50 protein-coding genes (2 of these 50 cut by a window edge) are annotated in these 57,342 nt (G+C 64.0%); 34 read left to right on the top strand and 16 right to left on the bottom strand.

Going from position 1 to position 57,342, the window contains the following annotated elements; translation table 11 throughout:
• Both HG549_RS17520 and dsbD read right to left on the bottom strand, forming a co-directional pair.
• A protein-coding gene (locus tag HG549_RS17520) for a TlpA disulfide reductase family protein (RefSeq protein ID WP_170030903.1) crosses the window boundary here: on the bottom strand, positions 1–198 show its 5' end (the start). The gene continues 639 nt to the left of window position 1, outside the view; the window shows 198 of its 837 coding nt (coding positions 1–198); the start codon lies at positions 196–198; its stop codon lies beyond the left edge, outside the window.
• Positions 198–1,910: a protein-disulfide reductase DsbD gene (gene dsbD / locus HG549_RS17515; RefSeq protein ID WP_170030901.1), complete on the bottom strand. Its 1,713-nt coding sequence runs from the start codon at positions 1,908–1,910 to the stop codon at positions 198–200. The genes HG549_RS17520 and dsbD overlap by 1 nt, the downstream gene beginning before the upstream one ends.
• A 261-nt stretch (positions 1,911–2,171) precedes the next feature.
• Between dsbD and HG549_RS17510 the strand changes: the two genes are divergently transcribed.
• The 4 genes from HG549_RS17510 to HG549_RS17495 all read left to right on the top strand — a co-directional run bounded on the left by HG549_RS17510 (position 2,172) and on the right by HG549_RS17495 (position 6,483).
• Complete coding sequence (locus HG549_RS17510) at positions 2,172–2,735, top strand: NTP transferase domain-containing protein (protein ID WP_170030899.1); 564 nt, start codon at positions 2,172–2,174, stop codon at positions 2,733–2,735.
• A gap of 139 nt (positions 2,736–2,874) precedes the next feature.
• Positions 2,875–3,558: a response regulator transcription factor gene (locus tag HG549_RS17505; RefSeq protein WP_170030897.1), complete on the top strand. Its 684-nt coding sequence runs from the start codon at positions 2,875–2,877 to the stop codon at positions 3,556–3,558.
• Entirely contained in the window at positions 3,555–4,877 is a 1,323-nt protein-coding gene (locus tag HG549_RS17500) for an ATP-binding protein (RefSeq protein WP_170030896.1), read from the top strand. Before HG549_RS17505 ends, HG549_RS17500 begins: the two co-directional genes overlap by 4 nt.
• 214 nt (positions 4,878–5,091) lie before the next feature.
• Positions 5,092–6,483, top strand: coding sequence for an aspartate aminotransferase family protein (locus HG549_RS17495; RefSeq protein WP_170030894.1), 1,392 nt, complete (start codon positions 5,092–5,094; stop codon positions 6,481–6,483).
• A 38-nt stretch (positions 6,484–6,521) separates the two neighbouring features.
• Here HG549_RS17495 and HG549_RS17490 read toward each other — a convergent pair whose 3' ends face one another.
• On the bottom strand, positions 6,522–7,643 hold the full coding sequence (locus HG549_RS17490; protein WP_170030892.1) for a cupin-like domain-containing protein: 1,122 nt from the start codon (positions 7,641–7,643) through the stop codon (positions 6,522–6,524).
• A 139-nt stretch (positions 7,644–7,782) separates the two neighbouring features.
• On the opposite strand from HG549_RS17490, the gene HG549_RS17485 reads away from it, so the two are divergent.
• Positions 7,783–8,751: an alpha/beta hydrolase gene (locus HG549_RS17485; protein WP_170030890.1), complete on the top strand. Its 969-nt coding sequence runs from the start codon at positions 7,783–7,785 to the stop codon at positions 8,749–8,751.
• Positions 8,752–8,855: 104 nt separating this feature from the next.
• On the opposite strand, the gene HG549_RS17480 is transcribed toward HG549_RS17485, so the two are convergent.
• Positions 8,856–10,148 carry an aminotransferase class V-fold PLP-dependent enzyme gene (locus tag HG549_RS17480; protein WP_170030888.1) on the bottom strand — a complete coding sequence of 431 codons (1,293 nt, stop codon included), beginning with the start codon at positions 10,146–10,148 and terminating at the stop codon, positions 8,856–8,858.
• A gap of 17 nt (positions 10,149–10,165) precedes the next feature.
• On the bottom strand, positions 10,166–11,512 hold the full coding sequence (pvdM, locus tag HG549_RS17475; RefSeq protein ID WP_170030886.1) for a pyoverdine-tailoring dipeptidase-like protein PvdM: 1,347 nt from the start codon (positions 11,510–11,512) through the stop codon (positions 10,166–10,168).
• A gap of 186 nt (positions 11,513–11,698) precedes the next feature.
• On the opposite strand from pvdM, the gene HG549_RS17470 reads away from it, so the two are divergent.
• Positions 11,699–13,309: a PvdJ/PvdD/PvdP-like protein gene (locus tag HG549_RS17470; RefSeq protein ID WP_170030884.1), complete on the top strand. Its 1,611-nt coding sequence runs from the start codon at positions 11,699–11,701 to the stop codon at positions 13,307–13,309.
• Between the two features lie 119 nt (positions 13,310–13,428).
• Here HG549_RS17470 and HG549_RS17465 read toward each other — a convergent pair whose 3' ends face one another.
• The 3 genes from HG549_RS17465 to HG549_RS17455 are packed head-to-tail and all read right to left on the bottom strand — an operon-like array spanning position 13,429 to position 17,973.
• Positions 13,429–14,832: an efflux transporter outer membrane subunit gene (locus HG549_RS17465; RefSeq protein WP_170030882.1), complete on the bottom strand. Its 1,404-nt coding sequence runs from the start codon at positions 14,830–14,832 to the stop codon at positions 13,429–13,431.
• Positions 14,833–14,835: 3 nt separating this feature from the next.
• The gene (locus tag HG549_RS17460) at positions 14,836–16,800 is read right to left on the bottom strand and encodes a MacB family efflux pump subunit (RefSeq protein WP_170030880.1); all 1,965 of its coding nucleotides are present in this window, start codon (positions 16,798–16,800) and stop codon (positions 14,836–14,838) included.
• Complete coding sequence (locus HG549_RS17455) at positions 16,801–17,973, bottom strand: efflux RND transporter periplasmic adaptor subunit (protein ID WP_170030878.1); 1,173 nt, start codon at positions 17,971–17,973, stop codon at positions 16,801–16,803.
• Between the two features lie 467 nt (positions 17,974–18,440).
• Between HG549_RS17455 and HG549_RS17450 the strand changes: the two genes are divergently transcribed.
• The 3 genes from HG549_RS17450 (at position 18,441) to HG549_RS17440 (ending at position 20,960) form a co-directional block, all read left to right on the top strand.
• Positions 18,441–18,917 (top strand): sigma-70 family RNA polymerase sigma factor, encoded by a 477-nt coding sequence (locus HG549_RS17450; RefSeq protein ID WP_170030876.1) that lies wholly within the window; start codon positions 18,441–18,443, stop codon positions 18,915–18,917.
• 168 nt (positions 18,918–19,085) lie between these two features.
• A complete protein-coding gene (locus tag HG549_RS17445) occupies positions 19,086–19,565 on the top strand; it encodes a histidine kinase (protein ID WP_170030874.1) in 480 nt (159 codons plus the stop codon).
• 72 nt (positions 19,566–19,637) lie between these two features.
• Entirely contained in the window at positions 19,638–20,960 is a 1,323-nt protein-coding gene (locus HG549_RS17440) for an MFS transporter (RefSeq protein ID WP_170030872.1), read from the top strand.
• Between the two features lie 195 nt (positions 20,961–21,155).
• Here the strand turns inward: HG549_RS17440 and HG549_RS17435 are convergent, their stop codons facing one another.
• On the bottom strand, positions 21,156–22,820 hold the full coding sequence (locus HG549_RS17435) for an electron transfer flavoprotein-ubiquinone oxidoreductase (RefSeq protein ID WP_372241581.1): 1,665 nt from the start codon (positions 22,818–22,820) through the stop codon (positions 21,156–21,158).
• Between the two features lie 557 nt (positions 22,821–23,377).
• Here HG549_RS17435 and HG549_RS17430 point away from each other — a divergent pair.
• From HG549_RS17430 to HG549_RS17390, 9 genes are all read left to right on the top strand, one after another.
• Complete coding sequence (locus HG549_RS17430; RefSeq protein WP_025339979.1) at positions 23,378–24,127, top strand: electron transfer flavoprotein subunit beta/FixA family protein; 750 nt, start codon at positions 23,378–23,380, stop codon at positions 24,125–24,127.
• A complete protein-coding gene (locus tag HG549_RS17425) occupies positions 24,128–25,057 on the top strand; it encodes an electron transfer flavoprotein subunit alpha/FixB family protein (protein WP_170030868.1) in 930 nt (309 codons plus the stop codon). It begins immediately after the preceding gene.
• Positions 25,058–25,132: 75 nt separating this feature from the next.
• Positions 25,133–25,954, top strand: a complete 822-nt coding sequence (locus HG549_RS17420) for an ABC transporter substrate-binding protein (RefSeq protein WP_170030866.1) — start codon at positions 25,133–25,135, stop codon at positions 25,952–25,954.
• A gap of 9 nt (positions 25,955–25,963) precedes the next feature.
• On the top strand, positions 25,964–26,317 hold the full coding sequence (locus HG549_RS17415) for a DUF4398 domain-containing protein (RefSeq protein ID WP_170030864.1): 354 nt from the start codon (positions 25,964–25,966) through the stop codon (positions 26,315–26,317).
• Complete coding sequence (locus HG549_RS17410; RefSeq protein WP_170030862.1) at positions 26,314–27,126, top strand: OmpA family protein; 813 nt, start codon at positions 26,314–26,316, stop codon at positions 27,124–27,126. The genes HG549_RS17415 and HG549_RS17410 overlap by 4 nt, the downstream gene beginning before the upstream one ends.
• 263 nt (positions 27,127–27,389) lie before the next feature.
• Positions 27,390–28,832, top strand: a complete 1,443-nt coding sequence (locus HG549_RS17405; RefSeq protein WP_025339975.1) for a PLP-dependent aminotransferase family protein — start codon at positions 27,390–27,392, stop codon at positions 28,830–28,832.
• A gap of 63 nt (positions 28,833–28,895) precedes the next feature.
• Positions 28,896–29,372: a hypothetical protein gene (locus HG549_RS17400; protein ID WP_170030860.1), complete on the top strand. Its 477-nt coding sequence runs from the start codon at positions 28,896–28,898 to the stop codon at positions 29,370–29,372.
• A 130-nt stretch (positions 29,373–29,502) separates the two neighbouring features.
• Entirely contained in the window at positions 29,503–29,757 is a 255-nt protein-coding gene (locus tag HG549_RS17395; RefSeq protein ID WP_170030858.1) for a YkgJ family cysteine cluster protein, read from the top strand.
• Between the two features lie 32 nt (positions 29,758–29,789).
• Positions 29,790–30,395: an START domain-containing protein gene (locus HG549_RS17390; RefSeq protein WP_170034231.1), complete on the top strand. Its 606-nt coding sequence runs from the start codon at positions 29,790–29,792 to the stop codon at positions 30,393–30,395.
• Between the two features lie 155 nt (positions 30,396–30,550).
• Here HG549_RS17390 and gltA read toward each other — a convergent pair whose 3' ends face one another.
• Positions 30,551–31,840: a citrate synthase gene (gltA, locus tag HG549_RS17385; protein ID WP_170030856.1), complete on the bottom strand. Its 1,290-nt coding sequence runs from the start codon at positions 31,838–31,840 to the stop codon at positions 30,551–30,553.
• A gap of 352 nt (positions 31,841–32,192) precedes the next feature.
• Here gltA and sdhC point away from each other — a divergent pair, with 352 nt between their 5' ends.
• The 11 genes from sdhC to HG549_RS17330 all read left to right on the top strand — a co-directional run bounded on the left by sdhC (position 32,193) and on the right by HG549_RS17330 (position 46,390).
• Positions 32,193–32,579 carry a succinate dehydrogenase, cytochrome b556 subunit gene (gene sdhC, locus HG549_RS17380; protein WP_012315350.1) on the top strand — a complete coding sequence of 129 codons (387 nt, stop codon included), beginning with the start codon at positions 32,193–32,195 and terminating at the stop codon, positions 32,577–32,579.
• Positions 32,573–32,941 carry a succinate dehydrogenase, hydrophobic membrane anchor protein gene (gene sdhD / locus HG549_RS17375; RefSeq protein WP_003254214.1) on the top strand — a complete coding sequence of 123 codons (369 nt, stop codon included), beginning with the start codon at positions 32,573–32,575 and terminating at the stop codon, positions 32,939–32,941. Before sdhC ends, sdhD begins: the two co-directional genes overlap by 7 nt.
• A gap of 3 nt (positions 32,942–32,944) precedes the next feature.
• Positions 32,945–34,717 (top strand): succinate dehydrogenase flavoprotein subunit, encoded by a 1,773-nt coding sequence (sdhA, locus tag HG549_RS17370; protein WP_046615099.1) that lies wholly within the window; start codon positions 32,945–32,947, stop codon positions 34,715–34,717.
• A gap of 11 nt (positions 34,718–34,728) precedes the next feature.
• Entirely contained in the window at positions 34,729–35,433 is a 705-nt protein-coding gene (locus tag HG549_RS17365) for a succinate dehydrogenase iron-sulfur subunit (protein WP_011534752.1), read from the top strand.
• Positions 35,434–35,679: 246 nt separating this feature from the next.
• Positions 35,680–38,511, top strand: coding sequence for a 2-oxoglutarate dehydrogenase E1 component (locus HG549_RS17360; RefSeq protein ID WP_170030854.1), 2,832 nt, complete (start codon positions 35,680–35,682; stop codon positions 38,509–38,511).
• 42 nt (positions 38,512–38,553) lie between these two features.
• Positions 38,554–39,768: a 2-oxoglutarate dehydrogenase complex dihydrolipoyllysine-residue succinyltransferase gene (gene odhB / locus HG549_RS17355; protein ID WP_170030852.1), complete on the top strand. Its 1,215-nt coding sequence runs from the start codon at positions 38,554–38,556 to the stop codon at positions 39,766–39,768.
• A gap of 98 nt (positions 39,769–39,866) precedes the next feature.
• Positions 39,867–41,303 carry a dihydrolipoyl dehydrogenase gene (gene lpdA, locus HG549_RS17350; protein ID WP_170030850.1) on the top strand — a complete coding sequence of 479 codons (1,437 nt, stop codon included), beginning with the start codon at positions 39,867–39,869 and terminating at the stop codon, positions 41,301–41,303.
• Between the two features lie 172 nt (positions 41,304–41,475).
• Complete coding sequence (gene sucC, locus HG549_RS17345; protein WP_003254205.1) at positions 41,476–42,642, top strand: ADP-forming succinate--CoA ligase subunit beta; 1,167 nt, start codon at positions 41,476–41,478, stop codon at positions 42,640–42,642.
• On the top strand, positions 42,642–43,526 hold the full coding sequence (gene sucD / locus HG549_RS17340; RefSeq protein ID WP_004376004.1) for a succinate--CoA ligase subunit alpha: 885 nt from the start codon (positions 42,642–42,644) through the stop codon (positions 43,524–43,526). The genes sucC and sucD overlap by 1 nt, the downstream gene beginning before the upstream one ends.
• Before the next feature lie 484 nt (positions 43,527–44,010).
• Entirely contained in the window at positions 44,011–45,324 is a 1,314-nt protein-coding gene (gene brnQ / locus HG549_RS17335; RefSeq protein ID WP_170030848.1) for a branched-chain amino acid transport system II carrier protein, read from the top strand.
• Between the two features lie 310 nt (positions 45,325–45,634).
• Positions 45,635–46,390, top strand: coding sequence for a DUF599 domain-containing protein (locus tag HG549_RS17330; protein WP_170030846.1), 756 nt, complete (start codon positions 45,635–45,637; stop codon positions 46,388–46,390).
• A 67-nt stretch (positions 46,391–46,457) separates the two neighbouring features.
• Here HG549_RS17330 and HG549_RS17325 read toward each other — a convergent pair whose 3' ends face one another.
• Positions 46,458–46,742 (bottom strand): hypothetical protein, encoded by a 285-nt coding sequence (locus HG549_RS17325; protein ID WP_086978461.1) that lies wholly within the window; start codon positions 46,740–46,742, stop codon positions 46,458–46,460.
• Between the two features lie 154 nt (positions 46,743–46,896).
• On the opposite strand from HG549_RS17325, the gene HG549_RS17320 reads away from it, so the two are divergent.
• The 4 genes from HG549_RS17320 (at position 46,897) to HG549_RS17305 (ending at position 50,630) form a co-directional block, all read left to right on the top strand.
• A complete protein-coding gene (locus tag HG549_RS17320; RefSeq protein ID WP_170030844.1) occupies positions 46,897–47,373 on the top strand; it encodes a PaaI family thioesterase in 477 nt (158 codons plus the stop codon).
• Positions 47,370–47,852 carry a PaaI family thioesterase gene (locus HG549_RS17315; protein ID WP_170030842.1) on the top strand — a complete coding sequence of 161 codons (483 nt, stop codon included), beginning with the start codon at positions 47,370–47,372 and terminating at the stop codon, positions 47,850–47,852. The genes HG549_RS17320 and HG549_RS17315 overlap by 4 nt, the downstream gene beginning before the upstream one ends.
• A gap of 69 nt (positions 47,853–47,921) precedes the next feature.
• A complete protein-coding gene (gene htpG, locus HG549_RS17310; RefSeq protein ID WP_170030840.1) occupies positions 47,922–49,826 on the top strand; it encodes a molecular chaperone HtpG in 1,905 nt (634 codons plus the stop codon).
• 78 nt (positions 49,827–49,904) lie between these two features.
• Entirely contained in the window at positions 49,905–50,630 is a 726-nt protein-coding gene (locus tag HG549_RS17305) for a dienelactone hydrolase family protein (protein ID WP_170030838.1), read from the top strand.
• A 131-nt stretch (positions 50,631–50,761) separates the two neighbouring features.
• On the opposite strand, the gene HG549_RS17300 is transcribed toward HG549_RS17305, so the two are convergent.
• Positions 50,762–51,625, bottom strand: a complete 864-nt coding sequence (locus tag HG549_RS17300) for a pirin family protein (protein ID WP_170030836.1) — start codon at positions 51,623–51,625, stop codon at positions 50,762–50,764.
• Positions 51,626–51,741: 116 nt separating this feature from the next.
• On the opposite strand from HG549_RS17300, the gene HG549_RS17295 reads away from it, so the two are divergent.
• Positions 51,742–52,749, top strand: a complete 1,008-nt coding sequence (locus HG549_RS17295; RefSeq protein ID WP_170030834.1) for an amidohydrolase family protein — start codon at positions 51,742–51,744, stop codon at positions 52,747–52,749.
• Positions 52,750–52,917: 168 nt separating this feature from the next.
• On the opposite strand, the gene fabB is transcribed toward HG549_RS17295, so the two are convergent.
• The 4 genes from fabB to HG549_RS17275 all read right to left on the bottom strand — a co-directional run.
• Positions 52,918–54,138, bottom strand: coding sequence for a beta-ketoacyl-ACP synthase I (gene fabB, locus HG549_RS17290; protein ID WP_170030832.1), 1,221 nt, complete (start codon positions 54,136–54,138; stop codon positions 52,918–52,920).
• An 11-nt stretch (positions 54,139–54,149) separates the two neighbouring features.
• Positions 54,150–54,665 (bottom strand): 3-hydroxyacyl-[acyl-carrier-protein] dehydratase FabA, encoded by a 516-nt coding sequence (gene fabA / locus HG549_RS17285; RefSeq protein WP_170030830.1) that lies wholly within the window; start codon positions 54,663–54,665, stop codon positions 54,150–54,152.
• A gap of 207 nt (positions 54,666–54,872) precedes the next feature.
• Positions 54,873–56,804 (bottom strand): ATP-binding protein, encoded by a 1,932-nt coding sequence (locus tag HG549_RS17280; RefSeq protein ID WP_170030828.1) that lies wholly within the window; start codon positions 56,802–56,804, stop codon positions 54,873–54,875.
• Positions 56,801–57,342, bottom strand: partial view of an ABC transporter substrate-binding protein gene (locus HG549_RS17275; protein ID WP_170030826.1) — the 3' portion only. The gene runs 349 nt beyond the window's last position; 542 of the gene's 891 nt are visible here — the last part of the coding sequence; the start codon falls outside the window, past its right edge — the gene reads right to left on this strand; its stop codon occupies positions 56,801–56,803. The genes HG549_RS17280 and HG549_RS17275 overlap by 4 nt, the downstream gene beginning before the upstream one ends.

The raw sequence follows: 57,342 nt of genomic DNA, 5'->3' as shown, positions 1-57,342 counted from the left end.
CATCGGCCAATAGGCCAGCACGAAGCCGGCGCGCGCGCACAGCAGGCCGATCAGGAACAGGTTGAACAGCGCCGATTCCGGGCTCTCGCCGCCACGCCGGGCGACCCACCAGCCGACCACGCTGGCGATCACCAGGGCGGTGAGCATCAGCAGGTGGTTGAGGGCCATGGTCAGTGGCCCGAGGGTTACGGTCAGCATCAGCCTTGGCTCCTGGTCTGGGTCCAGTGTTGCAGGAACGCGGCTGCATCCACTTCACCGGTGAGGCGCCGTGCGCGGCGTTCGTCGCCTTCCGGGCCGACCCAGATGATGCTGGGCGGGCCGGGTACCTGATAGTACTGCAGCAAAGCCTGGCTGGCCGGGCTGTCGGCGGTCACGTCCAGGCGCAGCAGGTGCACGCCGGCCAGGGCGGCCTGCACGTCGCTGCGGGCGAATACCTGTTTTTCCATGACCTTGCACGACACGCACCAGTCGGCATAGTAGTCGACCATCACCCACTGGCCACGCCCCTTGGCTGCCGCCAGTTCGCGTTGCAGGTCTTCGGGGCGGCTGACGGTGACGAAGGCATCTTCGACCTGCTGCCCGCTGGCCGGCGTGGCGCTGCCGGTGAACGGGCGCAGCGGTTGCCAGGGGTCGTCGCCACCGGCCGCCGCACCCACCAGCAGCAGGCCGCCCCACAGGGCGCCCAGCAGCGGAACAGCGCGCAACGCCGGTAGCCGCTGCAGGGCCGGCCAGGCTGCCCAGGCCAGGGTGATCAGCAGCCCGCCGCTGAGGGCCAGCAGCAATGCGCTGGGTAGCAGGCTGCGCACGGTGTACAGCGCCATGCCCAGGAACACGAAGCCGAATACCCCCTTGACCCGGTTCATCCAGGCGCCAGGGCGCGGCAGGTAGCGGTTGCCCAAGGTCACCAGCAACATCAGCGGTACGCCCATGCCCAGGCCAAGGCTGAACAACACCAGCGCGCCCTGCAGTACATCGCCGCTGTGGGCGATGTACAACAACGCCCCCGCCAGCGGCGCGGTCATGCACGGGCCCATCAGCAGCCCGGACAGCCCACCGAGCAGCGCCGCGCCATACAGGTGGCCGCCACGCGTGCCGCGCCCGGCGCGGTCCAGGCGGTCACGCAGGGCGGCGGGCAGCTGCAGTTCGAAGGCACCGAACATCGGCAGGGCCAGGACCACGAACAGCCCCGCCAGGCTGCCCAGCAGCCAGGGTTGCTGCAGCCAGGCCTGCAGGCTGGCGCCCAGCAGCGCGGCGACCACGCCCAGGGCGGCGTATACCAGGGCCATGCTCAGTACATAGACCCCGGCCAGCAGCCAGCCGCGCCGGGCGCTGGCGCCATTGCCCAGTACCAGCCCGGCGAGGATCGGCAGCATCGGCAGCGAACAGGGGGTGAAGGCCAGCAACAGGCCCAGGCCGAAGAACGCCAGCAGGCTCCAGGCCAGGTGGCTTTGCTGCAGGCCGCTGGCCAGCGCCTGGTCGCTGGCTTGCTCGGCTACCGGCGCTGTGCTGCCGCCGAGGTCGATCAAGGTGGTCTGCGGTGGGTAGCACAGGCCGGCGTCGGCACAGCCTTGCCAGCCCAGGCGCAGTTGGCCCTGGGCGCTGGCGGGCAGCAGCAGTTGCAACTGGTCGCGGTACACCGCGCTGTCGCCGAAGAATTCGTCGTGGTGGTTGAGCGCAGGTGGCAGCTGCGGGTGTTGCTCGACGGGCAGGCCGTCGAACTTCAGGCGTTTCTGATACAGGTAGTAGCCTGGCTTGATCTGGAAATACAGGCGCATCTGGCCATCGGGCTGGCGGTCGTGGGTCAGCACGAAAGCCTGGTCGACCGGAAGGAAGTCAGGTTTGACATCGAACGGGTTGGCCTGCAACGGGCCGGCCAGGAGCAGTGTCAGGAAGAGCAGGAGGACGCGCATGTCTTCGCCTTGGCAGTACGTTGAAAGGTGTCATGCTGGCCTGGGTCGATTAACCCAAGGTTAACCCTTGTTGGTGCAACCGGCGCTGCCTATCCGGGCGCGGTACCATCAGCTGCGCTTGCCATGCCGCCCCGGCAGTGGTTGCATTGCCTGATGATCCGGCCATTGCGAGTTGCCCATGCCTGAAACGAAAGGTACCGAAGCGTTCGACAGCCCTGCGATGGCTGCCGCGGCTACCTCGCACAAACGCCAGGTGCGCTCGTGAGCGTGGTCGCGCTGGTGCTGGCGGCAGGCAGCGCCAGGCGTTTTGGCGCCGACAAGCGCCGGGTGGCCCTGGCGGATGGTCGCAGCCTGCTGGCGCATAGCGTGGAGCGGGCTCGGGCAGCATTCGCTGACGTTCGCGTGGTGTTACGCGCAGGTGAGCGGGGCGAGGATTTCGGCCTGCCTGGCGATTGCCGCATCGTCGCCAGCCCAGAGGCTGCCGCCGGCATGGGGCACAGCCTGGCTGCCGGTGCCGGCTCGTTGCGCGACAGCCAGGCGCAGGCGGTGGCCATTCTGCTGGGCGATATGCCGTGGATCGAACCGGCAACCTTGTGTCGCCTGGCCGAAGCGGCCAGCCCTTCGACCATCGTGTTGCCGCGCCATGCCGGGCAGCACGGGCACCCGGTGATCTTCGGGCGCGATTTCTGGCCGGCGTTGGAACGGCTGGGCGGGGATGAAGGGGCGCGGGCGCTGGTGCGCGGGCATCAGGCTTGCTGCGTGGTGGTTGAGGTAGAGGATGCCGGGGTGTTGCTGGATGTGGATACGCCGGAAGCGGTGATGTAGGCCCGAAGCGTTCACCGCTGCAGGTTCAGCACCCCCAGTACACCCAAGACGAGCCCCAACCCCCTTCGGAAAAGGTCCATAATCCCCCCTTAATCCGCCCAAGGTGCAATGTCAGCCACACCACTCCGGGAGCCCCACCATGCACGTTCTGCTCTGCGAGGACGACGACCTGATCGCTGCCGGCATCTGCGCCGGCCTCACCGCCCAGGGCCTGACCGTGGACCGGGTGGGCAATGCCGCCGATGCGCGGGCGATGCTGCAGGCCGCGCAGTTCGACGTGATGATTCTCGACCTCGGCCTGCCCGACGAAGACGGCCTCAAGCTGCTGCGCCGCCTGCGCCAGCAGGGCGAAACGCTGCCGGTGCTGGTGCTCACCGCGCGGGATGCGGTCACCGACCGGGTCGATGGCCTGCAGGCCGGGGCCGACGATTACCTGCTCAAGCCGTTCGACCTGCGCGAGCTGGCCGCACGCCTGCACACCCTGTTGCGGCGGGTGGCCGGGCGCGCGGTGAATGTGATCGAGCACGGCCCGCTGTGCTACGACCCGAGTACCTGCGCGGCCACCCTGGCCGGGCGGCCGGTCGACCTCTCGCGCCGTGAGCAGGCCCTGCTCCAGGCGCTGCTGCAGAACCCTGGGCGAGTGCTGTCCAGCGAACAGCTCAAGGACTGCGTGTACGGCTTCAGCGACGAGGTGGAGAGCAATGCCCTGAACGTGCATATCCACCACCTGCGGCGCAAGCTGGGCAACGGCATCGTCGAGACCGTGCGCGGCCTGGGCTACCGCCTGGGCCCGGCGCAGGCGCCGGAAGAGGCCGCATCATGAGCCTGCGGGTACGCCTGAGCCTGATCCTGGGCAGCGCCTTCGTGGTCATCTGGGTGCTGGCGGCCGCGTGGATGCTGCGCGACCTGCGCCAGCAGATGATGTTCTCCCTCGACCAGCGCCTGGTGGCCTCGGCACGCATGGTCGCCGGGCTCATCGACCAGCTGCCGCAACCGTTGACCGCCAAGGGCGAGGAGGCGCATTTTTCTGCCGACCAGTTCAGCGTGCCGGACGGCATGGCCTGCCAGGTCAGCTCGTTGCGTGGCGAGATCCTCGCCAGCAACCACAAGCACGACGGCGCCATGGACGACGAGCGCAGTGGCTTCCGTGACCAGACCATCGACGATGCGCTGTGGCGCACCTTCACCTACAACCACGGCGATGTGCGTATCACCACCGCCGACCGGCACATGGAGCGCGAGGCGCTGAACCAGTCGATCCTGCTGGCCGCCTCGGCGCCGGTGCTGATGGCCTTGCTCGGCAGCCTGGGGCTGTTGTGGATCGGCCTGGGCAAGGGCCTGGAACCGCTCAACCGCATGCGCGATGCCTTGCGCCGCCGGCGCGCGGACAGCGTCGAGCCGCTGCAGGTGGCGGGCCTGCCCAGCGAACTGCAGCCGTTGCTGGAAACCCAGAACCAGCTATTCCTGCGCATTGCCCAGACGATCGAGCGTGAGCGGCGCCTGACCGACGATGCCGCGCATGAGCTACGCAGCCCGCTGACGGCGATCAAGACCCACCTGCAGGTGGCGCGCATGACCGACGGGGCAGTGCGCGAGCAGGCACTGGCACATGCCGAGCAGGGCGCCGACCGCATGCACCGTACGCTGGAACAGTTGCTGATGCTGGCGCGGGTGGAGGGCAGCCTGTCGTTCGAGGATGGCGTGCAGTGCAGCGCCGAACAGGTGGCCCGGCAGGCGGTGCAGGACGCCGGTGGTGGTGACAACCGGCGTATCGTCTTGCGTTTGCCGGAAGCAGCTACCCAGGTCTACCTGGGCATGCCGGCACCGCTGGCGGTGGCGGCGCTGCGCAACCTGCTGGACAACGCCTTGCGCCACGGTGGCGATGAGGCGGTAGAACTGGAGGTGCAGATGAGCGACGGGCAGGTAGGCTTCATGGTGCGCGACCATGGGCCGGGAATTGCCGAGGCCGACCTGGAGCACTTGACCGAGCGTTTCTGGCGTAATGGGCAAAGTGGTGGTTGCGGGTTGGGCCTGGCGATCGTGCAGGCGATCGTGCAGCGTTGTGCCGGTAGCCTGAAGTTCGACAGCCGCAGTGATGGGCTGCGGGTTCTGCTGCAGGTGCCGGCACGCTCGGGGCATTGATCCTTGCCGCCTGTTGCGGCCGGTTCGCGGGTAAACCCGCTGCCACAGGTACAGCACAGGTTTCAGCTACGGTGTGGTCCCGGTGGGAGCGGTTTTACCCGCGAACCGGCCACAACAGGCCGACGAAAATCCTGCACCAACCGCTAAATCCTCCTCGCATTCAAGCGTTTCCCAAGCGACACCCGCTCATTCGCTTGCTTGCGAGGAACCACCCATGCCCACCGCTTCCAGCCTTGCCCAGGTCCTACCGGCCAGTGCGCCGCGCCCGTTGTACGCGTTCACCGATTCGCCTTTGCTGCAGCGCCAGCAGCAACAGGAGTCCAACGCCCGCAGCTACCCGCGGCGCATCCCGTTGGCGCTCAAGCGCGCCAGTGGCATTCATGTCGAGGATGTCGAAGGCCGCCAGTTCATCGATTGCCTGGCCGGTGCCGGCACCCTGGCGCTGGGCCATAACCACCCGGTGGTGGTCGAGGCGATCCAGCGGGTACTGGCCGATGAGCTGCCCCTGCATACCCTGGACCTGACCACGCCAGTCAAGGACCGTTTTGTCCAGGACCTGTTCGGTGTCCTGCCCGAGGCACTGCGCCGTGAGGCCAAGGTGCAGTTCTGCGGCCCGACCGGCACCGATGCGGTAGAGGCGGCGCTGAAACTGGTACGGAGTGCCACCGGCCGCAGCACCGTGCTGGCTTTCCAGGGGGCCTACCACGGCATGAGCCAGGGTGCGCTGAGCCTGATGGGCAGCCATGGGCCGAAGCAGCCGCTGGGGGCCTTGCTCGGCAACGGCGTGCAGTTCATGCCATACCCCTACGACTACCGTTGCCCGTTCGGCCTGGGCGGTGCAGCCGGGGTCAGGGCCAACCTGCATTACCTGGAAAACCTGCTGCTCGACCCGGAAAGCGGCGTGCCATTGCCCGCCGCAGTGATCCTCGAGGTGGTACAGGGCGAGGGCGGGGTCATCCCGGCCGATATCGAGTGGCTCAAGGGCGTGCGCCGGATCACCGAGCAGGCCGGCGTGGCGCTGATCGTCGACGAAATCCAGAGCGGCTTTGCCCGCACCGGGCGCATGTTCGCCTTCGAGCACGCCGGCATCGTGCCGGATGTGGTTACCCTGTCCAAAGCCATCGGTGGCAGCCTGCCACTGGCGGTGGTGGTGTACCGCGACTGGCTGGACAGCTGGAAGCCGGGTGCCCATGCCGGTACCTTCCGTGGCAACCAGATGGCCATGGCGGCGGGTTCGGCGGTGATCGCTTACCTGGTCGAACAGCGCCTGGCCGAGCATGCCGAGGCCATGGGCCAGCGCCTGAGCCAGCATCTGCGGCAGTTGCAGCGGGATTATCCGCAGCTGGGCGATATCCGTGGCCGTGGGTTGATGATCGGGGTGGAGCTGGTCGGCGGCCAAGGGCAGCGAGATGCGCTTGGCCAACCACAGGCCAACCGTGAGCTGGCGGCCACGGTGCAGCGTGAATGCCTCAAGCGCGGGTTGATCCTGGAGCTGGGCGGGCGGCATGGCGCGGTGGTGCGTTTTCTGCCGCCGTTGATCATCACCGGTGAGCAGATCGACGAAGTGGCACAACGCTTTGCCGAGGCGTTGATGGCTTCTGTCTGAGTATTGCCGGGGGCACAGCACGCCCCCGGCAATCCCGGCTACCAGCCGCGCCCGGAATCCACCCAGAAGTTCACCGATAACGAGGTAGACACCGACTCCACCTGATGGAACCAGCCTTCGGGCAGGAACAACAGGTCACCGGCTTGCACTACCACGCGCAGGAACGGCACCTCGCGCGCCGCCGGGAAGCGTTGGTAGTCCGGGGCGTCGGGGTTGAAATCGCAGCCGTCCAGGCCGCCCTTGGGGCTGGTCGACCAGGTGCCCAGCGCCGGACGATGGTGTGGCGCGGCAAGAATGAACGACTTCTGCCCCCAGACCTGGGCAAACAGGTTGTCGGTATCGTCGCGGTGCAGCGGCGTCAGGGTGCCCTTGGGGCCGATCCAGATGCGCGGCGCAATGAACTTGTCGCGGGCGAAATACGGCGGGTAGCGGATCAGTGACAGCAGCTTTTCCGGCACGATGTTATTGCCCATGTAGGCCGGGGTTTCACCAGGCTTGGCCGGGGTGTCCAGCGAGGCGATGAACTCGGCCATGGAAGTGGAGCGGAAGTCGCGGTCGGTGGAGAACGTCTTCTTCACGTAGTCGCCGTGGCGGGTAATGCCCTGCAGTTCGGCGAAATGCACCAGCGAGGCCTCACGGCCCATGGTGAACAGCGGCCAGTCCTGCAGCGCATCGCTGATCACCAGCGGAATGCCATGCACCAGGTAGTCGTCATGAAAGCGCGCCACGGGCAGGTCGGCGCGGGCGATGCGGGCCACTTCGCGCTGCACGGGTTGGCCCGCCGATACCCGTTCGCTGAAGCGTGCCGGCGTCGGGTAGCGCTGGTTCATCGCCACCTTGGTCGTCGTCACCCCGCGGCGCGCGTTGCTGATGATTTGCGGCAGCAGCGTGGCCAGGCCCATGTTGCCGGTGATCTTCAGCCGCGCGCTGGCGAACAGCTCCTCGACGTTGGCCGTGCCGCCCATGATGCCGAGGAAGTCACGTTCGGCCACTTCAATGGTGACGTCCGGCGCGCTGTGCCGGCCGGCGCTGGTGCGGCTGCTGTCGCGGACCTCCGACCAGAACACCTGGTCCTGGCCGAAGACGAACTGGAACACGCCCTCGATGCCGACAGCATGGGCGTTGGCGAACAGTTTGCTGAGGATGCTCTGAAGGTCCACGGTATGCCTCTGCGGTTTTTCGTTGTGCAAGGATGACGAGTGCCTGGGGCACTGATTTAGCGGTAGGGGCGGGTAATTTTTCGGTGTGCGGCTACGTCCGTAGGGGAGCCCGAGTCACTTTGTCCACCAAGGAACCCACATGGCATTGCACCCTGATCTGGCGGCTTTTCTGGAACTGGTCGAATTTGGCCGGCTGACGGGCAGGAGCCTGCCCATGCACGCGATGGACGTGGCCCAGGCCCGCGCCGAGTTCGCAAGCAGCTCGCAGCTGCTCGACCCGAGCCCGCCGGGCCACGTGATGGTCAGCGAACTGCAGGTCGGCGCGCGCGACGGTTCCCGCCTGGCTGCCCGTTTGTACCGTCAGGGCCAGGCCGCTGCCGCCTTGCAGCCGGTGATCCTGTACCTGCACGGTGGCGGCTACGTGGTTGGCAGCCTCGACTCGCATGATTCGGTGTGCCGCCGCCTGGCTGCCCTGGGCGAGTTCGCGGTACTGGCCGCGGACTACCGATTGGCACCGCAGCAGCAGTTTCCGGTGGCGCTGCACGATGTGCTGGACACTGCCAACTGGCTGGCTGAACAGGCAACGGCGCTGGGGCTGGACAAGCAGCGGATAGTGCTGGCGGGGGACAGCGTGGGGGCCAGCCTGGCAGCGGTCATGGCCATCATGGCAGTCGAGCAACCCGAGGCACTGGCATTCAAGCCGCTGGCGCAGCTGCTGTTCTATCCGGTAACCGATATGGCCTGCCAGCGTGATTCGCATCGCCGGCATGCCGAGGGTTACCTGCTGGAGACGGCCACGCTGGAGTGGTTCTACCGGCACTATGTACCGCAGCCTGAACAGCGCCTGGACTGGCGGGTGTCGCCGTTGCGCTCGTCCCTGCGGGAAGCGTTGGCGCCGGCGTATCTGTTCGTCGCCGAGTACGACCCGTTGCACGATGAAGGTATCGCTTATCGCGACTGGCTGCTGGCGGGTGGCACGCCAGTGCGCTTCGCGCGGGTGGAGGGGCTGACCCATGACTTTCTGCGCATGTCGGGTATCGTGGGCCAGGTGGGGGACATCTATCGGGATGTCGGGGCGTGGTTGCAGGTGATCGGCGAGCAGGGCTGACTCGAGATTGCCGGGGCGCGTGTTGCGAAAGCGTCAGGCCAGATTGACGCGATGTTGCAGGAGCGGCCTGGCGTCGCGATGGGCCGCCACGCGGCCCCAAGGCGTCAACCGTGAACGCGTCGCCCCAACACATTTACCAACCGCTCGATCTCGGCCTCGGTATTCAACAACCCCGGCGCCGTCCGCACCACCGGCCCCACATCCCGCGACACGGCATCGACCACGATGCGCTGGCTATTGAGATGGCGGGCCACCTCGTCGGCATCCTGCCCGTTGACCCTGAAGAAAGTGAACCCCGCCGAATAGCGTGCGCTGCGCGGTGTCACCAGTTCGACCCCCGGCAACGCCTCAAGCTGTTGCCTGAGCTGCTCGTTGAGCCCGTGGATCCGCGCCTGCACTGCCGCCTTGCCCAGTTGCAGGTGCAGTTCGAACGCCTTGCCCAGCGCCCAGCGGTGCTCGAACGCGTGGTAGCCACCCGGCGTCATCACGGTGGCAAAGTCTTCGTTCTCGGAAAAGGTGGCAATGGTCGGGGTCAGTTGCTCCAGCCCGGTGGACGCCGCGCAGATGATCCCGGTACCGCGTGGCCCGAACAGCCACTTGTGGGTACCGGCAATGAAGTAATCGCAGTTGAGGTCGGCAAAGCGCATGTCTTCGACGCCAAAGCCGTGTACGCCGTCGATCACGTAGATGATCCGGTCCTGCGCGTCACGCTGGCGGTTGGCCTCGCGGACCAGCGCGCCGATCTCGCCCACCGGCAGTTTCACGCCACTGCCCGAGTGCACCCAGGTCATGCCCAGCACCCGGGTCTGTGGCCTGATGGCGGCAGCGATGGTGGTCAGAACCTGGTCGCTGCTGACCTTGGCAGGGTCGTCGAACAGGCGCAACCGGCGCACTCGGGTGCCGTCGCGGGTGGTGCGAAAACCCATGGTGTGGCGAGCGGCTGAATGCTCGTGCACGGTAGTGAGTATTTCCTGCCCCGGCGCGATCTTCAGCCCGCCATAGATCAGCCCGAGGCCTTCCGTGGTGCTGCCGGTCAGGGCGATCTGGCGCGGCGTCACTTCGAGGTAGCGCGCCGCCCACTCGCGTACGGCGGCTTCGTGCTTCCACTCCGACTGGCTGTCCCAGTCGACCAGGCGGGCCGGGTGATGGTCGAAGCGGGCGCGCAATGCCTCGATGGCTTCGTGCACCGGGCGTGGGTGCGAGGTGATCAGAAAGTTGGCGAAGTGGGCATACGCAGGGTCCAGCTCGAACAGGCTGCGAAATGCCGCCCAGTCGTTGCCAGTGGCTGCTTGCGCAGGCGCCGCCTGTGCCGATTGCAGCAGCGCGCCGGGGCCGGCCAGGGGCAGCGCGGCAGCCAGCAGGCCAGCCTGCTTGAGAAAGGTGCGACGGTCGTTCATCGAGTGGCTCGCCAGGGTCAGGGGGATGAGTGGGTGACAGGTTGCGCGGCGCGTTGCACCTGCTCCCACACCCGCAGGAAGTTGCCGCCCCAGAGCTTGGCAATGTCCGCTTCGGAGTAGCCGCGGCTGATCAGTTCGGCAGTGACGTTGCGCGCCTCGCTGGCGTTCTGCCAGCCGTCGATGCCACCGCCTTCGTTGAAGTCCGAGCTGAGGCCGACGTGGTCGATGCCGACCTTGCGCACCGTGTAGTCGATGGCGTCGCCGTAGTCCTTGAGGGTGGCTGGGGGTTCGTCTTCGAGGATGCCGTACAGCTCGTTCGCATACTGGCCGACCTTCTGCTCCGGCCAGCCGGCGATCACCGGGTCGCCCGGCATCAGTGCGTAGTTGAGGTCGGCCAGCGGCGGCAGGGCGTAGCGCGTGCGCAGTGCGTTGAGTTTGTCCTGGGTCTTGCTGCTCAGCGGCTTGAGGTAGGTGGAAAAGGCCACCAGCTGGACCACGCCGCCACTGCCCTTGATCAGTTGCAGCTCCTTGTCGGAAAGGTTGCGCCTGATGTCGACCATGGCCCGTGGCGCCGAGTGCGACGCCACCACGGGCGCGCGGCTGAGGGCGACGGCCTGGGCCAGCGCCTTGCTGGACATCTGCGACACGTCGATGATCACGCCCAGGTCATTCAGCCGTTGCACGGCGCGCTTGCCGAGCGGTGACAGGCCGCCCAGCGCATCGGCAGTGTCATTGAAGAACGGCAGCGGGCGCGAGGAATCGGCCCAGCTGTTGTTGCCCACGTAACTGAAGCCGAACATGCGCACCCCGCGTGCGGCCCAGCGGTCGAGCTGGTCGATGTCGTCGCCCAGGGCGTAGGCGTTGAGCATGCTGAGCAGCACCGCGAACTTGCCCTCGCCGTGCAGGCGCCGAAAGTCTTGCGGGGTGTAGGCGATGCCGACCTGTTGCGGGAAGTCGCGGACCATCGCGCTGATGGCGTTGTAGCGCACCTCCTGGGTATGCCGGGCGGCTTCGACGAAGCCTGGGGTAGGGCGGTGCGGGCCTGTGTTGCCAGTCCACGATTCGGGCCAGGCGAATATCGTCAGGGCGGCGCCGGACAGGCGCCCGCGTGCAGCCTTGGCCAGGTCGAAGCGGCCAGCGCCGTCCTTGTCCGCCTCACTGCCTTCGGTGCCGAAGGTCAGCGGCAGGGTGACATGGCTGTCGAACGAGAGGATGCGTTCCTGCAGGTCGTTGGCCTGGCGCATCACCGCTCTGGAGTAGCCGGCAGGCGTGGCGAAATAGTGCCAGGCAGCAAACCCGGCGCCAGCGGTAAGCGCAGTGGCCAGGCTGATAAACAGGGCTTTGTTCCAGCGTGAAGTCGTCATCTTGGTCTCAGTAGGTTCACCGTCGAGGGATGGGCACAGAGGCCGCCGCTACCTGCAGTGAACGAGCTTGCAGCGCAGAAATTTAGCCGCGGCCTCTGGCCCTGCCGGTTAAATTTCGCCGCCCATGCAACGTTCTAGCGTTGGACGGGCCGTGCTCCATGGCCGCAATGAATGCACAGGTATGCAATGACGATTTCGCGACGCGGTTTCATCGCCGGTGTGGCATTGACGGGCGTGGTGGTGCCCGCTGCGGTGGGGGCGCTGTATCAACAGCGGCAGAGCGCCGCCGAGGAATTTCCGCAGACGCCAGGCGAGGCCGTTGTCGAGTTGGCCGATACCGGCCTGCAGCAGTTGGGCGATGCCCTGCGCGGCGTCTGGCGCCTGACCCTGCTGGGCGAGGAGGCGGGCCTGCAGGGTTTGCCGGCGGGCGACCTGGAGCTGTTGCTTGACGTTGCAGGCAATGGCCGCGCCCTGCGCGGTTATCTGGATACCCCCGAGCGCCTGCGTGCGGCGGCGGAACCGCGCTACCGCGTGGTCGGCGACTTGCTGGCAGACAAGCCGGGCAGCTTGCGCTGGCGGCTGTTGTCGCCGCAGGCACGCTACGAATGCCATGTCGTGCTCGACGAGGTGTGGGGGCGTTTCGGTAACGCCGGGCCGGCAACGCTCAATGGGCGCATCGCGCGGCTGGACCGGGCGTTGTCGTTGCCGCTGCAGGACAACCACTTCCTGGCGTTGAAACGCAGCTTCCCGGAAGCCCGGGAACGGACCCCGCTGAACCCGCGATTGCTGGCCTGGCTGACCACAGCGGAGCATCGCCTGTTCCATCAGCTGTGGCACGCCTCGCGGGACAAATGGCACAAGCTGGCCAAGGACAAGCAGGGCGCCCTGCGTGGCCTGGGCTGGCAGCCCGGGCCGCGTGACCGCGAGCGTGATGCGCGTGGCCGGCACAAGGACCGCAATGGCTCGGGTGAGGACTTCCTGTTCATGCACCGGCATATGCTTGGCAGCGCTCGGGCGTTGCAGGAGCTGCCGTCCTGGCCGCGCTTCCCGCTGCCGCAGCCGGAACTGGAGCGCGACCGCGCCGGGTTCGCCCGCTACTTCGACAACCATGATGGCAACGCCCTGCCGCCGACCTGGCAGGCCAGCGGTGACGCGGAGTACAGCCAGTGGGTGCGCGACATCAAGGCTGCGGATACCTTCCATGGCAACTTCCAGGTCTGGGAGTCGCGCTATACCGACCCCGAGTACCTGAGCACGCTGACCCTGGCGCAATTCGGCTCGGAGCTGGAACTGGGCCTGCACGACTGGTTGCACATGCGCTGGGCATCGGTGCCGCGCGACCCCGCCAATGGCATGCCGGTGCCGACGGCGCGCACGCCGGATGATTTTGCCGAGCGTTGGTTCACCGCCCACAACGACTTCCTCGGGGACCCGTTTTCCTCCCATGTGAACCCGGTGTTCTGGCGCTTTCATGGCTGGATCGACGACCGCATCGAGGATTGGTTCGAGGCCCATGAACGCTTGCACCCTGGCGAGGTCAGGCGCCTGCAGGTCAACGGTGTGCCGTGGTTCGCCCCAGGGCGCTGGGTGGCCGTGGCGGACCCGTGGTTGGGGCCGGATACGCACGGCTGCTCGACGGTGCCGGGGTTGCGGCCTGGGCGCAGTGTGGAGATGGACCCGGAAACGATGAAGCTGGCGTTGCGCATCATCTACAGCGATGACGGCCTGTTCGACACGTTGCAGCCCAAGGTGCCGCAGCGACCTTGGTATGCGCGCAACCTGAAGGTGCGGAGCTAGCCGCTGCCTGTACCGGTCCTATCGCCGGCAAGCCAGCTCCCGCCGGTACAGCGCATGCCTTGAACCCGGCGCAGGCCCTGCGGGGCCGGCTTGCCGGCGATAGGGCCGGTACCGGCGACCTACTGCTTGACTCCCCACCCCCCACCCAAGGCCTTGTACAACGCCACGCTGCCCTGCAACCGCGCCAGGCGCAGTTGCGCCTGCTGGTCCTGCGCCACATACCAGGTGCGCTGGGTTTCCAGCACGCTCAACAAGGTCTCGGCGCCTGCGCCATAGCGCCGTTGCGCCAGCTCGAATGCCAGCCGGGCCTGCTGCACTTCTTGATCTTGCCACTGGCGCTGGCGATCGACGCCATCGATCGCATTGAGCGCCTTCTCGACATCGGCAAAAGCGGCCAGGATGCTGCTGCGGTAGGTCTCCAGCAATTCCGCCTGTTCGGCTTCGGCCAGCTCACGTGCGGCGCGCAGCCGGCCATGGTTGAACAGCGGCGCGACCAGGCCGCTGCTGAGGGTGTAGTAGGCGCTATCGAACAGGTGGGCGAAGGTGTCGGCACCTGCCCCCAGGTTGGCGCCGAGGGTGAGCTTGGGCAGCATGGCCGCGCGGGCGACGTGCACATTGGCGCTGGCAGCGGCCAGACGCGCTTCGGCAGCGGCAATGTCCGGTCGGCGAGTGAGCAGTTCGCTGGGCACGCCGCTGCCGATGGCCGGCCACTGCAGGCTGGTGATCGCTTCCTGGCTGGTGGGCAACGACTGCACCGGGTCGCCGAGCAGGGTCGCCAGGGTGACCCGGCTGTCCTGCCACTTCTGTTCCAGCAACGGCAACTGGCGTTGCTGCGCGGCCACCAGGCTGCGCTGCTGGGCCAGCTCCAGGCGCGTGGCGGAACCGCTGCGCTGGCGCGCTTCGACCAGGCCCAGCAGATCCTGGGCATTGCGCAGGTTCAGGCGGGCGATGCGCAGCTGTTCTGCCAGGGCCAGCCCCTGCAGGTAACTGTCGGCCACGGCACTGACCAGGGTCAGCTCAACGGTCTGGCGGTCGAAACGGCTGGCCTCCAGGCTGCGCAAGGCCTGCGCGCGGGACGCCCGCAGGCCGCCCCAGAAGTCGATCTCGTAGCTGGCGCTGAGTTGTATATCGAACGAGGTGCTGGTCGGTTCGCTGCGGCTGACATCAAGCTGGTCGTAGCCATCGCCGTGCAGCAGGCGTTGGCGGCTGCCGTCCAGGCCCAGCTTCAGCTCCGGCAACAACGGCGCGCCGGCAATCACCGCGCGGGCCTGGGCCTGGCGCACCCGCGCGGTGGCGGCGGCCAGGTCGTAGGCATTGTGCAGGGCACGCTGCACCAGGCGGTCCAGCTCGCGGCTGGCGAACGCGTGCCACCACTGGAGCGTCGGCGGTGGTGCCGAGGGTGATGCGCCTGCGCCTTGCCAGGCGAGCGGGGCGGCCAGGTCGCTGGCAGGCGGGGTTGGCGTGCTGCAGGCGGCGAGGCATACGCACAGGGGCAACAGGCTGATGCGGCTAGGCAGAGTCATGGATTATTCGCTGGTAAGGGCTTTGACCGGGTCGAGGCGGGCGGCCTTGCGCGCGGGCATGAAGCCGAACACGATGCCGGTGACCACGGCGCAGGCGAAGGCGCCGAGCATGGCAGGCAGGGCAAAGGCCACCGCCACATCTGCCAGCATCAGGCCGGCGCCGATGGCCAGGGCCAGGACGATGCCGGCCAGGCCGCCAACCATCGACAGCAGCACCGCCTCGCTGAGAAATTGCCGCAGGATGTCGCGCTGGCGTGCGCCGGTAGCCATGCGGATACCGATTTCGCGGGTGCGCTCGCGCACCGTCATCAGCATGATGTTCATCACCCCGATGCCGCCCACCAGCAGCGAGATCGCGGCAATCGCCCCGAGCATCAGCGACAGGCTGTTCTGCGTGCGCGCTTCGGCCTGGATCAGTGCCGCGTCGTTGCTCAGCTCGAAGTCCCGGCGCCCGTTGTGGCGCTGGCGCAGCAGCTGGTCGATGGCCGCTTCGGTTGCGCCGACCTGCGTGGAGTCGAGGGCGGCGACGGCGATGTAGTCCGGATCGCGCTGGCCGAACAGGCGAATGGCGGCTGCCGAGTAGGGCACCACGATGCGCCCGTCGCTGTCCTGGTCGCCAGAGCTGGCCCCCTTGCCAGCCAGGATGCCGACCACCTGGAACGGTACATTGCCGATCAGCAGGTACTGCCCTAGCGGGTCGCGCCCTGGCGCGAGCATCTTTTCCCGCACTTTCTGGCCGATTACCGCCACCGCTGCGGCGTTGGCTTCATCGCTATCGGTGTAGAAGCTGCCGTGCACCGCCGGCCAGTTGAAAATCTCCGGGAAGCGGGTGTTGTTGCCGCCCACATAGAACCGCTGGCTGTTGTTGCCGTGGCGCACCATCATCTTTTCTCCGAGTACCGGCATCACGTGCCTGACCTGCGGCAACTGGCCAATGGCGGCGACATCGTCGAGGCTGATGGTGCCGGCCTGCTCGCCCAGGCTCGCCGGCTTGCCATTGAGGTAGAGGATGTTCGAGCCGAAGGCGGCCATTTGCGCCATGACCTGGCGTTTGCTGCCTTCGCCCACGGCCAGCATCACTACCACCGAGGCAACCCCGATGACGATACCCAGCAGGGTCAGCGCGGTGCGCAAGCGGTTGACCCACATCACCCGCCAGGCAGCCTGCAGGGCTTCGCGCATTTCGCCCCGCCAGGCCCCGCGCAGGGTCGCGCCGTGATCCAGGCGTTGCCGCAACTGCTCGGCCTGCAGCCCTCGGCCGTTGTCAGGCGGGGGCAGGGCGCTGGCCGAATCGCTGACGACCAGGCCGTCGCGGATTTCGATCACTCGCTGTGCCCGCGCCGCCACATGGCGGTCGTGGGTGATCAGGATGATCACGTGGCCCTGGCTGGCCAGCTGGTCGAGCAACGCCATCACTTCGCTGCCGCTGTGGCTGTCGAGCGCACCGGTGGGTTCGTCGGCGAGGATGATATGGCCGCCGTTCATCAACGCCCGGGCGATCGATACCCGCTGCTGCTGGCCGCCGGACAACTGGTGCGGGCGGTTGCCGGTGCGGCTGGCCAGGCCCAGGCGGGCGAGCAGGGCGCTGGCGCGGGCGTGGCGTTGGTGGGCGGCGATACCGGCATAGATGGCCGGCATTTCGACGTTTTCCTGGGCTGAGCCGGAGGGGATCAGGTGGTAGCCCTGGAATACGAAGCCGAACGCCTCGCGGCGCAACCAGGCCAGTTCGTCGCTGCCCAGTTCGGCCACGTCCTTGCCGGCGAAGCGATAGCGGCCGGACGTGGGCCGGTCGAGGCAACCGAGGATGTTCATCAGCGTCGATTTGCCGGAGCCGGAAGCGCCGACGATGGCGACGAACTCGCCGGGGTGGATGCGCAGGCTGATGCCATGCAGGATATCGACCTTGGGCGTGTCGACGCCGCCGTAGGATTTACGAATGTCGACCAGTTCGATCAGGGGTGTGCTCATTCAGCCTCCGCGCACGCCAGGGGCGCCGATCACCAGGCGTTCGCCTTCATTCAGGCCGTCCAGCACCTGCACCCGCAGGCGGTCACTGAGGCCGGTGCGCACCTGGCGCTGTTCCACCTTGCCGTCACGGGTCAGCACATGCGCCAGGCGCAGGCCATCGGCGTCGTCCAGCGCTGCCCGTGGCACGGTCAGCACCTGGCTGGCTTTGCCGGCGACGAAGAATACCTGGGCAGTCATCTCGGCCATCAGCGCACCATCCGGGTTGTCGACATCCAGCAGCACGCTGTACTGCACCACCTGGTTGCCGGCGTTGCCATTGCTGACGCTGGCCGGGCTACCGCCGCCCTGGCTGGCCTGGTCCAGCGGCTTGGGCGGCACCGGCAGCACCTGGCGCACGGTGCTGGTCCAGCGGCGCTTGCCGCCGGCCAGGGTGGTGAAGTACGCGGTCATGCCCGGCTTGACCTGGCCGATGTCGGCCTCCGATACCTGGGCCCATACCGTCATTGGCGAGAGCCTGGCGATGCGCAGGATCAACGGGGTTTGCTGTTGGGCGTTGAGGGTTTGCCCCTCGCGCGCGTCCACCGCCACCACGGTACCGTCCATGGGCGCGTAGATGCGGGTGTAGCCCAGCTCGGCCTCGTCGCTGCGCAGGCTGGCCTGGGCCTGGCGGATCTGCGCCTGGAACATGTCGATGCGCGCCTGGGTGACTTTGAGCTGGGCAGCGGCGGTCTGCACGTCCTCGTCGCGGGTGGCGCCCGCAGCGGCCAGGTCACGCTGGCGCTTGAGCTGCTGCCGTGCCAGCTGGAACTGCGCGCGTTGTTCGGCCAACTGGGCCTTGAGGTTGTCGATCGAGTAGCGGCCGGCATCCAGCCGCGCCTGCTGGGTGGAAGGGTCGATCTCGACCAGCAGCTGGCCTTTGCGCACCGTATCGCCAACCTCGACGTGCAGGGTGTGGATCTGCCCCGAGGCCTGCGCCCCGACATCCACGTAGCGCCTTGGTTGCAGGGTGCCCAGTGCGGTTACGCTGCTTTCGATGTCGGCGCGGGTCACCGTGACCGTGCTGAGCGGCTGTGCAGCGGAGGGCAGTGCCGTCCAGGCCAGCAGGCTGCCCAGGCCGAGCAGGCCCAGGCCCGTGAGCAGGGCCCGGCGACGGGTAGTGGTTAAAGGTCTCATGCAGACGTCCAGCCGAGGGGGTGCCAGATAGACGAAAGCGGCGGGAGGGGATTTAGCGGATATCGTGCGGGGTTGGTACGGCGACAGCGAGGTGGCGCCTGTGAGATCGAGCGCTGCCCGCGCAGCGCATCGCGGATGAATCCGCTCCTACATTTGTTTCGGGCCAGTAATGCCTGTCACAAGCGCGCGCGGCCGCCTGGTTCATACCACGCAAATTACCTAATGCGTCAAAGCGCCCTCGCGCAAATTGCCCAGGAATAACTCGCCCGAAACAAATGTAGGAGCGGATTCATCCGCGATGCGCTGCGCGGGTGGCGCTCGATCCAACAGGCGCTGAAACCCTACAGCCAAACCCGTGTTGCTGAGAATCATTATAATTTGTAAGATCGCAGGTTGACATCACTCGGTCCCGCTGCTGCCTGAAAGGGCTCTCTGGCCAGGCTGGCAGGACCCTCTCAGGTAACGTCGTGGAACATTACTATCGCGAACTGGTGGGCTTCCTTTCAGCGCGCCTGGGCAGTCGCCAGGCCGCTGAGGATGTGGCGCACGATGCTTACCTGCGCGTGCTGGAACGCACCGACGGCGAGCGCATCGAGCACCCGCGTGCCTTCCTTTACCGCACCGCGCTCAACCTGCTGGTCGACCGCCACCGGCGGCACCTGGTACGCCAGGCCGAGCCGCTGGAGGTGCTGGACAGCGATGAACGCTGGCACACCCCGGCGCCGGCGCATGACCTGCAGCTCGACCAACGCCTGGCGCTGATGCAGCGTGCCCTGGATGAACTGGGCAAGGTCTGCCGTGACTGCTTCTTGCTGCGCAAGCTCGATGGCCTGTCGCACCAGCAGATTGCCGAGCGCCTGGGCATTTCCCGCAGCCTGGTGGAAAAGCACATTGTCAACGCCATGAAGCACTGCCGGGTGCGCATGCGCGAATGGGAATGCTGATTGCCGGGTGGCCGCCGAATGAAAAAATCCATCGGCCCGTCACTTGATTTCTGCATCTTTCCCGGCTTCTATCAAAGAAGACCCCTGCCAGGCTCGGACCTGGCAGTAGCCGCCACTGGCGCAGTATGGTCATGGAGCCTACCCATTACCCACTGCCCAGGCCCGACCATGGCAAACAAGACCCTGCGCATCCTCATCGCCGACGCAAACCCGTGCCAGCGCCTGCAACTGGAGCGGCTGCTCAATGGCCTGGGCTATTACCGGATCGCCCCCGTGGACAGCTTCGAGGAGCTGCAGCGCCTGGTGCTGTGTGCCCTGCAGCCTTTTCACCTGCTGCTGGGCAATATCGAGCTGGCCAGCCATGCCGGGGTCGACCTGGAGCGCTTCTGCCGCGTCAGCCCGCAGATCCAGCATGCCCTGCTGTATCACACCACCCAGCTGGCAGTGCCATCGGTGCCATCCAGCGAGCGCCAGGCGGTCAGCCTGAGCCTGCCGCAGGTGCCCGATAACGATGCGCTGGAGGCGTTCATGGCGATCATCGATACGCCGTTGCAGGTGGGCAAGCTGCCGCTGCCGGGCGCCCTGTCAGCGACACCGGGGCGATCCCTGGGGCGCGTCAATTTCTCCTACACGGTGTTCAGCCGCTAGCGCTGCCGTGGGCGGGGCAAGGGGACAGCGATTTGCTATCCTCTCGCCCTTTGCCGATGTGCGGACCCTGCCATGACTGCCAACGATACCGCTTACCCGCCCCGGTTCAGCCGCGGCGACCACCGGACCCTGGGCCTGGCGGCGTTGGGCGGCGCGCTGGAAATCTACGATTTCATCATTTTCGTGTTCTTTGCGCTCACCCTCAGCCAGCTGTTCTTCCCGCCTGAAATGCCCGAATGGCTGCGCCTGCTGCAAAGCTTCGGGATTTTCGTCACTGGCTACCTGGCGCGGCCGCTGGGTGGCATCCTGATGGCGCACTTCGCCGACCATCTTGGGCGCAAGCGGGTTTTCAGCCTGAGTATCCTGATGATGGCCCTGCCTTGCCTGCTGATCGGGGTGATGCCGACCTACGCCGACATCGGCTATGCGGCGCCGTTGATCCTGCTGGCCCTGCGTATTCTGCAGGGCGCGGCGGTGGGCGGCGAAGTGCCGAGTGCCTGGACCTTCGTCGCCGAGCACGCGCCCGCCGGGCGGCGTGGCTATGCCCTGGGCTTCCTGCAGGCCGGGCTGACCTTCGGTTACCTGCTGGGGGCGTTGACTGCGACCCTGCTGGCGCAGCTGTTCACCGCGCAGGAAATTCTCGATTACGCCTGGCGCTACCCGTTCCTGCTGGGTGGGGTGTTTGGTGTGATCGGTGTGTGGCTGCGCCGCTGGCTCAGCGAAACCCCGGTGTTCCTTGCCTTGCGTGCGCGCCAGCAACAACCGGTGAGCTTCCCGCTGCGGCGGGTGTTGGGCGAACACCGGCGGGCGTTGATCCCGGCGGCGCTGCTGACCTGTGTGCTGACCTCCGCCGTGGTGGTGCTGGTGGTGATTACACCGACGGTGATGCAGCAACGCTTTGGCATGACGGCCGGGCACACCTTCGCCCTGAGCAGCGTGGGTATCGTCTTCCTCAATATCGGTTGCGTGCTGGCCGGCCTGCTGGTCGATCGCGTTGGCGCCTGGCGCGCGCTGATGTTCTACAGCCTGCTGCTGCCGTTGGGTATCGGCGTGTTGTATGCCAGCCTGGTAGGGCAGTGGGGCATGACCTGGCTGGCCTATGCGCTGGCCGGCCTGTGCTGTGGCGTGGTGGGGGTGGTGCCGTCGGTGATGGTCGGGTTGTTCCCGGCCGAGATCCGTGTGTCGGGTATTTCCTTCACCTACAACGTGGCCTATGCGCTGTGGGCCAGCACCACGCCGCTGGCGCTGATTGCCTTGATGCCGTGGAGCCCGTGGGTGTGTGCCGGATTTTGCCTGATCATGGGCGCGGTGGGGTTGCTGACGGCGCTCTATTTCGGGCGTCGTGAGCCGTTGCCGTTGAGTGAGCCCGACTTCCTGCCGACGCGGTGCCTGTAGGAGCGGCCTTGTGTCGCGATGGGGCGCGCAGCGGCCCCAAGGTCTGCGCAGCGGCACGGACTACCGGGGCCGCTGCACGCCCCATCGCGACACAAGGCCGCCCCTACACGGGCCAGCAGCGCCAGGGGACAGGTAAAACAGAAAGCCCCCGGCTCGTGAGAACCGGGGGCTTTTCGTTAACGCAAGGGCAGGGGCTTACATGTTCGGGTAGTTCGGCCCGCCAGCGCCTTCAGGGGTAACCCAGGTGATGTTCTGGGCCGGGTCCTTGATGTCGCAGGTCTTGCAGTGTACGCAGTTCTGCGCGTTGATCTGGAAGCGCTTGCTGCCGTCTTCCTGGCTGACCACTTCATACACACCTGCCGGGCAATAGCGCTGCGCCGGCTCGTCGTACAGCGGCAGGTTGCTGGCGATCGGGATGTTCGGGTCGGTCAGCTTCAGGTGGCAAGGTTGTTCCTCTTCGTGGTTGGTGCTGGAGAGGAATACCGAGCTGAGCTTGTCGAAGCTGAGCTTGCCGTCCGGTTTCGGGTAGTCGATCTTCTGCGAGTCGGCCGCCAGCTTCAGGCAGGCGTAGTCCGGCTTGGTGTCGTGCAGGGTGAACGGCAGCTTGCCACCGAACCAGTTCTGCTCGACATAGTTGAACGCACCACCGAGGATCGGACCGAACTTGTGGATGGCTGCGCCAAAGTTGCGGCTGGCGAACAGTTCTTCGTACAACCAGCTGGCCTTGAAGGCGCTGACGTAGCCGTTCAGCTTGTCGCCGCCTTCGCTGCCGGCGGCCAGCGCATCGGCGACCGCTTCGGCCGCCAGCATGCCGGACTTCATCGCGGTGTGGCTGCCCTTGATCTTGGAGAAGTTCAAGGTGCCCAGGTCACAACCAATCAGCGCGCCGCCATCGAACACCATCTTCGGCAGCGAGTTCAGGCCACCTTTGGCAATTGCGCGGGCGCCGTAGCTGATCCGCTTGCCGCCTTCGAGGTACTGGCTGATCACCGGGTGGTGCTTCAGCCGCTGGAATTCATCGAACGGCGACAGGTACGGGTTGGCGTAGGACAGGTCGACGATCAGGCCGACCACCACCTGGTTGTTTTCCAGGTGATAAAGGAACGAACCACCGGTGTTGTCCTTGGCCATCACATCCAGCGGCCAGCCGGCGGTGTGCACCACCAGCCCCTGTTCGTGCCTGGCCGGGTCGATTTCCCAGATTTCCTTCAAACCGATGCCGTAGTGCTGGACGTCGGCTTCGCTGTCGAGATTGAAGCGCTTGATCAGCTGCTTGCCGATGTGGCCACGGCAGCCTTCGGCGAACAGGGTGTACTTGGCGCGCAGTTCCATGCCCGGGGTGTACAGGCCATCCTTGGGGTTGCCTTCACGGTCGACGCCGAGGTCACCGGTGACGATGCCGCGGACTACGCCGTTGTCATCGAACAGCGCTTCCTGGGCGGCGAAGCCCGGGTAGATTTCCACGCCCAGGTTCTCTGCCTGCTGGGCCAGCCAGCGGCACAGGTTGCCCAGGGAGATGATGTAGTTACCCTGGTTGTGCATGGTCTTGGGCACGAACAGGTCAGGCACCTTGGTCGAGCTGCCAGCATCCTTGAGCACGTAGATGTCGTCGCGCTTCACTTCGGTATTCAGTGGCGCGCCAAGGGCTTTCCAGTCGGGGAACAGCTCGTTCAGGGCACGGGGCTCGAACACCGCGCCAGAGAGGATGTGGGCGCCGACTTCAGAGCCTTTTTCCACCACGCAGACGCTGATTTCGCTACCGGCTTCGGCGGCCTTCTGCTTCAGGCGGCAGGCGGCGGACAGGCCTGCCGGGCCGGCGCCGACGATGACCACGTCGAATTCCATGTACTCGCGTTCCACTGGTTCTCTCCTACTCATCAAGGCTCGTGCTGTTGCTGGGTCTTATGGGTGCGCGGGGGCATTCGCAGCGGTTCTACGCAACGGCGGAACTGTAGCTGGGCAAATGACGGACTACACCGTTTTGTCTTGGCCGCGCATTATATCTACACCACTTGGCGGGTCCAATACAAACGTTTGTTTGAATTTGCCGCAGGCCAGTAAAATCGCAGGAACGCGGCTGGAGGATGACCCATTTGCCGTATTGACCGGATTGGGTGTTACGGTCAAGATACGAGCGGTTTTACGTTCGCCGTAGGCTTGCAGCCGGGCGCAGGTACACCTCTAAAGACCAGCTGTGGAGCAGGGTTCTGCGGCCTCCGGCCGGTTTGTAGTGGAGTTTACACGCCACGACAGAAAATGACCCGTGAGTATTTGACGCAAGCGTCCGGACACGACTGTTCGGTCACTCTCAAGTTACTGCCTCCCGGTACGTTTTTAGAGGTGCCCTTGTACCCACGCGCATCGCCGGGCAATGACCCCAGGCGACTATCTATTCACCGGAGAGTAACGAGGAATCCATGAAGGTTCTTGTAGCTGTCAAACGAGTGGTCGACTACAACGTCAAGGTTCGCGTCAAGGCGGACAACTCCGGCGTCGACCTTGCTAACGTCAAGATGTCCATGAACCCCTTCTGCGAAATCGCCGTGGAAGAAGCCGTGCGCCTGAAGGAAAAGGGCGTTGCCAGCGAGATCGTCGTGGTCTCCGTCGGCCCGACCACCGCCCAGGAGCAGCTGCGTACCGCCCTGGCCCTGGGGGCCGACCGCGCCATCCTGGTCGAAGCCGCCGACGAACTGAACTCCCTGGCCGTGGCCAAGGCACTGAAAGCCGTTGTCGACAAGGAGCAGCCGCAACTGGTCATCCTCGGCAAGCAGGCCATCGACAGTGACAACAACCAGACCGGCCAGATGCTGGCGGCGTTGACCGGCTTTGCCCAGGGCACCTTCGCCTCCAAGGTGGAAGTGGCTGGCGACAAGCTGAACGTCACCCGTGAAATCGACGGCGGCCTGCAGACCGTGGCCCTGAACCTGCCGGCCATCGTCACGACCGACCTGCGCCTGAACGAGCCACGTTACGCGTCGCTGCCGAACATCATGAAGGCCAAGAAAAAGCCGCTGGAAACCGTTACTCCAGATGCGCTGGGCGTTTCCCTCGCCTCCACCAACAAGACCCTCAAGGTTGAAGCACCGGCTGCCCGCAGCGCTGGCATCAAGGTCAAATCGGTGGCCGAACTGGTCGAGAAGCTGAAGAACGAAGCGAAGGTAATCTAAATGACTATCCTGGTTGTCGCTGAATACGAGAACGGTGCCGTAGCCCCGGCCACCCTGAACACTGTTGCTGCTGCCGCGAAGATCGGTGGTGATGTCCATGTGCTGGTCGCTGGCCACAACGTCGGTGGCGTTGCCGAGTCTGCTGCGAAGATCGCTGGCGTGGCCAAGGTGCTGGTTGCCGACAATGCAGCCTATGCACACGCCCTGCCGGAAAACGTCGCGCCGCTGATCGTCGAGCTGGCCAAAGGCTACAGCCACGTGCTGGCCCCGGCCACCACCAACGGCAAGAACATCCTGCCGCGCGTTGCCGCGCTGCTGGACGTGGACCAGATCTCCGAGATCATCTCGGTCGAGTCCGCCGACACCTTCAAGCGCCCGATCTATGCCGGTAACGCCATTGCCACCGTGCAGTCGAGCGCCGCCATCAAGGTCATCACCGTGCGTACCACCGGCTTCGACGCCGTGGCGGGCGAAGGGGGTTCGGCTGCCGTCGAAGCAGTTGGCGCCGCGCACAACGCCGGCATCTCGGCCTTCGTCGGCGAAGAGCTGGCCAAGTCCGACCGCCCGGAACTGACCGCTGCCAAGATCGTCGTTTCCGGTGGTCGTGGCATGGGCAACGGTGACAACTTCAAGCACCTCTACAGCCTGGCCGACAAGCTCGGCGCTGCCGTCGGTGCTTCGCGCGCCGCGGTCGACGCGGGCTTCGTGCCCAACGACATGCAGGTCGGCCAGACCGGCAAGATCGTTGCGCCGCAGCTGTACATCGCCGTCGGTATCTCCGGCGCGATCCAGCACCTGGCCGGCATGAAAGACTCCAAGGTGATCGTGGCGATCAACAAGGACGAAGAGGCACCGATCTTCCAGGTTGCCGACTACGGCCTGGTCGCCGACCTGTTCGAAGCGGTTCCGGAGCTGGAAAAGCTGGTCTGATCCGCCTGCTTCACTTATAAAGAACCCGGCCCTCGTTTCGAGGGTCGGGTTTTTTTATGGGTTGAGGAGTGAGGGATGACGTTGCGCGGAACGGGCAGGGTGCTGGCATGCATGGCGGCGTTGCTGGCGCCGCTGGCCATGGCGGCCGGCAAGTGTGAACGCCTGGTGGCCACTGGCAGCCCCGATGCGCCGCCCTATTCATGGCAAGACCCGAACGACCCGAAACACCTGATCGGCGCCAACGTCGACCTGCTGCGCCAGGTGGCCGAGGAGCTGGGGCTGAAGCTGGAGGTGCTCAACGCCGGCCGTCGTGACCAGGCGCTGGAAGAGGTGCGCAGCGGGCGCATGGACCTGTTGCTCGACGCCCCGATGCAGGTGGAGCAACTGACCGCGCTCGACTACCTCCACCCACCCCTGCAGCTCAACGAATACCTGGTGTGGACCCGTCACGATGCCGAACTGGTGTTCGATGGCCCGGCGGACCTGGCCAGGTACCAGGGCAGTGTGTCCGAGCATGCACGGCTGACGCCGGCCTTCAGCGCCTTCGTCAAGGCGCAGCTGAAGTTGGTGCCGGCGCAGAACCTGACCCAGGCATTCCAGAAGCTGGTGCTTGGCCAGGTCGACTATGTGCTCGCGGGCCGCTATGCGGGCATGGCGATGGTGCAGAGCCTGGGCATGAGCAACCAGCTGATTGCCCGCGGCCTGCCGGTGGACCGGCCAGGGCTGTACTTGGCCGTGTCGCATAATTCCGCCTGCAATGACAGCTGGTTGCGTGGGCAATTGGCAAAAAAACTGACAGAATTGCCGATCTCCGGTGCGTCCGAGACCGTGCTGCAGCGTAATGTCGAGCGCTGGAAAGCACAGCTGCAGGTGCCCTCGGACGCCCCCAAACACTAGGAAGATTGCGTGAGAACCCAACCACTAATCCTTGCCCTGGCCGTGCTCGGCCTGGCTGGCTGCGCCAACGATCCGGCTCCTGTCGAGCAGATGCGTATTTCCGAGCAGGCGCTGGAGCAGGCCAAGGCCGTCGGTGCCACCGAGCAGGTCGAAGCGCTCAAGCTGGCCGAAGACAAGTTGGCCCGGGCCAAGACCAACATGCTCACCGAAGACTACCGCGATGCGCGCATGCGCGCCGAGCAGGCCGAGCTGGATGCGCGCCTGGCCGAAGCCCAGGTGCTGAACCAGAAGAGTGAAGAGCAGCTGCAGCTGCTGCAGTCGCGGGTCAAGCGCCTGCGCAAGCAGTTGGAGGTGCAGCCATGATCCGCCGTGCACCAATGGCCGCGCTGGCAGTGCTGGCGTTGGCGGCAGGTTTGCAAGGTTGCGCCAGCCAGCGCAGCAGTGCCGCACTGGATGATGCCAGCGCCGCCTTCCAGCAGGTCAAGGACAACTCCGATGTGCTGCGCAGTGCCCCGCGTGACGTGATCCGCGCAGGCGAGTCGCTGGCCCGCGCCGAGCGCCTGTCCAGCTACATCGGCACCGGTGCCGACGTGCGCCATTACGCCTACCTCAGCCAGCGCTACAGCGAGATTGCCAGCGAGCATGCCAAGCTGGCGCTGAACCAGGAGCGCCAGGCCAAGCTCGACCTGGAGCGCCAGCGCCTGCAGCTGGCCTTGCGCGAGGCCAAGCTGGCCAGTGTGCAGCAGCAGGGCAAGTGGATCGAATCGCAGATTGCCGCGCTGGCCTCGGAGCAGACCGATCGCGGCCTGGTGATGACCTTGGGTGACGTGCTGTTCGACACCGGCCGTGCCGACCTGAAGAACTCGGCCAGCCGCACCGTGCTCAAGCTGGTGCAGTTCCTGCAACTCAACCCGCGCCGGGTGGTACGGATCGAAGGCTATACCGACAGCACCGGCACGGCCGAGGACAACCTGAAGCTGTCGCGTGACCGGGCGCAGGCCGTGGCTGACATGCTGGTCGACCTGGGCATTGACGAGAAGCGCCTGCAGGTCGAGGGCTATGGCGACCAGTACCCGATCGAGGCCAATGCCTCGGAGCGGGGCAGGGCGCAGAACCGCCGGGTGGAGATCGTGTTCTCCGATGACAAAGGCAGGCTCGCACCGGCGCGCTGAAACCTGTCAAGGCGGCCGCTTTACGGCCCATTGCCGGCAAGCCGGTTCCCGCAGGAATTGCACAGGGGGTGAGATCTGTACAATCCCTGTGGGCGCCGGCTTTTCGTCGATGCCCCCGGATTTCAATGTTTATCACTGTCACGCAATTGTATTGTTGACTATCTTGCGATCTGTCCCCGTACACTTTGCAACTGTTACGGTATTCTCTACCCTCAGTGAGCGACACAAGAACAACGAGTCCGTCCGCGCGTCGAGAGCCAGCCATGACCAACCTGCTGCTGTACCAGCGTATCGCCCAGCAACTGGCCGATGACATCCGTCGCGGTGTCTACCAGCCAGGCGAGCGCGTACCTTCCGTGCGCAAGATGAGCGCCCAGCTCAACGTCAGCCATGCCACGGTGCTGCAGGCCTATGCCAACCTCGAAGACCAGGGGTTGATCCGTGCGCGGCCGCAGTCCGGCTACTACGTGCACCAGACTCCGGCGCTGACCGCGCAGACGCCGGACATCGCCCGCGTGGAGCGCCCCGGCCTGGTGACCCGCGCCAGCATCATCCAGCAAGTGCTGACCGAGGCGCGCCGCGACGGGGTGTTCCCGTTCGGTGCCGCCGTGCCGCATGTCGATTACCTGCCGGTCCGTGCCTTGCACCAGCAAATTGCCAAGGTGACGCGCTTTCACAGCCCGCGTGCCTTCAGCTACATGTTCAGCCCCGGTTTCGAACCGCTGCGCCGGCAGATCGCCATCCGCATGCGCGATGCCGGCGTGCTGGTCGACCCCCGTGAAGTGATCGTGACCCATGGTTGCGTCGATGCGTTGCAGATGTCGTTGCGCGTGCTGACCCGCCCTGGCGACCTGATCGCCGCCGAGTCGCCCACCTATTACGGCCTGTTGCAACTGGCTGACCTGTTGGGCCTGAAGGTGATCGAGATTCCCAGTGACCCGTCCACTGGCATCAGTCTCGAGGCGTTGCAGCTGGCGGCCAACCAGTGGTCGATCAAGGCGCTGGTGCTGACGGCGCGGTTGAGCAACCCGCTGGGCGGCACCGTGCCGGAAGAGCGGCAGAAGCAGTTGCTGCGCCTGGCATCGGATTTCGATATCCAGATCGTCGAGGACGACATTTACGGCGAATTGATGTTCGAGCAGGGCAAGACCAAGGCGCTGAAGGCGTTCGACCGGCTGGACCGGGTGATCTACTGTTCGAGCTTTTCCAAGACCCTGTCCCCGGGGGTGCGCGTTGGCTGGATGATAGCCGGGCGCTATCAGGACGAAATCCAGCGCCTGCAAACCTTTACCACCCACTCGGCCTGCAGCGTGACGCAGATGGGGGTGGCGGCCTACCTGGAGAATGGCGGTTACGACCGGCACCTGCGTTACATTCGCCAGGAGTACCGCAAGAACCTCAGTGCCTACCAGCTGGCGGTGCAGCAACATTTCCCCGAGGGCACCCAGATGACTCGGCCGACGGGCGGGTTTATCCTGTGGGTGAGCTTGCCGGGGCGGGTCAATACCCAGGAACTGCATGTGCGCGCGCTGGAGCAGGGTATCAGCATTGCGCCGGGGCTGATCTTCAGTAATACCGAACAGTTCAACCACTGTATCCGCCTTAATTGCGGCATCCCGTGGAACAAGGAAGCCGAGCGCGCGGTGATTACCCTTGGGCTGTTGGCCCAGCAGTTGTGCCGTGAACCGGCGGCTGCGCTTCTGTAGGCTTGCCACGCGCCTGCGGAACAGGGAGCATACGCACTTTTCCTGCCAGTCTGTCCATTTGCCATGATTGCTTTGCGCCGTTTTGCCTTGATCTTGTGCCTTGCTCCGCTCTGCTACCTTGGCACAGGCCAGGCTGCGCAGCCGGCAAGCCAGGCGCAGGCGGCCCAAGGCAAACCGGCGCCCAAGGCGCAGGCCAGGCCCGTGCACAAACCAGCGGCAAAGAAGGCTGCCAACAGCAAGGCCAGGCCAGCCCGCAAGCCGGTGAGCCAGGCCGTTGCCAAGCCACTGCCCAAGGCCAGGCTCGACCTCAGCCTGCCGGCCGAAATGGTCGACAGGCTGCAGCCGGAAGTCGGTAGCCCTTCACCGATCCAGCGGCGCCAGCCCCTGCTGCCGCCACTGTTCACGGAAAAGCCAGAGACCGACGACAGCCCGTTCCAGCTCAATGGCCGGCTGATCAACAACGAGATGCAGCTGCAGCTGCGCAATGACAGCCGTCGTGACGTGGAAGGGGCTGCCATTGATTTCGAGTACCGTCAGTAGCGGCCAAACTGACTGCTGGGTCATGGCAGATTTCATCATGCCAGCAATTTCAAACGCCTGTTTGAGCGGTTACTATCCAGGGACGTTCGTCCCGTTTTGTTCCAGGGAGTCCTGATTTTGGTGAACAGCCATGAAATGCCGTGAGGGTTGTGGTGCCTGCTGCATTGCCCCGTCCATCAGCTCTGCGATGCCGCGCATGCCGAATGGCAAGCCGGCCGGCGAGCGCTGCCTGCACCTGACCGTCGACAACCTTTGTGACCTGTTCGGCAAGCCCGAGCGGCCCGCAGTGTGTGGCGGTTTCCAGGCGGATGTCGAGGTGTGCGGCAGTGACCGTGACGAGGCGATCAGGATTCTTGGCTGGTGGGAGCAGATGACGGCGGCGTGAAGGCTGGATCTTCGACAACAAGGATAAACATGATGAGATCGTTCAAGCGTATTGCACTGCTGTGTGGCCTGGGTGTTGTGCTGTCCCCTGCGGCCTGGGCCGAGAACTGGCAGGTGGCCAAGGACGAGGAGGGGATCAAGGTTTCTCTCAGTGAGGTGGCCGGTTCCAAGTACAAGGCCTATCAAGGCGTCACCGTGATCAAGGCGCCGCTGGCGAAGGTGCAGGCGCTGCAGGAGGACGTAGTCGGGGCTTGTGCATGGATTCATGAATGCAAGATGCAGAAGGTGCTCAAGCAGGAGAATGGCCAGGTCTGGACCTATACCCAGTTCAATACGCCTTGGCCGGTGACGCCGCGCGACTCGGTGCTGCATGTGACCACGGTCAAGGAGGCTGACGGCAGCCTGGTGCGCAACCTGAAGGAAGAGCCGACCTACATCCCGGAAGAGAAAGGCTTTGTGCGGGTAGCGAAGGTCGAAGGCTTCTGGAAGCTCGTGCCCAAGGGTGACAGCACGGAAGTGACTTATCAGGTGCACACCGAGCCGGGTGGTAGCGTGCCGGCGATGGTGGCCAACAAGTTCGTGGTCGATGCGCCGTTCAATACCCTGAAAGGGCTGCGCGAGCGGGCTGAGAAAAACTGAGGAGCGGCCCTGGGATCTTAGGCTTACCGCAATATTGCCGGGGCTGCTTCGCAGCCCTTTCGCGACACAAGGCCGCTCCTACAACGCCGCATCGCGTCGAGCGGAAATAAAAAAGGCTGCCCGAGGGCAGCCTTCTTGCGTTCGGCTGGCGAAGCTTACTTGCGGTCCTGCAGCGCAACGATGTCGCGCTTCTGCTCGCCGGTGTAAAGCTGGCGCGGGCGGCCGATCTTGTACGGGCTGGAGAGCATTTCTTTCCAGTGCGAGATCCAGCCCACGGTACGTGCCAGGGCGAAGATCACGGTGAACATGCTGGTCGGAATGCCGATCGCCTTGAGGATGATCCCCGAGTAGAAGTCGACGTTCGGGTACAGCGAGCGCTCGATGAAGTACGGATCGGTCAGGGCGATCTCTTCCAGGCGCATGGCCAGTTCCAGCTGCGGGTCGTTGTTGATGCCCAGCTCGCGCAGCACTTCGTCGCAGGTCTGTTTCATCACGGTGGCGCGCGGGTCGCGGTTCTTGTACACGCGGTGACCGAAGCCCATGAGCTTGAACGGGTCGTTCTTGTCCTTGGCCTTGGCGATGAACTTGTCGATGTTCGAGACATCGCCGATTTCATCGAGCATGGTCAGTACCGCTTCGTTGGCACCGCCGTGGGCCGGGCCCCACAGTGCGGCGATGCCGGCGGCGATACAGGCGAACGGGTTGGCACCCGACGAACCGGCCAGGCGCACGGTGGAGGTGGAGGCGTTCTGCTCGTGGTCGGCGTGGAGGATGAAGATCCGGTCCATCGCCTTGGCCAGCACCGGGCTGATCGGTTTGATCTCGCACGGGGTGTTGAACATCATGTGCAGGAAGTTTTCCGCGTACGACAGGTCGTTGCGCGGGTACATCATCGGCTGGCCCATGGAGTATTTGTAAACCATCGCGGCCAGGGTCGGCATCTTGGCAACCAGGCGTACCGCGGAAATCTCGCGGTGCTGCGGGTTATTGATGTCCAGGGAGTCGTGATAGAACGCCGACAGGGCACCGACCACGCCGCACATTACCGCCATCGGGTGGGCGTCGCGGCGGAAGCCGTTGAAGAACGACTTCAACTGCTCGTGAACCATGGTGTGGTTCTTCACGGTGCTGACGAACTGGGCCTTCTGCTCGGCATTCGGCAGTTCGCCGTTGAGCAGCAGGTAGCAGGTTTCGAGGTAGTCGGACTTTTCGGCGAGCTGCTCGATCGGGTAGCCGCGGTGCAGCAGGATGCCTTTGTCGCCGTCAATGTAGGTGATCTTCGACTCGCACGAGGCAGTCGCCATGAAACCTGGGTCGAAGGTGAAGTGACCAGTGGCCCCCAACCCGCGGACGTCGATTACATCAGGACCAACGGTGCCGGTTAAAATGGGCAGCTCGACGGGGGCAGCGCCCTCGATGACCAACTGCGCTTTTTTGTCAGCCATGTGGCCTCCTATTAATGCTTGAAATCATCAGACAGACCCCCCACGCAGGGCCCGCACCACTATAGAGGGATAAATTCAGATGTCAATTTGCCTAAAGGCTTGTTGAAACAGGCATTGAGGCCTGGTTTTTCACGAAATTCTCGCCCATTTACGCCTTTTGTCCGTTAAAGGCAATGCGCTATTTGGGCTACCCCGTCACGTTGTCATAAGCAGCCTAACTGTCTATACTCGCAACCCGACCGCCAGGGGCTTGCAAGCCCGAACTGCTGGGGGTCGCCGTTCCCTGGGTGGTGGGTACCTGACCAGTACACTTACCAACAACTTTGCCCTGATTCGCTAGGGGCTCTTCAGTGTGAAAAAAGCCGTGAAAAGCCAACGACCTGTAAACCTAGACCTAAGGACCATCAAGCTCCCCGTCACTGCGTACACGTCCATCCTGCACCGTATCTCCGGCGTCATCCTGTTCCTCGGCCTTGCCATCATGCTTTATGCACTGGGCAAGTCGCTGGGTTCCGAGGAAGGCTTCGGTGAGGTGAAGGCGTGTCTGACCAGCCCGCTGGCCAAGTTCGTGACCTGGGGCCTGCTGTCCGCCCTGCTTTATCACCTCGTGGCAGGTGTACGTCACCTGATCATGGACATGGGTATCGGTGAGACGCTGGAAGGCGGCAAGCTGGGCTCGAAAATCGTGATCGTCATCTCCGTGGTGCTGATCGTTCTGGTGGGAGTTTGGGTATGGTAACCAATGTCACGAACCTGTCGCGTTCGGGTCTCTATGACTGGATGGCGCAGCGCGTCTCTGCGGTCGTTCTCGCGGCTTACTTCCTGTTCCTGATCGGCTACGTGGTCGCCCACCCAGGCATCGACTACACCCAGTGGCATGGTCTGTTCTCCAACAACGCGATGCGGATCTTCAGTCTGCTGGCCCTCGTTGCCCTGGGCGCTCACGCCTGGGTCGGCATGTGGACCATCGCCACCGACTACCTGACGCCAATGTCGTTCGGCAAGTCGGCAACTGCGATTCGTTTCCTGTTCCAGGCGGTATGCGGCGTTGCGATGTTCGCTTACTTCGTCTGGGGTGTGCAGATTCTCTGGGGTATCTGATCCATGGCTAGCATTCCAACCATTTCTTTCGACGCCATCATCATCGGTGGCGGCGGTGCCGGCATGCGCGCTGCGCTGCAGCTGGCTCAAGGCGGCCACAAGACCGCCGTGGTCACCAAGGTCTTCCCGACCCGTTCGCACACTGTATCCGCCCAGGGCGGCATCACCTGCGCCATCGCTTCGGCCGACCCGAACGACGACTGGCGCTGGCACATGTACGATACCGTCAAGGGCTCCGACTACATCGGTGACCAGGACGCTATCGAATACATGTGTCAGGAAGGCCCGGCTGCGGTCTTCGAGCTGGACCACATGGGCCTGCCATTCTCGCGTACCGAAACCGGCCGTATCTACCAGCGTCCGTTCGGTGGCCAGTCCAAGGACTTCGGTAAAGGTGGCCAGGCCGCCCGTACCTGTGCCGCTTCCGACCGTACTGGTCACGCGCTGCTGCACACCCTGTACCAGGGCAACCTGAAGGCCGGCACCACCTTCCTCAACGAGTACTACGCCGTAGACCTGGTGAAGAACCAGGACGGCGCGTTCGTGGGTGTGATCGCGATCTGCATCGAAACCGGCGAAACCCTGTACATCAAGTCCAAGGCCACCGTACTGGCCACTGGCGGTGCCGGCCGTATCTACGCCTCCACCACCAACGCCCTGATCAACACCGGTGACGGCGTGGGCATGGCCCTGCGTGCCGGTGTGCCGGTGCAGGACATCGAAATGTGGCAGTTCCACCCGACCGGCATCGCCGGCGCCGGTGTACTGGTCACCGAAGGTTGCCGCGGTGAAGGTGGCTACCTGATCAACGCCCACGGCGAGCGCTTCATGGAGCGTTACGCGCCGAACGCCAAAGACCTGGCCGGCCGCGACGTGGTCGCCCGTTCGATGGTCAAGGAAATCATCGCCGGCAATGGCGTGGGCCCGAACAAGGACCACGTACTGCTGAAGCTGGACCACCTGGGCGAGGAAGTGCTGCACAGCCGCCTGCCAGGTATCTGCGAACTGTCCAAGACCTTCGCCCACGTCGACCCGGTGGTCGCGCCAGTACCGGTCATCCCGACCTGCCACTACATGATGGGCGGCGTTGCCACCAACATCCACGGCCAGGCCATCACCATGGACGCCGAAGGCAACGACCAGATCATTCCTGGCCTGTTCGCCGTAGGTGAAGTGGCGTGCGTATCGGTTCATGGTGCCAACCGCCTGGGCGGCAACTCGCTGCTCGACCTGGTGGTGTTCGGCCGTGCTGCTGGCCTGCACCTGGAGAAGGCGCTGACCGAAGGCGTGGAATACCGCGACGCCAGCGACACCGACGTCGATGTTGCCCTGAACCGCCTGAACAAGCTGAACGAGCGCACCACCGGTGAAGACGTTGCCAGCCTGAAGCGCGAGCTGCAGAGCTGCATGCAGAACTACTTCGGTGTATTCCGTACCGGCGAATACATGCAGAAGGGTATCGAGCAGCTGGCTGGTCTGCGTGACCGTATCGCCAACGTCAAGATCAACGACAAGTCCCAGGCCTTCAACACCGCGCGTATCGAGGCACTGGAGCTGCAGAACCTGCTGGAAGTCGCCGAAGCTACCGCCATCGCGGCCGAAGCCCGTAAAGAGTCCCGCGGCGCTCACGCCCGTGAAGACTACGAAGACCGTGACGACGAAAACTGGCTGTGCCACACCCTGTACTACCCGGGTGAGAAGCGCGTCGCCAAGCGTGGCGTCAACTTTGCGCCGAAGACTGTTCCAGCCTTCGAACCAAAAGTCCGGACTTACTAAGGGTGGCCGCTATGTTGCAAGTCGAAGTTTATCGTTACAACCCGGACACCGATTCCGCGCCGAAAATGCAGACCTTCCAGGTCGATACCGGCGGCAAGGACCTGATGGTGCTGGACGTGCTGGCACTGATCAAGGAACAGGACGAAGGGTTCTCCTACCGTCGCTCATGCCGTGAAGGCGTTTGCGGTTCCGATGGCATGAACATCAACGGCAAGAACGGCCTGGCCTGCATCACCCCGCTGTCGGCGGTGGTGAAGGGCAACAAGCTGATCCTGCGCCCGCTGCCGGGCCTGCCGGTCATTCGTGACCTGGTCGTCGACATGAGCATCTTCTACAAGCAGTACGAGAAGGTGAAGCCGTTCCTGCAGAACGACACGCCGGCGCCGGCTATCGAGCGTCTGCAGTCGCCGGAAGACCGCGACAAGCTGGACGGCCTGTACGAGTGCATCCTGTGCGCTTGCTGCTCGACTTCCTGCCCGTCGTTCTGGTGGAACCCGGACAAGTTCCTGGGCCCCGCTGCACTGCTGCAGGCCTATCGCTTCCTGGCCGACAGCCGCGACACCAAGACCCAGGAGCGCCTGGCGTCCCTGGATGACCCGTTCAGCGTATTCCGCTGCCGCGGGATCATGAACTGCGTCAACGTTTGCCCTAAAGGTCTGAACCCGACCAAGGCAATCGGTCACGTACGTAACATGCTGCTGCAAAGCGGTACCTGATACAAAGCGTTGTACCTGCAGTAAGCCGAGGTGCGGGTGGTGAGCCCGCACTGAGGTAAAACCCGAACAAAGGCCCACAAAGCCTGCGTTCATTACCTATGAAGATATGAGACCAGCAGGGGCTTTCCGGGCTGGTACCCGGAAAATCAGCAGGATCCTAGTGGCGTGGTTCAGTCGCTGTATTCGGACTTTTCCAGGTTTGCTGTGGCTCTCGCCGATCAGTCCCCTAACCGAGGGTGACCAAGCATGCAAGAAAGCGTGATGCAGCGCATGTGGGAAAGCGCCCACCTTTCAGGTGGTAACGCTGCATATGTGGAAGAGCTTTATGAGCTCTACCTGCACGACCCTAACGCTGTGCCAGAAGAGTGGCGCACCTACTTCCAGAAGTTGCCCGCCGACGGCAGCACCGCTACCGATGTATCGCACTCGACAATCCGCGACCATTTCGTACTGCTGGCAAAGAACCAGCGCCGCGCCCAGCCGGTATCTGCCGGGAGCGTGAGCAGTGAACACGAGAAGAAGCAGGTTGAAGTTCTGCGACTGATCCAGGCCTATCGTATGCGCGGCCATCAGGCTGCCAAGCTCGACCCGTTGGGGTTGTGGCAGCGTCCTGCGCCTGTAGACCTGTCGATCAATCACTACGGCTTGACCAATGCCGATCTTGATACGACCTTCCGTGCCGGCGACCTGTTCATCGGCAAAGAGGAGGCGAGCCTACGCGAGATCTTCGAGGCGCTCCAGAAGACATATTGTCGCACCATTGGCGCCGAGTTCACCCACATCGTCGACTCCGAACAGCGCAGCTGGTTCCAGCAGCGCCTGGAAAGCGTGCGCGGCCGTCCGGAGTTTTCCGCCGACGTGCAGGCCCACCTGCTGGAGCGTGTGACCGCCGGTGAAGGCCTTGAGAAATACCTGGGCACCAAGTACCCGGGCACCAAGCGCTTCGGCCTCGAAGGCGGCGAAAGCCTGATCCCGATGCTGGACGAGATGATCCAGCGTTCCGGCTCCTACGGCACCAAGGAAGTCGTGATCGGCATGGCCCACCGTGGCCGCCTGAACGTCCTGGTGAACACCTTCGGCAAGAACCCGCGCGAGCTGTTCGACGAGTTCGAAGGCAAGAAGATGAACGAGCTGGGCTCCGGTGACGTGAAGTATCACCAGGGCTTCTCCTCGAACGTGATGACCCCGGGTGGCGAAGTGCACCTGGCCATGGCGTTCAACCCGTCCCACCTGGAAATCGTCTCGCCCGTGGTCGAGGGTTCGGTGCGCGCCCGTCAGGACCGCCGCAACGACACCGTTGGCGACAAGGTACTGCCGATCTCGATCCACGGCGATGCCGCATTCGCTGGCCAGGGCGTGGTCATGGAAACCTTCCAGATGTCGCAGACCCGCGGTTTCAAGACCGGCGGCACCGTGCACATCGTGATCAACAACCAGGTCGGTTTCACCATCAGCAACCCGCTGGACGCGCGCTCCACCGAGTACGCCACCGACGTGGCCAAGATGATCCAGGCGCCGATCCTGCACGTCAACGGCGACGACCCGGAAGCCGTGCTGTTCGTGACCCAGCTGGCCATCGACTACCGCATGCAGTTCAAGCGTGACGTGGTCATCGACCTGGTCTGCTACCGCCGTCGTGGCCACAACGAGGCCGACGAGCCGAACGGCACCCAGCCGCTGATGTACCAGCAGATCAGCAAGCAGCGCACCACCCGTGAGCTGTACGCCGATGCACTGATCCAGGCTGGCCGCATCGATGCCGAACGTGCCCAGGCCAAGGTCGACGAGTACCGCAGCGCGCTGGACAACGGCCTGCACGTGGTCAAGAGCCTGGTCAAGGAGCCGAACCGCGAGCTGTTCGTCGACTGGCGTCCGTACCTGGGCCATGCCTGGACCGCGCGTCACGACACCCGCTTCGACCTCAAGACCCTGCAGGAACTGTCGGCCAAGCTGCTGGAGATCCCGGAAGGCTTCGTCGTTCAGCGCCAGGTCGCCAAGATCTACGAAGACCGCCAGAAGATGCAGGCCGGTGGCTTGCCGATCAACTGGGGTTATGCAGAGACCATGGCTTACGCCACCCTGCAGTTCGAAGGTCACCCGATCCGCATGACCGGCCAGGACATCGGCCGTGGCACCTTCTCGCACCGTCACGCGGTGCTGCACAACCAGAAGGACGCCAGCACCTACGTACCGCTGAAGAACCTGTTCCCGGGCCAGCCGAAGTTCGAACTGTACGACTCCTTCCTCTCGGAAGAAGCGGTACTGGCCTTCGAATACGGCTACTCGACCACCACGCCGAACGCGCTGGTGATCTGGGAAGCCCAGTTCGGCGACTTCGCCAACGGTGCGCAAGTGGTGATCGACCAGTTCATCACCAGCGGCGAGCACAAGTGGGGCCGTCTGTGCGGCCTGACCATGCTGCTGCCTCACGGTTATGAAGGGCAGGGCCCGGAGCACTCCTCCGCGCGTCTGGAGCGTTACCTGCAGCTGTGCGCCGAGCACAACATCCAGGTCTGCGTACCGACCACCCCGGCGCAGATCTACCACCTGCTGCGTCGCCAGGTCATCCGTCCGCTGCGCAAGCCGCTGATCGTCCTGACGCCGAAGTCGCTGCTGCGCCACAAGCTGGCCGTGTCGACCCTCGAGGACCTCGCAGAAGGCTCGTTCCAGACCGTGATCCCGGAAATCGACAGCCTCGATCCGGCCAAGGTCGAACGCCTGGTCCTGTGCGGCGGCAAGGTTTACTACGACCTGCTGGAAAAACGCCGTGCCGAAGGCCGCGAAGACATCGCCATCGTGCGTATCGAGCAGCTGTACCCGTTCCCGGAGGACGACCTGGTCGAAATCCTGGCGCCTTACACCAACCTCAAGCATGCGGTCTGGTGTCAGGAAGAGCCGATGAACCAGGGCGCCTGGTACAGCAGCCAGCACCACATGCGCCGTATCCTGGGCCGCCACAACAAGGCACTGGTCCTGGAATACGCCGGCCGCGACGCTTCTGCCGCGCCAGCCTGTGGTTACGCTTCGAAGCACGCCGAACAGCAGGAAAAACTGCTGCAAGACGCCTTCACTGTCTAACGCCTTCGCGCACCTGAAACCGAATTTAAGGAAACACTGATAATGGCTATCGAGATCAAAGCCCCAACCTTCCCGGAATCGGTTGCCGATGGCACCGTTGCCACCTGGCACAAGCAGCCGGGCGATGCCGTCAAGCGTGACGAGCTGATCGTCGACATCGAGACCGACAAGGTCGTCCTGGAAGTGCTGGCTACCGCCGACGGCGTACTGGGCGCCATCGTCAAGGGCGAGGGCGACACCGTCCTGTCCGACGAAGTGCTGGGTTCGATCGTTGAGGGCGGTGCTGCCGCCGCTGCTCCAGCTGCCGCCCCGGCTGCTGCTGCTCCGGCTGCCGCTGCTGCCGACGCTGGCGAGGAAGACCCGGTTGCCGCCCCGGCCGCGCGCAAGCTGGCTGAAGAAAACGGCATCGACCTGGCCAGCGTCGCTGGCACTGGCAAAGGTGGTCGCATCACCAAGGAAGACGTCGTCGCTGCCGTCGCCAACAAGAAGTCGGCCCCGGCGCCGGCGGCCAAGCCGGCTGCCGCTGCTGCCCCGGTTGTGGTTGCCGCTGGCGACCGCACCGAGAAGCGCGTGCCGATGACCCGCCTGCGTGCCAAGATCGCCGAGCGTCTGGTCGAAGCCCAGTCGAGCATGGCCATGCTGACCACCTTCAACGAAGTCGACATGACCGAAGTCATGGCCCTGCGTTCGAAGTACAAGGACCTGTTCGAGAAGACCCACAACGGCGTGCGCCTGGGCTTCATGTCGTTCTTCGTCAAGGCCGCTACCGAAGCCCTGAAGCGCTTCCCGGCGGTCAACGCCTCGATCGATGGCAACGACATCGTCTACCATGGCTACGCCGACGTCGGCGTTGCCGTGTCCAGCGACCGTGGCCTGGTGGTACCGGTACTGCGTAACGCCGAGTCGATGAGCCTGGCGGAAATCGAGAACGGCATTGCCACCTTCGGCAAGAAGGCCCGTGACGGCAAGCTGGCCATCGAAGAGATGACCGGCGGCACCTTCACCATCACCAACGGTGGTACCTTCGGTTCGATGATGTCGACCCCGATCGTCAACCCGCCGCAGGCTGCCATCCTCGGCATGCACAACATCATCCAGCGCCCGATGGCCATCAACGGCCAGGTCGTGATTCGCCCGATGATGTACCTGGCGCTGTCGTACGATCACCGCCTGATCGACGGCAAGGAAGCGGTAACCTTCCTGGTCACCATCAAGAACCTGCTGGAAGACCCGTCTCGCCTGCTGCTGGACATCTAATCGCGCAGCTGCAAGCGGCAAGCGGCAGGCTTCGCTTCGAAGCCTGCCGGCCTTGCGGCTTGCAGCTTGTCGCTTGAAGCTGAAAAAAGGAATCTTTTATGACCCAGAAATTCGACGTAGTGGTGATTGGTGCAGGTCCTGGCGGCTATGTGGCTGCCATCAAGGCCGCACAACTTGGTCTGAAGACTGCCTGTATCGAAAAATACACCGACGCCGAGGGCAAGCTGGCCTTGGGCGGCACCTGCCTGAACGTGGGTTGCATTCCTTCCAAGGCGCTGCTGGACAGCTCCTGGAAGTACAAGGAAGCCAAAGAGAGCTTCAACGTCCACGGTATCTCCACTGGCGAAGTGAAGATGGACGTCGCCGCGATGGTTGGCCGCAAGGCTGGCATCGTCAAGAACCTGACCGGTGGCGTTGCCACCCTGTTCAAGGCCAACGGCGTGACCTCGATCCAGGGCCACGGCAAGCTGCTGGCTGGCAAGAAGGTCGAAGTCACCAAGGCTGACGGCACCACCGAAATCATCGAAGCCGAGAACGTGATCCTGGCTTCCGGCTCGCGCCCGATCGACATTCCGCCGGCTCCGGTCGACCAGAACGTCATCGTCGACTCCACCGGCGCCCTGGAATTCCAGGCCGTGCCGAAGCGCCTGGGCGTTATCGGTGCTGGCGTGATCGGCCTCGAGCTGGGCTCGGTATGGGCGCGCCTGGGTGCTGAAGTCACCGTGCTGGAAGCGCTGGATACCTTCCTGATGGCTGCCGACACCGCCGTGTCGAAGGAAGCCCAGAAGACCCTGACCAAGCAAGGCCTGGACATCAAGCTGGGCGCACGCGTCACCGGCTCGAAAGTCAACGGCAACGAAGTCGAAGTGACCTACACCGACGCCAACGGCGAGCAGAAGATCACCTTCGACAAGCTGATCGTCGCGGTCGGCCGTCGCCCGGTGACCACTGACCTGCTGGCTGCCGACAGCGGCGTGACCATCGACGAGCGTGGCTACATCTTCGTCGACGACTACTGCGCCACCAGCGTGCCGGGCGTCTACGCCATCGGCGACGTGGTACGCGGCATGATGCTGGCCCACAAGGCCTCGGAAGAGGGCATCATGGTGGTCGAGCGCATCAAGGGCCACAAGGCCCAGATGAACTACGACCTGATCCCGTCGGTCATCTACACCCACCCGGAAATCGCGTGGGTCGGCAAGACCGAACAGGCCTTGAAGGCCGAGGGCGTTGAGGTTAACGTGGGCACCTTCCCGTTCGCGGCCAGCGGCCGTGCGATGGCTGCCAACGACACCGGTGGTTTCGTCAAGGTCATCGCCGATGCCAAGACCGACCGCGTCCTGGGTGTACACGTGATTGGCCCATCGGCTGCCGAACTGGTGCAGCAGGGCGCAATCGCAATGGAATTCGGCACCAGTGCCGAGGACCTGGGCATGATGGTCTTCAGCCATCCGACCCTGTCCGAAGCGTTGCATGAAGCAGCGCTGGCTGTGAATGGCGGCGCCATTCACGTGGCCAACCGTAAGAAGCGTTAATTATAAGAAACCACGGCGGGCTGCCCGTCGTGAGTCTTGCGTGCATGACTCACCGCGGAAAGTCCGCCGGACCGGATCACACGGGAAAACCCGGGGTCAACGGTCACAGGTGGTGCGGCGCCAGTAATGGCGCAGCGCCGAAGCGCAGTACCTAACGAAGACGGTAAAAAGCATGAATCTTCACGAGTATCAGGGTAAGCAGCTGTTCGCTGAATACGGCCTGCCAGTTTCCAAGGGTTTCGCTGTCGATACCCCTGAGCAAGCTGCAGAAGCCTGCGACAAGATCGGCGGGAACGAGTGGGTGGTAAAAGCCCAGGTTCACGCAGGTGGTCGCGGCAAGGCGGGCGGCGTCAAGCTGGTTCGCAGCAAAGAAGACGCCAAGGCGTTCGCTGCACAGTGGTTGGGCAAGAATCTGGTTACCTACCAGACCGATGCCAACGGTCAACCCGTCTCCAAGATTCTGGTCGAATCCTGCACTGACATCGCCAAAGAGCTGTACCTGGGCGCTGTAGTCGATCGTTCGAGCCGCCGTATCGTGTTCATGGCTTCCACCGAAGGTGGCGTGGACATCGAGAAAGTCGCTCACGAAACCCCTGAAAAGATCCTCAAGGCCACTATCGATCCGCTGGTCGGCGCACAGCCGTTCCAGGGCCGTGAACTGGCGTTCCAGCTGGGTCTGGAAGGCAAGCAAGTTCAACAGTTCGCCAAGATCTTCGTAGGCCTGGCCAAGCTGTTCAAGGATCACGACCTGGCGCTGCTGGAAGTGAACCCGCTGGTGATCAAGGCCGACGGCGACCTGCACTGCCTCGATGCCAAGATCAACATCGACGCCAACGCCATGTACCGTCAGCCGAAGCTGAAAACCTTCCACGACCCGTCGCAGGACGACGCCCGTGAAGCCCACGCTGCCAAGTTCGAACTGAACTACGTTGCCCTCGAAGGCAACATCGGCTGCATGGTCAACGGTGCCGGCCTGGCCATGGGTACCATGGACATCGTCAACCTGCACGGCGGCAAGCCGGCCAACTTCCTCGACGTTGGTGGTGGTGCTACCAAGGAGCGCGTTACCGAAGCGTTCAAGATCATTCTGTCCGACAGCAATGTCGCGGCCGTTCTGGTCAACATCTTCGGCGGCATCGTTCGCTGCGACATGATTGCCGAAGGCATCATCGGTGCAGTGAAAGAAGTCGGCGTCAAGGTTCCGGTGGTGGTTCGCCTCGAAGGCAACAACGCCGAACTGGGCGCTAAAGTACTGGCAGAAAGCGGTTTGAACATCATTGCGGCAACCAGCCTGACCGACGCTGCTCAACAAGTTGTCAAAGCTGCGGAGGGCAAGTAATGAGCGTCCTGATCAATAAAGACACCAAGGTTATCTGCCAGGGCTTCACCGGCTCGCAGGGTACTTTCCACTCCGAACAGGCCATCGCCTACGGCACCAAGATGGTCGGCGGCGTAACCCCAGGCAAGGGTGGCACCACCCACCTGGGCCTGCCGGTGTTCAACACCGTGAAGGAAGCCGTGGAAGCCACCGGCGCTGACGCTTCGGTCATCTACGTTCCGGCTCCTTTCTGCAAGGACTCGATCCTGGAAGCGGCCTTCGGCGGCATCAAGCTGATCGTCTGCATCACCGAAGGCATTCCTACCCTGGACATGCTGGATGCCAAGGTCAAGTGCGACGAGCTGGGCGTGACCCTGATCGGCCCTAACTGCCCAGGTGTCATCACCCCGGGCGAGTGCAAGATCGGTATCATGCCAGGCCACATCCACCTGCCAGGCAAGGTCGGTATCGTTTCGCGCTCCGGCACCCTGACCTACGAAGCGGTCAAGCAGACCACCGACGCCGGCTTCGGCCAGTCGACCTGCGTCGGTATCGGTGGCGACCCGATCCCGGGCTCCAACTTCATCGATATCCTGAAGCTGTTCCAGGAAGACCCGAAGACCGAAGCGATCGTCATGATCGGTGAGATCGGCGGTTCGGCTGAAGAAGAAGCTGCGGCCTACATCAAGGCCAACGTCACCAAGCCAGTGGTTTCCTACATCGCTGGTGTTACCGCTCCGGCGGGCAAGCGCATGGGCCACGCTGGCGCCATCATCTCCGGCGGCAAGGGCACTGCGGACGAGAAGTTCGCCGCCCTGCAGGACGCTGGTGTGAAGACCGTGCGTTCCCTGGCTGACATCGGCAAGGCCCTGGCCGAGCTGACTGGCTGGGAAGTCAAGAAGTAATACCGCTACACCCCCCACGCGCACAGAGGCCACCTTCGGGTGGCCTTTGTCGTTTCCGGGGGTTGGGTATTACTGTGTCGGCCTCTTCGCGGGCTTGCCCGCTCCCACAGGAGACCTCCACATTCCGGGCCTGTGGTGATCGCCTGTGGGAGCGGGCAAGCCCGCGAAGAGGCCGGTACAGGCAACATTGATTTTTCGATGGGTTTGATAGGAGTTTTCATGCAGACGGATTTCCCGATATCGGGATAATCCTGACCGTCCGCGGTTGCACAGACGACAAACACATACGCACATCGGACAAGCAGCACTGTGCCAGTGCGTTTAAGTGACAAAACAGTTACCCTACGCGCTCACTCTGTGCCCGTCCCCCAAAAGGGAACGACACGCTAAACGGGTCTGGCTTATCAAGCCGGGCAGCATTTCCCCCAACCCATGGGGAAATCCCTTCTCGAATCCCGATTTCAGCAGTGTGGTACTACCTTAAATGAAAGTTTTAAAAGGCCAGGACATCCTGGCGCTTGGCTTTATGACGTTTGCGCTTTTCGTGGGCGCGGGCAATATCATCTTCCCGCCTATCGTCGGCCTGCAGTCTGGCCCGCACGTGTGGATGGCTGCCCTGGGCTTCCTGGTGACCGCAGTGGGCCTGCCGGTCATCACCGTGGTCGCCCTGGCCAAGGTCGGTGGCGGCATGGATGCCTTGAGCAGCCCGATCGGCAAGTTCTTCGGTGGCCTGCTGGCAGCCGTGTGCTACCTGTCGGTCGGCCCGCTGTTCGCTACCCCGCGCACCGCGACCGTGTCGTTCGAAGTGGGTGTGGCACCGCTGACCGGCGAAAGCCCGCTGGCACTGTTCATCTACAGCCTGGTGTACTTCCTCGTGGTGCTGGCGGTGTCCATGTACCCGGGCAGGTTGCTCGACACCGTGGGCCGCTTCCTCGCGCCGCTGAAGATCATCGCCCTGGCGGTGCTCGGCATCGCCGCCTTCGCGCTGCCTGCAGGCACCATGGGTGAAGCGCAGCCAGCCTATGCCGCCGCGGCCTTCTCCAAGGGCTTCTCCGATGGTTACCTGACCATGGACACCCTGGGTGCCCTGGTATTCGGTATCGTCATCGTCAACGCCATCCGCTCGCGCGGTGTCGAGTCGCCGAAGCTGATCACCCGCTATGCCATCATCGCTGGCCTGATCGCCGGTGTCGGCCTGGCCCTGGTCTATGTCAGCCTGTTCCGCCTGGGTGCCGGCAGCCACGAAATCGCGGCGGGCGCCACCAACGGCGCGGCGGTGCTGCATGCCTATGTGCAGCACACCTTCGGCTCGCTGGGCAGCGGCTTCCTCGCCGTGCTGATCGCGCTGGCCTGCCTGGTGACTGCGGTTGGCCTGACCTGCGCCTGTGCCGAGTACTTCAGCCAGATCCTGCCGCTGTCGTACCGCGCCCTGGTGGTGATCCTGGCGGGCTTCTCGCTGCTGATTTCCAACCTCGGCCTGACCAAGCTGATCATGTTCTCGATCCCGGTGCTCACCGCCATCTACCCGCCGTGCATCGTTGTAGTCGGGCTGAGCTTCGTGAAGGACCTGTGGAATTCGCCAACCCGCATCCTGGCGCCAGTGATGCTGGTGTCGCTGCTGTTCGGCATGGTCGATGCGGTCAAGGGCAGCAGCATTGCCCACGTACTGCCGGACTTCATGGCCCATCTGCCGCTGAGCGACCAGGGCCTGGCCTGGCTGGTGCCTTCGGTGGTGACGCTGGTTGGCGCCGTAGCCTGCGACCGCATGCTCGGCAAGCCGCGCGAAGCGCTGGCCTGATAGTCGAAGCCTGAGAGCGGCACCGGCCACAAGCCGAAGGGTGCTTGCCAAGGGTGGAAACTCAAGAGCCCCGTATCCGAGAGGATGCGGGGCTTTTTGTTTGCCTGTACTGGCCTCTTCGCGGGCGCGCCCGCTCCCACAGGAAAGCGCAAGCCTCAGAATTGGCGGTGTACCTGTGGGAGCGGGCGTGCCCGCGAAGAGGCCGGGATGAGCGGTGCAAATATCAGGATGGATGTGTGCCTTTTGCCGCTTGCCAGCGTCGAAATCCGGTCCCTATCCTTCAGGTATCTGGCCCTCCCGGGAACTCTGCATGAACTTCATCCAAAGCAATCTCAACAACCTGCTGGCCATCGCCTGGTTCGCCCTGTGCTGGGGCGGCTACACCCGCTATGCCATCTGGAAGGGCCGCGACACCGCGTGCCTGGCCAGCGTGTTGCACCTGTACCGTGAAGACTGGATGCGCCGCATGCTGCTGCGTGACAACCGCATCGCCGATGCTAGCGTGATCGGCAATCTCGAGCGTAACGCCTCGTTCTTCGCCTCCAGCACCTTGATCATCCTTGCCGGTATCCTCACCGTGCTCGGCGCTTCCGACCGGGCGCTGTCGCTGCTGGCCGATCTGCCGCTGGTGCAGCAGACCTCCCAGGGCATGTCGGAGATCAAGCTGCTGTGCCTGGCCATGGTGTTCGTCTATGCCTTCTTCACCTTCAGCTGGTGCATGCGTCAGTACAACTTTGCCGCAGTACTGGTAGGTTCGGCGCCGATGATAGGCGAACGCCTGGTCAATGAACTGGAACGCAAGGCATTTGCCCTGCGGGCGGCGCGGGTGCTGTCATTGGCTGCCAACCAGTTCAACTTCGGCCTGCGTTCCTATTACTTCGGCATGGCCATGTTGAGCTGGTTCATCAGCCCTTGGCTATTCATGGCCATGAGCGTCGGCGTAGTGCTGATTCTGTACCGCCGCGAGTTTCATTCGGATGTACTGGAAGTGATGGTATTCACGCCTACTGAAAGTCTGCCCGCCGAACCGGCCAAGGAACAACATTCGCTGCCGAGCGGCAACTGAAACGGTTTACCTGCTGATTTCAGGCACAAAAAAACCCGACCAGGTCGGGTTTTTTCGTTTCAGCCGATTACTGCTTGGCAGGTTCGGCCGGGGTGGCTGGCGCGGCTTCCGGAGCCGGAGTAGCCGGAGCGGCTTCTTCGGCGGCCTTCTGCTCGGCTTCGGCCTGATCTTTGGCGGCTTCGGCGTTTTCCTTGGCAGCCTCGTTCATTTTATCCTGAGCTTCGCCCGCTTTCTCCTGGGCTTGCTCGGCGTGTTGCTGTGCGTCCTGGGCTTTGTCTTCGCTCGCTTTATCGCAAGCAGCCAGGCCCATGGCAGCGGCCAGCATCAGAGCAAAAGCAAAAGGTTTACGCATGGGGGTGTTTCTCCTTGGTGGAATAAGTGACTTGTTCCTTCGAGTCCAACTACGCGGAATAAGTTCCGCGAAGATTACACATATATAACGCGCTCTTCTATATAGACTTTTTAATGATTTTATGCCGCTGCGGCAATGCGCGGGGTAACAGCCAATGAGCGATGCAACCTTGAAGGCCATGGCCGAGCGTTTTCTCTCGGCATTGAAACATTGTCAGTTATTGCAGATGCGTGTGGCCCAGGCCGATGCCGATGGCATGACCCTGGTCCTGCCCTGGTCGCCTGCCATCGTCGGCAACCCGCAAACCGGCGCCGTGCATGGTGGCGCCTTGACCACACTGATGGACACCACCTGCGGCATGGCCACGCTTTGTGTGCTGCCGCGTTTCGAGGTGTGCCCGACCCTGGACCTGCGCATCGACTACATGCACCCCGCCGAGGCTGGCAAGGCCATCTACGGCCACGCCCAGTGCTACCGGGTGACCCGTGACGTGATCTTCACCCGGGGCACGGCCTACCAGGATGACCCGGCACAACCGATTTGCCAGGTCGTGGGCACGTTCATGCGCCTGGGCCAGCAGATCAAGGGCGGCATTCGCTTTGGCAACAGCCTGAAGGAGGGCGGTGCATGATCCCGCACGCGGTGCGCCAGCAACTCAACGCCGCCCACGCGGTTGGCGATTATCGGCCGTTACTGGCACTGATTCCCTATGCCAGCCTGATTGGCATCGAATGCACGCGCGACGGCGATGACCTGTTGTTCCGCCTGCCGGCCAGCCCGGACAACATCGGCAACCCGCTGCTGCCTGCCATCCACGGTGGCGTGATCGCAGGCTTCATGGAGTTGTCGGCAGCGCTGTACCTGCTGATCTACAGCGACAGCGCGAGCATCCCCAAGATCATCGATTTTTCCATCGACTACCTGCGGGCGGGGCATTTTCGCGATACCTACGCCCAGTGCCAGCTGTGGCGCCAGGGCCGGCGCGTGACCAATGTAGCCATCACCGCCTGGCAGGGCGACAGGCAGTCGCCGATTGCCACCGCCCGCGCGCATTTCAAGATCGAACCGGAAAAGCCCTTGAAATCATCCGCGCAGCCCCCATCTGCATGACATCCGCCGCTAACGCAGGCCGCACTGGCCGCCGGCGTCAACTGCCATCAGATCGGAGTTTTGAAGACCATGAGTGTGGAGACTCAAAAAGAAACGCTGGGCTTCCAGACCGAGGTGAAGCAGCTGCTGCACCTCATGATCCATTCCCTGTATTCGAACAAGGAGATCTTCCTGCGTGAACTGATCTCCAACGCCTCCGATGCCGCCGACAAGCTGCGTTTCGAGGCCCTGGCCAAGCCAGAGCTGTTCGAAGACGACGCCGACCTGAAGATTCGCCTGAGCTTCGACAAGGACGCCGGTACCGTGACCCTCGAGGACAACGGCATCGGCATGAGCCGTGAAGACGTCATCGCCCACCTGGGTACCATTGCCAAGTCCGGCACTGCCGACTTCATGAAGAACCTCACCGGTGACCAGAAGAAGGATTCGCACCTGATCGGTCAGTTCGGCGTGGGCTTCTACTCCGCATTCATCGTTGCCGACAAGGTCGACGTGTATAGCCGCCGCGCCGGCCTGCCGGCCGCCGAAGGCGTGCACTGGTCGTCGAAGGGCGAGGGCGAGTTCGAAGTCGCCACCGTCGACAAGCCGCAGCGCGGTACCCGTATCGTCCTGCACCTGAAAAAGGGCGAGCAGGAATTCGCCGATGGCTGGCGCCTGCGCAACGTTGTCAAGAAATACTCCGACCACATTGCCCTGCCGATCCAGCTGCCGAAGGAGCAGGTCGCCGCCGAAGGCGAGGAACAGCCGGCCCAGGAATGGGAAACCGTCAACCGTGCCAGCGCCCTGTGGACCCGTCCGCGTACCGAGATCAAGGACGAGGAATACCAGGAGTTCTACAAGCACATCGGCCACGACTTCGAGAACCCGCTGGCCTGGAGCCACAACAAGGTCGAAGGCAAGCTGGAATACAACTCGCTGCTGTACGTACCGGCTCGCGCGCCGTTCGACCTGTACCAGCGCGAAGCACCACGCGGCCTGAAGCTGTACGTGCAGCGCGTGTTCATCATGGATCAGGCCGAGTCGTTCCTGCCGCTGTACCTGCGCTTCATCAAAGGCGTGGTCGATTCCAACGACCTGTCGCTGAACGTATCGCGTGAAATCCTGCAGAAAGACCCGATCATCGACTCGATGAAGACCGCGCTGACCAAGCGCGTGCTGGACATGCTGGAGAAGCTGGCGAAGAACGAACCCGAGCAGTACAAGGGCTTCTGGAAAAACTTCGGCCAGGTGCTGAAGGAAGGCCCGGCCGAGGACTTCGCCAACAAGGAGAAGATCGCCGGCCTGCTGCGCTTCGCCTCCACCCAGGACGACAGCGGCGAGCAGAGCGTTGCCCTGGCCGACTACCTGGCCCGTGCCAAGGAAGGCCAGGACAAGATCTACTACCTGACCGGCGAGTCGTACGCGCAGGTGAAGAACAGCCCGCACCTGGAAGTGTTCCGCAAGAAAGGCATCGAAGTGCTGCTGCTGACCGACCGTATCGACGAGTGGCTGATGAGCTACCTCAACGAGTTCGACGGCAAGGCCTTCGTCGACGTCGCCCGTGGCGACCTGGACCTGGGCAAGCTGGATTCGGAAGAAGACAAGAAGGCCCAGGAAGAAGTCGCCAAGGAAAAGGAAGGCCTGGTCGAGCGCCTGAAGGGTGCGCTGGGTGACAGCGTTGCCGAAGTGCGCGTGTCGCACCGCCTGACCGATTCGCCGGCGATCCTCGCCATCGGTGAACAGGACCTGGGCCTGCAGATGCGCCAGATCCTCGAGGCCAGCGGGCAGAAGGTGCCGGAGTCGAAGCCGATCTTCGAATTCAACCCGACCCACCCGCTGATCGAGAAGCTGGACCACGAGCAGAGCGAAGACCGCTTCGCCGAGCTGTCGCATATCCTGTTCGACCAGGCGGCGCTGGCGGCCGGTGACAGCTTGAAGGACCCGGCGGCTTACGTTCGTCGCCTGAACAAGCTGCTGGTCGAGCTGTCTGCTTGAGTTGATGGATGAAAAGCCCGCTTCGGCGGGCTTTTTTCATGGCGGGCATCATGATCATGAGCGGCAAAGGAGTGTTTGATGAGCAAAGTAATCGTCGAATCGCTGGTCTATCACCTGTCCGGCAAGACCTATGAGAGCCGCCTGGTGTATGAGCCGGGAGCGTTGTGCCGCCCGGGCTTGGTGATGGCGCCGAACTGGATGGGCATTGGCGAAGGGGCCGAGCGCATTGCCAAGGAAGTGGCCGAGAAGGGCTATGTGGTACTGATTGCCGACCTGTACGGGCAATCGCTGCGCCCGTCCAATGCCGACGAGGCTGGCGCGGCCATGATGCCGCTCAAGGACGACCGTGGCGAACTGCGCAAGCGCATGCAGGAAGCCCTGGCCCAGTTGCTGGGGCAGTCGAAGGCGTTGCTGGAGCCCGGCAAGGTGGCCACGTTCGGCTTCTGCTTCGGTGGCTGCTGTGCCCTGGAGCTGGCACGTTCGGGCGCCGACCTGCGCGCGGCGGTGTCGTTCCATGGCACCCTGGACACGCCGAACCCGGCCGATGCCAAACGTATCAAGGGCTCGGTGCTGGTGCTGCACGGCGCTTCGGACCCGCTGGTGCCGAAAGAGCAGTTGCCGGCATTCGAGGACGAGATGAACGCGGCCAAGGTCGATTGGCAGTTGCTCAGCTATGGCGGCGCAGTGCACTCGTTTACCGACCCGAATGCCAATGTGCCGGGCAAGATGCAGTATGACCGGCGCACCTCGGAGCGGGCGTTCCGCGCGATGCATAACCTGCTGACTGAAGTGTTCCAGCGCTGACATGGCATGGGGGCCGCTCTGCGGCCCATCGCGACGCAAGGCCGCTCCTACAAGGACCGCGTATGCCATGAGCCACGCTATCCCTGTAGGAGCGGCCTTGCGTCGCGATGGGCTGCAGAGCAGCCCCCAAATCAGCGCGGCAGCTCGATCCTCGAAGTTTCCCCCGGCACCACCGGCCAATCCCCCGCAGCCCACCTGGCCCGGGCCTGTTCGATCAGTTCCCCATCGCTGGCGACAAAATTCCAGTTCATCCGCCGCGGCCCATCCAGTGGCGCACCGCCAATCAGCACCAGCTGGCATGCCCCCTCCGCATACAGAGTGACTTCTTCGCCCTCCGGCAACACGATCAGGCAGCAGGCTGCAACGGATTCATCGTCCATCATCAGCTCGCCGTCGAGCAGGTAGAGTGCCCGCTGCGCATGCTCGGTCGGTACCCGCAAGGTGGTCGCCGGCTGCATTTGCACATGCGCGTAAAGGGTAGGGGAGAGTACCGGCACCGGTGATTGCAGGCAGAAGCCGCTGCCGGCGATCATGCAGATGCGCACTCCCAGGCTGTCGCTGACGGGCAGGCTGGCAGCCGGGTAATGGCTGTAGCTGGCCGGGCCCTGTTCATGTTCGCGCGGTGATGCCAGCCATACCTGCAAACCATGCAGGCGCGAGCCATGGGCCCAGGCATCTTCAGGTGTGCGCTCGACATGGGCGACGCCGCTGCCTGCGGTCATCCAGCTGACCTCTCCCGGCAGCACCCGCTGCGCCGAGCCGAGGCTGTCCTTGTGCAGTATTGCCCCTTCGAACAGGTAGGTCAGGGTCGACAGGCCGATGTGCGGGTGCTGGCGGATGTCCATGCCATGCCCCGGGGCATAGTCGGTTTCCAGCATGTGGTCAAAAAACACGAACGGGCCGACACTGCGGCACTGGGCCGACGGCAGCGGGCGCAGGATCGGCTGGCCCTCGACCGATTCGGCGCGCGGGTGGATGACCAGGGGGCTGCTCATGGGAAGGGCTCCAGGCACGGGGAAATGCCCCAAGCATAGCGGTTTGTCTGCCCGGGCTGAACCGTCTCGCTGGCCGGCCGGTCTACAGGGTCGGTATTCGCAAAAGGACGCTGCCCATGATAGCCCGAGCGCTGGCCTGCGCGCTGTTGTCCACTTGGTTGTGCCAGGCGGTACAGGCGCGTGACTACCGCTACAGTGATGCGCATCTGCACTACGTCGATTTCTTTCAGGAAAGCGAAGGCATGCCGGCATTGATCAAGGCCATGGATGCCGCGGGCATCGAGCAATCGATGATTTCCGGCATCCCGGTGGCCAAGAAATGGCATGAAGATGAGCCCAAGCGCCCACGCTACTACGCCGGTGACGACGCCGATGCCTACTGGTACAGCGCCACCGACACCTATGTGGCGGCAGCGCTGCAGCAGTTGCCGGAGGCCCAGCGCCAACGCTTTCACCCGTTCCTGAGTGGCTTCAACCCGGTGGACAAGAATGCCGTCAGCCATATCGAGCGTATGCTCGACCTGTACCCGGGGCTATGGCAGGGCATTGGCGAGGTATTCACCCGTCATGATGACCTGACGGCGCTGACCAGCGGCGACACTCCGCGCGCCAATAACGAAGCCATGACGCGTATCTATCACCTGGCCGCCGAGCGTGACCTGCCGGTGCTGCTGCATTCCAATATCACCTCCAAGCGCGAGCGCAACCCGCTGTACCTGGCCGAAATCGAAGAGCCGCTGCGCAATCACCCGCACACGCGATTCATCTGGGCGCATGCCGGCAGCAGCATGGAAATCCACCGGCACCAGACGCAGATGGACTTTCTGCTGCCGGTGCTGACGCGGCTGCTGGAAGATTATCCGAACCTGTACGTCGACCTGTCGTGGAGCGTGCTGGAACCCTATTTGCTGGACAGCAAGGGTGTGCCGCGCAAGGCGTGGCTGGCCTTGGTCGAGAAGTACCCGGAGCGCTTCATGCTGGGCTCGGATGTGGTGGGGCGGTTTGGCAGCCTGGGAGAGCAGATGCACGGGTTCAGGCCGTTTCTGGATGCATTGCCGGAACAGGTGGCCAACAAGGTGGCCCGGGAGAATTTTCTGGCGGTGTTGCCCAAGGTTCGCCAGTGACCTGTGCCGGCCTCTTCGCGGGCATGCCCGCTCCCACAGGATCACCACAAGCCTGAATGCCATGGGGCCCCTGTGGGAGCGGGCGTGCCCGCGAAGAGGCCGGCACAGGCGATACAAATGAAAACGCCCCGAACCAGTCGGGGCGTTTTCGTTTACCGCAGCAGCGTCTTACTTGCCTTCCCAGCGCTTGAGCACCAGGGTGGCGTTGGTGCCGCCGAAGCCGAAGCTGTTGCTCATGACCGTGTCGATCTTGGTGTTCTCTTCGGTCTTGCGCAGGATCGGCATGTCGGCGACCTCTGGGTCCAGCTCGTCGATGTTGGCGGAGCCGGCGATGAAGTTGTTTTCCATCATCAGCAGGCAGTAGATCGCCTCGTGCACGCCAGCGGCGCCCAGCGAGTGGCCCGACAGGCTCTTGGTCGAGCTGATCTTCGGTGCCTTGTCGCCGAATACCGCGCGAACGCCCTTGATCTCGGCAACGTCACCGACCGGGGTCGAGGTGCCGTGGGTGTTCAGGTAGTCGATCGGGGTGTCGACAGTGGACAGTGCCTGCTGCATGCAGCGGATGGCGCCTTCGCCGCTCGGGGCAACCATGTCGTAGCCGTCGGAGGTAGCGCCGTAGCCAACGATTTCGGCGTAGATCTTGGCGCCGCGGGCCAGGGCGTGTTCCAGCTCCTCGACCACCACCATGCCGCCACCGCCGGCGATGACGAAGCCATCACGGTCGGCGTCGTAAGCGCGCGAGGCCAGCTCTGGGGTCTCGTTGCGCTTGGTCGACAGGGCACCCATGGCGTCGAACAGGAACGACTGGCTCCAGTGCTCTTCTTCACCGCCACCGGCGAAGACGATGTCCTGCTTGCCCCACTGGATCTGCTCCAGCGCGGTGCCGATGCAGTGTGCCGAGGTGGCGCAGGCCGACGAGATCGAGTAGTTGATGCCCTTGATCTTGAACGGGGTAGCCAGGCACGCCGAAACGGTGCTGCCCATGGTGCGGGTTACGCGGTACGGGCCGACACGCTTGACGCCTTTCTCGCGCAGGGTGTCCAGCGCTTCCATCTGGTTCAGGGTCGAGGCGCCGCCGGAGCCAGCCACCAGGCCGGTACGCGGGTTGGACACCTGTTCTTCGGTCAGGCCAGCATCCTTGATCGCGTCCTGCATCGCCAGGTAGGCGTAGGCAGCGGCGTGGCCGACGAAGCGGTAGACCTTGCGGTCGATCAGTTCTTCGAGGTTGAGGTCGATGGACCCGGAAACCTGGCTACGCAGCCCCATTTCCTTGTATTCCGGGTTGTAACGGATACCCGGACGGCTGTTGCGCAGGTTTTCGGTAACGGTAGCTTTGTCATTGCCCAGGCACGATACGATGCCCAGACCAGTGATAACGACGCGGCGCATGCGAATAACCCTTAGAAATTGTCAGTGGAGGTGAACACGCCGACCCGCAGGCCTTCGGCAGTGTAGATCTCGCGGCCGTCGACGCTGACCGAGCCATCGGCGATGGCCATGTTCAGCTTGCCCTTCAGGACGCGCTTGATGTGGATGTTGTAAGTGACCTTCTTGGCCTGCGGCAGTACCTGGCCAAAGAACTTCACCTCGCCCGAACCCAGGGCGCGGCCGCGGCCCGGCAAGCCCTGCCAGCCGAGGAAGAAACCGACCAGCTGCCACATGGCGTCCAGGCCCAGGCAGCCCGGCATTACCGGGTCGCCTTCGAAGTGGCAGGCGAAGAACCACAGGTCCGGGGTGATATCCAGCTCGGCGACCAATTCACCTTTGCCGTACTTGCCGCCTTCTTCGCTGATATGGGTGATGCGATCGACCATCAGCATGTTCGGCGCGGGCAGTTGCGCATTACCTGGGCCGAACAGCTCACCGCGACTGCAGCGCAGCAGGTCTTCCCGAGTAAAGGCGTGTTGTTTGGTCATGCGAGCTCCTCAATAACCCCCTGTGGCAGGGGATGAATCTTCCCGGCCGGCCCGAAGACCAAAAGCTTCGGGGCGGCAGCCTACAGGTAGACTATTGCGTTGTGGTGAAAGTCACAGCGCACCTGGCGAAAGAAGTACAGGTGTGCACTGAAACGTCTATTTTCAGGTCCGTTGAAGGTCCTGTCCAGTGTTTAAGACTGCCGCACTTTAGCATTTATCGCCAGTCGCGGTTGTCCGACCGGGTAGCCAGCGCTGCAGCACCTGCTGCAGTTCGGTGCGGCGCAAGGGTTTGCTCAGGTAATCGTCCATGCCGGCGGCCATGCAACGCTCGCGGTCGCCCTGCAGGGCATTGGCGGTCAGGGCGATGATCGGTAGCCCGGCGCCGTTGGGCAGCTGGCGGATGCGCTGGGTAGCCTCATAGCCGTCCAGGTGTGGCAGGCGGCAATCCATCAGCACCGCGGCAAAGCGCTGCCGGCTGACCCGTTCGACCGCCTCCAGGCCGTCCTCGGCGGTGCAGACCGCCAGCCCCAGGCTGCGCAGCATGGCGGCGATGACGCTCTGGTTGACCTGATTGTCCTCTACCAGCAACACCTGGCCCTCATCGCCCACCGCAGGATGTGCCTCGCTAGCCTGGGCCAGCGCGGCCGGGGCAGGGCTGGCCAGGGCCAACGGCATTTCCAGGGTAAAGGTCGAGCCCAGGCCTTCACGGCTTTCGCCGCGCAGCTTGCCACCCATGCGTTCGGCCAGGGTACGGGCGATCGACAGCCCCAGCCCGGTGCCACCATAGCGGCGGGAAATCGAGCTGTCGGCCTGCTGGAAGGCGACGAACATCATTTCCAGGCGTTCGCTGTCGATGCCGATACCGGTGTCACGCACGCTGCAGGTCAGCCAGATCAGTTGCCGGTCGAGTACCTGCCAGTGGGCCTCGACCTGCACCTGCCCGTGTTCGGTGAACTTCAAGGCATTGCCCACCAGGTTCAGCAGGATCTGGCGGATACGCGTGGGGTCGCCGTTGACCTGCAGTTGCTCGATGCCGGCCGGCGTTTGCAGGTGCAGGCCGAGGCCGCGCTGCTGGGCGCTGTGCTGGAACGACTGGACACTGCTGGTGATCAGCTCGCCGAGGTTGAAGTCGATGTGTTCCAGCTGCAGCGCGGCACGCTCGATGCGCGAGAAGTCGAGAATGTCGTTGATGACCTTGAGCAGGTGCCCGGTGGACTCGCTGGCCACCGCCGTGTACTCCGCCTGTTCGTTGCTCAGCGGCGTGGTTTCGAGCAACTGCAGCATGCCCAGCACGCCATTCATCGGTGTACGCAGTTCGTGGCTCATCATGGCCAGGAAGTCCGACTTGGCGCGGTTGGCCTGCTCGGCCTCTTCGCGGGCCTGGATCAGCTCGGCAATGGCCTGTTTCTGTTCATCGCTGGCCTGCTCGAGGGCGTGCGCCAGGTTGTTGATATGGCGCGCCAGGTGGCCGAGCTCGCTGTCATCGACCACCGGCAGCAGGGTGTCGTACTCGCCCTGCTGGATGGCCTTGACCGCATGGCCCATGTCGCTGATCGGCTTGGCCAGGCTCAGGGCCAGGCGGCGCGCCAGGAGGAAGGTGAACAGCAGGGCGAACAGCGCGAGGATGCCGGCCTTGATCACGATCTCCTGCTGGCGCTGGCTGAAGGCGTCATCGGACATGCCGACGATCACCCGGCCCAGGTAGTCGTCACCGATGGCCGGGGTGGTTGCCTTGCCCTGTTGCAGGAAGTCATTGTCCAGGCGGATCTGCTGCAGGCGGATGGGCGCCTGGAACACTTCGACGCGTTGCGCGCGCCTGGTGCTTTCATCGGATTGCTCGACGTACACCAGGATATGGTTGCGGCTGTCCTGCACCTCCAGAAAGCGCACGTGGGGGATGCTGAGGGTGGCGCGCATCAGGCCTTCGAGCACCTCGTTGTTGCCCGATATCACCCCATACTCCGAGGCCGGCGCCAGCTGGTTGGCGATCAGTTGCCCGGTGTGGTTCAGTTCCTGGCGCAGGTCCTGGATGCGGACGAAGGTAAAGAAACTGATCAGCAGCAGGGTCAGCAACAGGGCCGGGCCGAGGCTGATGATCTGGGTACGGGTGTGGATGTCCCAGCTCAGGCATTTGCTCATGGGGTGGGTTCTCCTTCAGCCAGGGCCTGGGCGGCGGCGTTCGGATCGATCGGTTCAAGGCCCAGGGCGCGCGCCACCTGCTGGTTGCCGCTGACGCCGTAGCGTGCCGGATACAAGCTGCGTGGCCAGCGCGCCGGTGGCTGGTCGAGCAACTGGTCGAGTACCGCCAGCCAGTCGTCCTGGTCGCTGAAGGTGCTGGCCAGGGCGCCGGCGCGGACGAACCCGGCGTTCGGGCCGATCAGCGCCATCTGTCGGCTGTAGCTGCTCAACAGCAGGTTCTTGGCGGTCTTGGAGTTGTACAGGTCGGGGTCGTCCAGGCCCAGCAGCACATCGCTGTTGGCCAGCAGGTGCTGCAGGGGCCGGCTATCACGCGGGTCGGGCCAGTCCTGGGCAATGATTTCCAGGCCCAGCGGGCGGGCGGCAAGGCGCAGCTCTTCGAGCAGAAAACCGCTGTGCTCGCCGTACAGCACGCCAATGCGCTGGGCCTGTGGCAGCAGGTAGCGCGCCAAGCGCAGTTGCCGGCCCAGCGGCGGGTCGC

It is taken from the genome of Pseudomonas sp. SK (genome assembly GCF_012975065.1).
In the GTDB taxonomy this organism is placed as follows: Bacteria; Pseudomonadota; Gammaproteobacteria; order Pseudomonadales; family Pseudomonadaceae; genus Aquipseudomonas; species Aquipseudomonas anuradhapurensis.
This window is presented reverse-complemented; position numbering and strand designations above follow the sequence as displayed.

Excerpts from the sequence above, each read along its gene's own strand:
- dsbD (WP_170030901.1), bottom strand. The coding sequence starts at position 1,910 with ATGCGCGTCCTCCTGCTCTTCCTGACACTGCTCCTGGCCGGCCCGTTG.
- HG549_RS17505 (WP_170030897.1), top strand. The coding sequence starts at position 2,875 with ATGCACGTTCTGCTCTGCGAGGACGACGACCTGATCGCTGCCGGCATC.
- HG549_RS17500 (WP_170030896.1), top strand. The coding sequence starts at position 3,555 with ATGAGCCTGCGGGTACGCCTGAGCCTGATCCTGGGCAGCGCCTTCGTG.
- HG549_RS17495 (WP_170030894.1), top strand. The coding sequence starts at position 5,092 with ATGCCCACCGCTTCCAGCCTTGCCCAGGTCCTACCGGCCAGTGCGCCG.
- HG549_RS17485 (WP_170030890.1), top strand. The coding sequence starts at position 7,783 with ATGGCATTGCACCCTGATCTGGCGGCTTTTCTGGAACTGGTCGAATTT.
- HG549_RS17480 (WP_170030888.1), bottom strand. The coding sequence starts at position 10,148 with ATGAACGACCGTCGCACCTTTCTCAAGCAGGCTGGCCTGCTGGCTGCC.
- pvdM (WP_170030886.1), bottom strand. The coding sequence starts at position 11,512 with ATGACGACTTCACGCTGGAACAAAGCCCTGTTTATCAGCCTGGCCACT.
- HG549_RS17470 (WP_170030884.1), top strand. The coding sequence starts at position 11,699 with ATGACGATTTCGCGACGCGGTTTCATCGCCGGTGTGGCATTGACGGGC.
- HG549_RS17465 (WP_170030882.1), bottom strand. The coding sequence starts at position 14,832 with ATGACTCTGCCTAGCCGCATCAGCCTGTTGCCCCTGTGCGTATGCCTC.
- HG549_RS17460 (WP_170030880.1), bottom strand. The coding sequence starts at position 16,800 with ATGAGCACACCCCTGATCGAACTGGTCGACATTCGTAAATCCTACGGC.
- HG549_RS17455 (WP_170030878.1), bottom strand. The coding sequence starts at position 17,973 with ATGAGACCTTTAACCACTACCCGTCGCCGGGCCCTGCTCACGGGCCTG.
- HG549_RS17445 (WP_170030874.1), top strand. The coding sequence starts at position 19,086 with ATGGCAAACAAGACCCTGCGCATCCTCATCGCCGACGCAAACCCGTGC.
- HG549_RS17440 (WP_170030872.1), top strand. The coding sequence starts at position 19,638 with ATGACTGCCAACGATACCGCTTACCCGCCCCGGTTCAGCCGCGGCGAC.
- HG549_RS17430 (WP_025339979.1), top strand. The coding sequence starts at position 23,378 with ATGAAGGTTCTTGTAGCTGTCAAACGAGTGGTCGACTACAACGTCAAG.
- HG549_RS17425 (WP_170030868.1), top strand. The coding sequence starts at position 24,128 with ATGACTATCCTGGTTGTCGCTGAATACGAGAACGGTGCCGTAGCCCCG.
- HG549_RS17420 (WP_170030866.1), top strand. The coding sequence starts at position 25,133 with ATGACGTTGCGCGGAACGGGCAGGGTGCTGGCATGCATGGCGGCGTTG.
- HG549_RS17410 (WP_170030862.1), top strand. The coding sequence starts at position 26,314 with ATGATCCGCCGTGCACCAATGGCCGCGCTGGCAGTGCTGGCGTTGGCG.
- HG549_RS17405 (WP_025339975.1), top strand. The coding sequence starts at position 27,390 with ATGACCAACCTGCTGCTGTACCAGCGTATCGCCCAGCAACTGGCCGAT.
- HG549_RS17400 (WP_170030860.1), top strand. The coding sequence starts at position 28,896 with ATGATTGCTTTGCGCCGTTTTGCCTTGATCTTGTGCCTTGCTCCGCTC.
- HG549_RS17395 (WP_170030858.1), top strand. The coding sequence starts at position 29,503 with ATGAAATGCCGTGAGGGTTGTGGTGCCTGCTGCATTGCCCCGTCCATC.
- HG549_RS17390 (WP_170034231.1), top strand. The coding sequence starts at position 29,790 with ATGAGATCGTTCAAGCGTATTGCACTGCTGTGTGGCCTGGGTGTTGTG.
- gltA (WP_170030856.1), bottom strand. The coding sequence starts at position 31,840 with ATGGCTGACAAAAAAGCGCAGTTGGTCATCGAGGGCGCTGCCCCCGTC.
- sdhD (WP_003254214.1), top strand. The coding sequence starts at position 32,573 with ATGGTAACCAATGTCACGAACCTGTCGCGTTCGGGTCTCTATGACTGG.
- sdhA (WP_046615099.1), top strand. The coding sequence starts at position 32,945 with ATGGCTAGCATTCCAACCATTTCTTTCGACGCCATCATCATCGGTGGC.
- HG549_RS17365 (WP_011534752.1), top strand. The coding sequence starts at position 34,729 with ATGTTGCAAGTCGAAGTTTATCGTTACAACCCGGACACCGATTCCGCG.
- HG549_RS17360 (WP_170030854.1), top strand. The coding sequence starts at position 35,680 with ATGCAAGAAAGCGTGATGCAGCGCATGTGGGAAAGCGCCCACCTTTCA.
- odhB (WP_170030852.1), top strand. The coding sequence starts at position 38,554 with ATGGCTATCGAGATCAAAGCCCCAACCTTCCCGGAATCGGTTGCCGAT.
- lpdA (WP_170030850.1), top strand. The coding sequence starts at position 39,867 with ATGACCCAGAAATTCGACGTAGTGGTGATTGGTGCAGGTCCTGGCGGC.
- sucC (WP_003254205.1), top strand. The coding sequence starts at position 41,476 with ATGAATCTTCACGAGTATCAGGGTAAGCAGCTGTTCGCTGAATACGGC.
- sucD (WP_004376004.1), top strand. The coding sequence starts at position 42,642 with ATGAGCGTCCTGATCAATAAAGACACCAAGGTTATCTGCCAGGGCTTC.
- brnQ (WP_170030848.1), top strand. The coding sequence starts at position 44,011 with ATGAAAGTTTTAAAAGGCCAGGACATCCTGGCGCTTGGCTTTATGACG.
- HG549_RS17330 (WP_170030846.1), top strand. The coding sequence starts at position 45,635 with ATGAACTTCATCCAAAGCAATCTCAACAACCTGCTGGCCATCGCCTGG.
- HG549_RS17325 (WP_086978461.1), bottom strand. The coding sequence starts at position 46,742 with ATGCGTAAACCTTTTGCTTTTGCTCTGATGCTGGCCGCTGCCATGGGC.
- HG549_RS17320 (WP_170030844.1), top strand. The coding sequence starts at position 46,897 with ATGAGCGATGCAACCTTGAAGGCCATGGCCGAGCGTTTTCTCTCGGCA.
- HG549_RS17315 (WP_170030842.1), top strand. The coding sequence starts at position 47,370 with ATGATCCCGCACGCGGTGCGCCAGCAACTCAACGCCGCCCACGCGGTT.
- htpG (WP_170030840.1), top strand. The coding sequence starts at position 47,922 with ATGAGTGTGGAGACTCAAAAAGAAACGCTGGGCTTCCAGACCGAGGTG.
- HG549_RS17305 (WP_170030838.1), top strand. The coding sequence starts at position 49,905 with ATGAGCAAAGTAATCGTCGAATCGCTGGTCTATCACCTGTCCGGCAAG.
- HG549_RS17300 (WP_170030836.1), bottom strand. The coding sequence starts at position 51,625 with ATGAGCAGCCCCCTGGTCATCCACCCGCGCGCCGAATCGGTCGAGGGC.
- HG549_RS17295 (WP_170030834.1), top strand. The coding sequence starts at position 51,742 with ATGATAGCCCGAGCGCTGGCCTGCGCGCTGTTGTCCACTTGGTTGTGC.
- fabB (WP_170030832.1), bottom strand. The coding sequence starts at position 54,138 with ATGCGCCGCGTCGTTATCACTGGTCTGGGCATCGTATCGTGCCTGGGC.
- fabA (WP_170030830.1), bottom strand. The coding sequence starts at position 54,665 with ATGACCAAACAACACGCCTTTACTCGGGAAGACCTGCTGCGCTGCAGT.
- HG549_RS17280 (WP_170030828.1), bottom strand. The coding sequence starts at position 56,804 with ATGAGCAAATGCCTGAGCTGGGACATCCACACCCGTACCCAGATCATC.